This window comes from Stenotrophomonas sp. YJH_SMC_69, from assembly GCF_059370495.1.
Genome location: NZ_JCAFTS010000009.1, coordinates 57,672 through 113,123 on the forward strand (window position 1 = coordinate 57,672; position 55,452 = coordinate 113,123).

The 55,452-nt window shown below is 68.4% G+C and carries 49 protein-coding genes, 1 tRNA gene and 1 pseudogene (2 of these 51 running past the window's edge); 24 read left to right on the top strand and 27 right to left on the bottom strand.

The window, feature by feature from the left end:
- Window positions 1-171, bottom strand: partial view of a hypothetical protein gene (locus AC5P8F_RS15555; RefSeq protein WP_014648789.1) — the start only. The gene continues 183 nt to the left of window position 1, outside the view; only the first 171 of its 354 coding nucleotides appear in the window; it begins with the start codon at window positions 169-171; its stop codon lies off the left edge, out of view.
- 3 nt (window positions 172-174) lie between these two features.
- Window positions 175-1,020: a shikimate dehydrogenase gene (aroE, locus tag AC5P8F_RS15560; RefSeq protein ID WP_032959067.1), complete on the bottom strand. Its 846-nt coding sequence runs from the start codon at window positions 1,018-1,020 to the stop codon at window positions 175-177.
- 48 nt (window positions 1,021-1,068) lie between these two features.
- Here aroE and AC5P8F_RS15565 point away from each other — a divergent pair, with 48 nt between their 5' ends.
- Window positions 1,069-1,932 (top strand): TolB family protein, encoded by an 864-nt coding sequence (locus tag AC5P8F_RS15565; protein ID WP_014648791.1) that lies wholly within the window; start codon window positions 1,069-1,071, stop codon window positions 1,930-1,932.
- A 120-nt stretch (window positions 1,933-2,052) separates the two neighbouring features.
- Here AC5P8F_RS15565 and AC5P8F_RS15570 read toward each other — a convergent pair whose 3' ends face one another.
- From AC5P8F_RS15570 to AC5P8F_RS15585, 4 genes are all read right to left on the bottom strand, one after another.
- Window positions 2,053-2,322, bottom strand: a complete 270-nt coding sequence (locus AC5P8F_RS15570; protein ID WP_014648792.1) for a gas vesicle protein GvpG — start codon at window positions 2,320-2,322, stop codon at window positions 2,053-2,055.
- A 32-nt stretch (window positions 2,323-2,354) separates the two neighbouring features.
- Window positions 2,355-3,344 carry a porphobilinogen synthase gene (hemB, locus tag AC5P8F_RS15575; protein ID WP_014648793.1) on the bottom strand — a complete coding sequence of 330 codons (990 nt, stop codon included), beginning with the start codon at window positions 3,342-3,344 and terminating at the stop codon, window positions 2,355-2,357.
- A gap of 19 nt (window positions 3,345-3,363) precedes the next feature.
- A complete protein-coding gene (locus AC5P8F_RS15580; RefSeq protein WP_046433087.1) occupies window positions 3,364-4,281 on the bottom strand; it encodes a bestrophin family protein in 918 nt (305 codons plus the stop codon).
- Between the two features lie 123 nt (window positions 4,282-4,404).
- A complete protein-coding gene (locus tag AC5P8F_RS15585; protein WP_005420185.1) occupies window positions 4,405-4,653 on the bottom strand; it encodes a hypothetical protein in 249 nt (82 codons plus the stop codon).
- A 186-nt stretch (window positions 4,654-4,839) separates the two neighbouring features.
- Here AC5P8F_RS15585 and AC5P8F_RS15590 point away from each other — a divergent pair, with 186 nt between their 5' ends.
- Window positions 4,840-5,298 carry a hypothetical protein gene (locus AC5P8F_RS15590; RefSeq protein ID WP_005420187.1) on the top strand — a complete coding sequence of 153 codons (459 nt, stop codon included), beginning with the start codon at window positions 4,840-4,842 and terminating at the stop codon, window positions 5,296-5,298.
- Between the two features lie 105 nt (window positions 5,299-5,403).
- On the opposite strand, the gene AC5P8F_RS15595 is transcribed toward AC5P8F_RS15590, so the two are convergent.
- The 4 genes from AC5P8F_RS15595 to AC5P8F_RS15610 form a co-directional block, all read right to left on the bottom strand.
- A complete protein-coding gene (locus tag AC5P8F_RS15595; RefSeq protein ID WP_046433089.1) occupies window positions 5,404-7,203 on the bottom strand; it encodes a DUF885 domain-containing protein in 1,800 nt (599 codons plus the stop codon).
- 67 nt (window positions 7,204-7,270) lie between these two features.
- Window positions 7,271-7,786 (bottom strand): cytochrome c oxidase assembly factor Coa1 family protein, encoded by a 516-nt coding sequence (locus AC5P8F_RS15600; protein WP_049442038.1) that lies wholly within the window; start codon window positions 7,784-7,786, stop codon window positions 7,271-7,273.
- A gap of 25 nt (window positions 7,787-7,811) precedes the next feature.
- Window positions 7,812-10,037 carry a S9 family peptidase gene (locus AC5P8F_RS15605; RefSeq protein ID WP_329768103.1) on the bottom strand — a complete coding sequence of 742 codons (2,226 nt, stop codon included), beginning with the start codon at window positions 10,035-10,037 and terminating at the stop codon, window positions 7,812-7,814.
- 163 nt (window positions 10,038-10,200) lie between these two features.
- Complete coding sequence (locus tag AC5P8F_RS15610; RefSeq protein ID WP_445392002.1) at window positions 10,201-10,890, bottom strand: glutathione binding-like protein; 690 nt, start codon at window positions 10,888-10,890, stop codon at window positions 10,201-10,203.
- 110 nt (window positions 10,891-11,000) lie between these two features.
- On the opposite strand from AC5P8F_RS15610, the gene AC5P8F_RS15615 reads away from it, so the two are divergent.
- Entirely contained in the window at window positions 11,001-11,642 is a 642-nt protein-coding gene (locus AC5P8F_RS15615) for a TIGR00645 family protein (protein WP_445392003.1), read from the top strand.
- Between the two features lie 201 nt (window positions 11,643-11,843).
- Window positions 11,844-12,857, top strand: coding sequence for an energy transducer TonB (locus tag AC5P8F_RS15620; RefSeq protein ID WP_014648799.1), 1,014 nt, complete (start codon window positions 11,844-11,846; stop codon window positions 12,855-12,857).
- A gap of 83 nt (window positions 12,858-12,940) precedes the next feature.
- On the opposite strand, the gene AC5P8F_RS15625 is transcribed toward AC5P8F_RS15620, so the two are convergent.
- The gene (locus AC5P8F_RS15625) at window positions 12,941-13,195 is read right to left on the bottom strand and encodes a hypothetical protein (RefSeq protein ID WP_049442042.1); all 255 of its coding nucleotides are present in this window, start codon (window positions 13,193-13,195) and stop codon (window positions 12,941-12,943) included.
- 78 nt (window positions 13,196-13,273) lie between these two features.
- On the opposite strand from AC5P8F_RS15625, the pseudogene AC5P8F_RS15630 reads away from it, so the two are divergent.
- Together AC5P8F_RS15630 and AC5P8F_RS15635 are read left to right on the top strand one after the other, a co-directional pair.
- A pseudogene (locus AC5P8F_RS15630) lies at window positions 13,274-14,081 on the top strand (AraC family transcriptional regulator).
- Between the two features lie 99 nt (window positions 14,082-14,180).
- Window positions 14,181-14,891, top strand: coding sequence for a transposase (locus AC5P8F_RS15635; protein WP_111206070.1), 711 nt, complete (start codon window positions 14,181-14,183; stop codon window positions 14,889-14,891).
- Window positions 14,892-14,915: 24 nt separating this feature from the next.
- Here AC5P8F_RS15635 and AC5P8F_RS15640 read toward each other — a convergent pair whose 3' ends face one another.
- Genes AC5P8F_RS15640 through AC5P8F_RS15650 form a run of 3 tightly spaced genes read right to left on the bottom strand, consistent with a single transcriptional unit; the run spans window position 14,916 to window position 18,366 of the window.
- Window positions 14,916-16,100, bottom strand: coding sequence for an ABC transporter permease (locus tag AC5P8F_RS15640; RefSeq protein WP_049404907.1), 1,185 nt, complete (start codon window positions 16,098-16,100; stop codon window positions 14,916-14,918).
- Entirely contained in the window at window positions 16,097-16,843 is a 747-nt protein-coding gene (locus AC5P8F_RS15645) for an ABC transporter ATP-binding protein (RefSeq protein WP_049442045.1), read from the bottom strand. The genes AC5P8F_RS15640 and AC5P8F_RS15645 overlap by 4 nt, the downstream gene beginning before the upstream one ends.
- On the bottom strand, window positions 16,840-18,366 hold the full coding sequence (locus tag AC5P8F_RS15650; RefSeq protein WP_041863953.1) for an alpha/beta hydrolase: 1,527 nt from the start codon (window positions 18,364-18,366) through the stop codon (window positions 16,840-16,842). Before AC5P8F_RS15650 ends, AC5P8F_RS15645 begins: the two co-directional genes overlap by 4 nt.
- 296 nt (window positions 18,367-18,662) lie before the next feature.
- On the opposite strand from AC5P8F_RS15650, the gene AC5P8F_RS15655 reads away from it, so the two are divergent.
- The 3 genes from AC5P8F_RS15655 (at window position 18,663) to AC5P8F_RS15665 (ending at window position 21,902) form a co-directional block, all read left to right on the top strand.
- Window positions 18,663-19,190 carry a DUF1203 domain-containing protein gene (locus AC5P8F_RS15655; protein WP_041863955.1) on the top strand — a complete coding sequence of 176 codons (528 nt, stop codon included), beginning with the start codon at window positions 18,663-18,665 and terminating at the stop codon, window positions 19,188-19,190.
- A gap of 191 nt (window positions 19,191-19,381) precedes the next feature.
- Window positions 19,382-20,551, top strand: coding sequence for a lytic polysaccharide monooxygenase (locus AC5P8F_RS15660; protein WP_142235044.1), 1,170 nt, complete (start codon window positions 19,382-19,384; stop codon window positions 20,549-20,551).
- A 181-nt stretch (window positions 20,552-20,732) separates the two neighbouring features.
- On the top strand, window positions 20,733-21,902 hold the full coding sequence (locus tag AC5P8F_RS15665) for a lytic polysaccharide monooxygenase (RefSeq protein WP_481453707.1): 1,170 nt from the start codon (window positions 20,733-20,735) through the stop codon (window positions 21,900-21,902).
- A gap of 189 nt (window positions 21,903-22,091) precedes the next feature.
- Here AC5P8F_RS15665 and AC5P8F_RS15670 read toward each other — a convergent pair whose 3' ends face one another.
- Window positions 22,092-22,841 (bottom strand): ferredoxin--NADP reductase, encoded by a 750-nt coding sequence (locus AC5P8F_RS15670; RefSeq protein WP_080355826.1) that lies wholly within the window; start codon window positions 22,839-22,841, stop codon window positions 22,092-22,094.
- An 84-nt stretch (window positions 22,842-22,925) separates the two neighbouring features.
- On the opposite strand from AC5P8F_RS15670, the gene AC5P8F_RS15675 reads away from it, so the two are divergent.
- The 5 genes from AC5P8F_RS15675 (at window position 22,926) to AC5P8F_RS15695 (ending at window position 27,806) form a co-directional block, all read left to right on the top strand.
- On the top strand, window positions 22,926-23,894 hold the full coding sequence (locus AC5P8F_RS15675) for an ABC transporter ATP-binding protein (RefSeq protein ID WP_005411567.1): 969 nt from the start codon (window positions 22,926-22,928) through the stop codon (window positions 23,892-23,894).
- Entirely contained in the window at window positions 23,891-24,682 is a 792-nt protein-coding gene (locus AC5P8F_RS15680; protein WP_014038898.1) for an ABC transporter permease, read from the top strand. Before AC5P8F_RS15675 ends, AC5P8F_RS15680 begins: the two co-directional genes overlap by 4 nt.
- Before the next feature lie 349 nt (window positions 24,683-25,031).
- Window positions 25,032-25,799: a hypothetical protein gene (locus AC5P8F_RS15685; RefSeq protein WP_049442051.1), complete on the top strand. Its 768-nt coding sequence runs from the start codon at window positions 25,032-25,034 to the stop codon at window positions 25,797-25,799.
- Between the two features lie 187 nt (window positions 25,800-25,986).
- Window positions 25,987-26,925, top strand: a complete 939-nt coding sequence (panE, locus tag AC5P8F_RS15690) for a 2-dehydropantoate 2-reductase (RefSeq protein WP_495228526.1) — start codon at window positions 25,987-25,989, stop codon at window positions 26,923-26,925.
- 71 nt (window positions 26,926-26,996) lie between these two features.
- Complete coding sequence (locus AC5P8F_RS15695; RefSeq protein ID WP_495228575.1) at window positions 26,997-27,806, top strand: Rossmann-fold NAD(P)-binding domain-containing protein; 810 nt, start codon at window positions 26,997-26,999, stop codon at window positions 27,804-27,806.
- Window positions 27,807-27,861: 55 nt separating this feature from the next.
- Here AC5P8F_RS15695 and AC5P8F_RS15700 read toward each other — a convergent pair whose 3' ends face one another.
- Window positions 27,862-28,659 (bottom strand): TatD family hydrolase, encoded by a 798-nt coding sequence (locus tag AC5P8F_RS15700; RefSeq protein ID WP_046433165.1) that lies wholly within the window; start codon window positions 28,657-28,659, stop codon window positions 27,862-27,864.
- Window positions 28,660-28,726: 67 nt separating this feature from the next.
- On the opposite strand from AC5P8F_RS15700, the gene hrpB reads away from it, so the two are divergent.
- Both hrpB and AC5P8F_RS15710 read left to right on the top strand, forming a co-directional pair.
- Entirely contained in the window at window positions 28,727-31,231 is a 2,505-nt protein-coding gene (gene hrpB, locus AC5P8F_RS15705; protein ID WP_046433145.1) for an ATP-dependent helicase HrpB, read from the top strand.
- Between the two features lie 200 nt (window positions 31,232-31,431).
- The gene (locus AC5P8F_RS15710) at window positions 31,432-31,806 is read left to right on the top strand and encodes a hypothetical protein (RefSeq protein WP_005411574.1); all 375 of its coding nucleotides are present in this window, start codon (window positions 31,432-31,434) and stop codon (window positions 31,804-31,806) included.
- A 93-nt stretch (window positions 31,807-31,899) separates the two neighbouring features.
- Here AC5P8F_RS15710 and AC5P8F_RS15715 read toward each other — a convergent pair whose 3' ends face one another.
- Window positions 31,900-32,439, bottom strand: coding sequence for a pseudouridine synthase (locus tag AC5P8F_RS15715; RefSeq protein WP_014648817.1), 540 nt, complete (start codon window positions 32,437-32,439; stop codon window positions 31,900-31,902).
- A gap of 171 nt (window positions 32,440-32,610) precedes the next feature.
- Complete coding sequence (locus AC5P8F_RS15720; protein ID WP_046433148.1) at window positions 32,611-33,468, bottom strand: class I SAM-dependent methyltransferase; 858 nt, start codon at window positions 33,466-33,468, stop codon at window positions 32,611-32,613.
- A gap of 169 nt (window positions 33,469-33,637) precedes the next feature.
- Between AC5P8F_RS15720 and AC5P8F_RS15725 the strand changes: the two genes are divergently transcribed.
- The 4 genes from AC5P8F_RS15725 (at window position 33,638) to AC5P8F_RS15740 (ending at window position 38,073) form a co-directional block, all read left to right on the top strand.
- Window positions 33,638-34,594, top strand: coding sequence for an aldo/keto reductase (locus AC5P8F_RS15725; RefSeq protein WP_053495507.1), 957 nt, complete (start codon window positions 33,638-33,640; stop codon window positions 34,592-34,594).
- A gap of 648 nt (window positions 34,595-35,242) precedes the next feature.
- Window positions 35,243-35,315, top strand: a tRNA-Gln gene (locus AC5P8F_RS15730).
- Between the two features lie 356 nt (window positions 35,316-35,671).
- Window positions 35,672-36,796, top strand: coding sequence for a slipin family protein (locus AC5P8F_RS15735; RefSeq protein ID WP_014648820.1), 1,125 nt, complete (start codon window positions 35,672-35,674; stop codon window positions 36,794-36,796).
- A gap of 56 nt (window positions 36,797-36,852) precedes the next feature.
- Window positions 36,853-38,073, top strand: coding sequence for an RtcB family protein (locus tag AC5P8F_RS15740; protein ID WP_014648821.1), 1,221 nt, complete (start codon window positions 36,853-36,855; stop codon window positions 38,071-38,073).
- Window positions 38,074-38,168: 95 nt separating this feature from the next.
- Here AC5P8F_RS15740 and AC5P8F_RS15745 read toward each other — a convergent pair whose 3' ends face one another.
- Both AC5P8F_RS15745 and AC5P8F_RS15750 read right to left on the bottom strand, forming a co-directional pair.
- Window positions 38,169-39,074 (bottom strand): NAD(P)/FAD-dependent oxidoreductase, encoded by a 906-nt coding sequence (locus tag AC5P8F_RS15745; RefSeq protein WP_046433157.1) that lies wholly within the window; start codon window positions 39,072-39,074, stop codon window positions 38,169-38,171.
- The gene (locus AC5P8F_RS15750; protein WP_014648823.1) at window positions 39,064-39,519 is read right to left on the bottom strand and encodes an Rrf2 family transcriptional regulator; all 456 of its coding nucleotides are present in this window, start codon (window positions 39,517-39,519) and stop codon (window positions 39,064-39,066) included. The genes AC5P8F_RS15745 and AC5P8F_RS15750 overlap by 11 nt, the downstream gene beginning before the upstream one ends.
- A gap of 183 nt (window positions 39,520-39,702) precedes the next feature.
- On the opposite strand from AC5P8F_RS15750, the gene AC5P8F_RS15755 reads away from it, so the two are divergent.
- On the top strand, window positions 39,703-41,823 hold the full coding sequence (locus tag AC5P8F_RS15755) for a methyl-accepting chemotaxis protein (protein ID WP_134809416.1): 2,121 nt from the start codon (window positions 39,703-39,705) through the stop codon (window positions 41,821-41,823).
- 245 nt (window positions 41,824-42,068) lie between these two features.
- Window positions 42,069-42,878, top strand: a complete 810-nt coding sequence (gene dkgB, locus AC5P8F_RS15760; protein WP_495228528.1) for a 2,5-didehydrogluconate reductase DkgB — start codon at window positions 42,069-42,071, stop codon at window positions 42,876-42,878.
- A gap of 162 nt (window positions 42,879-43,040) precedes the next feature.
- On the opposite strand, the gene AC5P8F_RS15765 is transcribed toward dkgB, so the two are convergent.
- Window positions 43,041-43,748: an alpha/beta fold hydrolase gene (locus AC5P8F_RS15765; protein WP_032960593.1), complete on the bottom strand. Its 708-nt coding sequence runs from the start codon at window positions 43,746-43,748 to the stop codon at window positions 43,041-43,043.
- Between the two features lie 138 nt (window positions 43,749-43,886).
- Between AC5P8F_RS15765 and AC5P8F_RS15770 the strand changes: the two genes are divergently transcribed.
- Window positions 43,887-44,267, top strand: coding sequence for a YbjQ family protein (locus AC5P8F_RS15770; protein ID WP_049442059.1), 381 nt, complete (start codon window positions 43,887-43,889; stop codon window positions 44,265-44,267).
- A 73-nt stretch (window positions 44,268-44,340) separates the two neighbouring features.
- Here the strand turns inward: AC5P8F_RS15770 and AC5P8F_RS15775 are convergent, their stop codons facing one another.
- Together AC5P8F_RS15775 and mgtE are read right to left on the bottom strand one after the other, a co-directional pair.
- Window positions 44,341-47,061 carry a bifunctional acetate--CoA ligase family protein/GNAT family N-acetyltransferase gene (locus AC5P8F_RS15775; protein ID WP_111205364.1) on the bottom strand — a complete coding sequence of 907 codons (2,721 nt, stop codon included), beginning with the start codon at window positions 47,059-47,061 and terminating at the stop codon, window positions 44,341-44,343.
- A 150-nt stretch (window positions 47,062-47,211) separates the two neighbouring features.
- Window positions 47,212-48,582 (bottom strand): magnesium transporter, encoded by a 1,371-nt coding sequence (gene mgtE / locus AC5P8F_RS15780; protein ID WP_014648829.1) that lies wholly within the window; start codon window positions 48,580-48,582, stop codon window positions 47,212-47,214.
- A 346-nt stretch (window positions 48,583-48,928) separates the two neighbouring features.
- Here mgtE and AC5P8F_RS15785 point away from each other — a divergent pair, with 346 nt between their 5' ends.
- The gene (locus AC5P8F_RS15785; RefSeq protein ID WP_495228530.1) at window positions 48,929-50,707 is read left to right on the top strand and encodes a monovalent cation:proton antiporter-2 (CPA2) family protein; all 1,779 of its coding nucleotides are present in this window, start codon (window positions 48,929-48,931) and stop codon (window positions 50,705-50,707) included.
- A gap of 190 nt (window positions 50,708-50,897) precedes the next feature.
- Here the strand turns inward: AC5P8F_RS15785 and AC5P8F_RS15790 are convergent, their stop codons facing one another.
- The 4 genes from AC5P8F_RS15790 to AC5P8F_RS15805 all read right to left on the bottom strand — a co-directional run.
- Window positions 50,898-54,236 carry an ankyrin repeat domain-containing protein gene (locus AC5P8F_RS15790; protein WP_164167078.1) on the bottom strand — a complete coding sequence of 1,113 codons (3,339 nt, stop codon included), beginning with the start codon at window positions 54,234-54,236 and terminating at the stop codon, window positions 50,898-50,900.
- Window positions 54,229-54,489: a YcgL domain-containing protein gene (locus tag AC5P8F_RS15795; RefSeq protein WP_032960603.1), complete on the bottom strand. Its 261-nt coding sequence runs from the start codon at window positions 54,487-54,489 to the stop codon at window positions 54,229-54,231. Before AC5P8F_RS15795 ends, AC5P8F_RS15790 begins: the two co-directional genes overlap by 8 nt.
- Window positions 54,490-54,649: 160 nt before the next feature.
- Window positions 54,650-55,090 (bottom strand): hypothetical protein, encoded by a 441-nt coding sequence (locus tag AC5P8F_RS15800; RefSeq protein WP_032960605.1) that lies wholly within the window; start codon window positions 55,088-55,090, stop codon window positions 54,650-54,652.
- Window positions 55,091-55,151: 61 nt separating this feature from the next.
- Window positions 55,152-55,452 carry the 3' end of a beta-ketoacyl-ACP synthase gene (locus AC5P8F_RS15805; RefSeq protein ID WP_495228532.1) on the bottom strand. 938 nt of this gene lie beyond the right edge of the window, so only the last 301 of its 1,239 coding nucleotides appear in the window; the start codon falls outside the window, past its right edge; its stop codon occupies window positions 55,152-55,154.

The following is a 55,452-nucleotide window of genomic DNA, read 5'->3' on the forward strand; positions in this document are numbered from 1 at the left end:
GCCACCCAGGCTGGACAGCAGCAACAGCAGCAGGCCGACCAGCGCGCCGGTGCGGGTGGCATCGCGCGGCGCACCGACCACCCAGACCAGGCCGACGCACAGCGCGATCAGCACAGGCAGGCGCACGCCGACCATGCTCAGCACGGTCACCATCAGGGTTGTGCTGTCCATCGGTCAGTCCTCGCCGGCCAGCACGGCCGAGCCCTGGCGCAGCGACTGGTAGACCTCGCCGGTCTGCGGGCGCACGCCGTGCCACTGCAGGAAGCTCTCGGCGGCCTGCTCGACCAGCATGCCCAGGCCGTCGACGGTATTGCGGCACTGCGCCGCACGGGCCCAGGCCAGGAAGGCGATGGCCGCCTCGCCGTAGTTCAGGTCGACAGCAGTGGTCATCGAATTGACCAGCGACAGCGGCAGCTTGAACTCGACGTCGCGGTCGCGGCCAGCCGAGGTGGCATTGACGATCAGTTCGAAGTCGCCGAGGTCGCGCAGGTCTTCCCAGTAGCGGCTGATCGCACGGCCGGGCTCGCCCATCGCGTCGATCAGTTCGTCGGCGCGCTCCGGCGTGCGGTTGACCACCACCAGTTCGGTGATGCCGGCATCGAGCAGCGCCGGGGCGACGCTGCGCGCCGAGCCACCGGCGCCGATCATCAGCACGCGGCGACCGCGCAGGTCCAGGCCGTGGCGGTCGGTCAGGTCGCGCACCAGGCCGATGCCATCGGTGGTGTCGCCGTGCCAGCGGTCGCCCTTGCGCAGCAGTGTGTTGACCGAGCCGGCGCGGCGCGCGCGCGCGGTCAGCGTGGTGCACACCGAGAACGCGGCTTCCTTGTGCGGCAGGGTGACGTTGGCGCCGACACCGCCCTCGGCGGCGAAGGCCTCCAGTCCGGCCAGGAACGCATCCGGGGCCAGGTCGATCGCGCGGTAGTCGATGGCGATGCCTTCCTGGCGACCGAACGTCGCGTGGATCTGCGGCGACTTCGAGTGGGCAACGGGGTGTCCGAAGACGGCGTAACGGTCGGTCATGGAATCCTCAAGCTGGCTAGACTGATGCTCTTTCGTGCACGGAACCGGATGATGCGCATCACCCCGCCCCTGCTGGTGCTCGCCGCCAGTCTACTCTCTGCCCCCGTGGCGATGGCGTTGAACGAGTACGGCATCGAAGGCATGGGCGTGGTCTCGACCCGCGCCGACGAGGGTCGCGCCACGATCAGCGCCGATGGCCAGCGCATCGTCTTCGCCCGCCGCGGCGAGGCCGGCTGGGGCCTGTGGGAGGCGCGCGTGGTGGACGGTCGCTGGCAGCAGGCACAGGTACTGCCGGTAGGTGTGGCCGGTGAAGCCCGCGATCCCTACTTCAGCCGTGACGGCCGCTGGCTGCTGTTCGCGGCCGGCCGCGAGGGCGCGCTGGCGCTGTACCGCGCCGCGTTGGCCGCCGACGGCCGGCTGGGCCCGGCGCAGCCGCTGGCCGGTGACGGCGGGCGCCGGGAAGAGCGCGGGCCGGCCCTGAGCGCGGACGGCAAGCAGCTGTTGTTTGCCCGCCAGCAGGGCCGTGGCGCCGGCTGGGACCTGTTCGTGGCGACGCTGGATGCGCAGGGCCTGCGCGGCCCGGCCAGCGCACTGAGCGCGTTGAACAGCGCCGACGACGAGACCGACGGCGACTGGCTGGGCCAGGACGGCGCCGTGGTGTTCAGCCGCGGCAATGGCAGTACCGCGCAGGTCTGGAGCAGCGGCTGTGCGTGGAGCGGTGTAGCGCTGCAGCCGCTGGGGCTGTCGTTCAACCAGGCCGGCGGCTGGACCGGTGCGCCGGTGGTCGACAACGCCAAGCCGGGCGAGATGATGGTGGCCAGCAGTGCAGCGAAGGCGCCGCGTGCCGGTGGCGTGGACGTGTACCGGTTGGCGGTGCCGAAGGTGGCGGCGGTGGCCGGGTGCGCGCGGTAGATCCACGCCATGCGTGGATGGCCGTTTGGGAGATGCCAACCTTGGTTGGCATACGTGAAAGCGCCAACCAAGGTTGGCGACTACCAGTAGATCCACGCCATGCGTGGATGAAACGCCCTGTCAGCGCGACAACACCTTGGCGCGCAACTGCTCGTACTCCATCTCGCTCAGCTGGCCGTTGTCCTTGCGCTGGTTCAACGCGGCCAGCTCGGCCTGCACGGTCTCCGGCAGCGCCTGCTCACGGGCCACGTGGCGGGCAGCGGAGAGCTGTTCCGGCGGGCGCTTGCCGGCCCGCCAGGCGGCGATGAAGACAGCGACGATGATGGCGCCGAACACCAGCGTACCGGTGCCCCAGATCAGCCATTGCACCCATCCCAGTTCGGGTCCCATCGCGCAGTCCTCCGTCTATCGTGGCGCTATTGTCAGCGCTCGCGCAGCCATCGCGCCACCTGCGGCGCGAAATAGGTCAGCACACCATCGGCGCCGGCCCGCTTGAAACCCAGCAGCGACTCCAGCACGCAGGCGCGTTCGTCCAGCCAGCCGTTGGCGAAGGCGGCCTTCATCATCGCGTACTCGCCACTCACCTGATAGGCGAAGGTCGGCACACCGAATGTCTCCTTCACCCGGCGCACCAGGTCCAGGTACGGCATGCCCGGCTTGACCATCACCATGTCGGCGCCCTCTTCCAGGTCCAGCGCGATCTCGCGCAAGGCCTCGTCGCCGTTGGCCGGGTCCATCTGGTAGGTCTTCTTGTCGGCCTTGCCGAGGCTGGCCGCGCTGCCCACCGCATCACGGAACGGGCCGTAGAACGCCGAGGCGTACTTGGCCGAGTAGGCCATGATGCGCACGTTGATGTGGTTGTCGGCATCCAGCGCACGGCGGATCGCGCCGATGCGGCCGTCCATCATGTCCGACGGCGAGACGATGTCCACACCGGCCTCGGCGTGCGACAGCGACTGCTTGACCAGCGCTTCGACAGTGATGTCGTTGAGCACGTATCCCTTGTCGTCGATGATGCCGTCCTGGCCGTGGGTGGTGTACGGGTCCAGCGCCACGTCGGTCATCACTCCCAGTTCCGGGAAGCGCGACTTCAGCGCGCGGATCGCACGCTGCGCCAGGCCGTCCTCGGCCCACGCCGCCGACGCGTCCAGCGACTTCAGCGACGGGTCGATCACCGGGAACAGGTCGATCACTGGAATGCCCAGTTCCAGCGCTTCTTCGGCCACCTTCAGCAGCTCTTCGATCGACAGCCGCTCCACGCCCGGCATCGACGGCACTGCGGTGCGGCCCGCACGTTCGTGCACGAACACCGGGTAGATCAGGTCGTCGGTGGTCAGCGTGTTCTCGCGCATCAGGCGGCGCGAGAACTCGTCGTGGCGCATGCGGCGCGGGCGGTAAAGCGGGTGGGACATGGCAGGCTCCGAGGAGTGGCTATTGCAACAGGTAGCCCTGCGGCAGCAGGGGTTCGGGCAACGGGCGTTCGCCGAGCGCGTCGAGCTGGTCGATCTCGATCGTGCGCACCAGCGCGTCCAGCGGCAGGTCGTTCGGCTCCAGGCCGAACGGGTCTTCCATTTCTTCGCCCAGCTGGTCCAGGCCGAAGAAGGCGTAGGCCAGCACCGCCGACAGCACCGGCGTGCCCCAGCCCAGCGAGCTGGCCAGGCCGAACGGCAGCAGCACGCAGAACATCCATGCGCAGCGATGCAGCAGCAGGGTGTAGGCGAACGGCAGCGGCGTGGTGAGGATGCGCTCGCAGCCGGCCTGGATCGACGACATCGCGTGCAGGCGCTCTTCCAGCTGGGTGTAGAGGATCGGGTCGAGTTCGCCGGCGCGCAGGGCGTTGGCCAGCTCGGCAGCGATCATCGACAGCAATGCGTCGGGCACGTTCTCGCGCTGGCCCAGCTGCTCGCGCTGCGGCTTGTCCAGCCACGGCAACGCCGCCAGGGCCACGATGCGCCCGCGCAGGCGCGCGGCCAGCGCATGGGCAAAAGCCGTAGTGAGGTAGGCGATGCGGCGGCGGCGGCCGGCGTCATCGGCCAGCAGCAGGTTCACCTGGCGGGCCAGCGAACGCGATTCGTAGACCAGCTGGCCCCACAGCTTGCGGCCTTCCCACCAGCGGTCGTAGCAGGCGCTGTTGCGGAAACTGAGGAAGATCGACAGGACCAGGCCGAGCAGGGTGAACGGCGTGACGGAAACGCGCTCGATGCCGGTCGGCGGCGCCAGCTCCACCACCGCGGCGACCGCGATGGACAGGATCAGGATGGCCAGCACCTTCGGCGCGATCGCTTTTACGATCGAGCCGCGCAGGATGTACAGCAGTTGCCAGCCGTGGGGACGGGGTCGGATGATCATGGGGCAGCCGCGCCGGGCGCGGATTCACAGGCACGCGGGGGGCTCGCGCAGCCGTTCATTGTACGCCCCTGCCCGGCCCGCGGCCGTGTACCTGCGACGCCCTGTCGCACCCGGCGATGCGGCTCAGATCACGCCGCCACCCAGGCCCAGGCGCAGGATGCCGACCACCACCACGATGCCGTTCAGCACCAGCCCAGCCCAGGCCCGGCCGCGCTTGGTCGGGTGGGTGAACAGGATGCCCAGCGCGGCGATCACCGCGCCCACGGCGGCGAACGGGATCAGGAACCAGTTGCCCCAGCCCAGCAGCGGAATCAGCGCCAGGATCATCCACAACAGCGCCAGTACGCCCCACAACAGACTGATCACGCCCATTCCACTCTCCCGCAGTTGGTTCCTGTCTGTGCACCATAGTCGTTCCCGCCGTCGCCGCCTACTGCCGTTGGCGGGGCTGTCACCAGCAGCGTGCTAGCGTGCCGCCGTGCCTGCTCTGGGCCGGGTGTTGGCGCCGATTCAGAGTGGCCCGCCGATGATCGCAACCAGTCCTACAGGGGTCGTGCCATGAACATCCGTTGGGCCGCGTTGGCGGCCATCCTGCTGGTCGCCGCTGGCTGTGCCAGCACCTCCAAGGTCATGCTGGGGCGCGCCCGCGCGCCGATCGATCCGGCACTGGTGCAGATCTATTCGACGCCGCCGGCCGGCTCCCAGGAAATCGCCCAGCTAGAATCGGCGTCTGCCGTGGGCTTCGGCACGCAGGGCCAGACCGATGCAGCGGTGGCGCGCCTGAAGCGCGAGGCCGCAGCGCTGGGCGCCAATGGCGTGGTGCTGATGGGCGTGGGCAGCAGCGGCTCACCGGTGGGCATGTCGGTGGGTGCCGGCACGTTCGGCTCGCATGTCGGCGGTGGCGTCGGCATCGGTATTCCGACCACGCAGAAGCGCGCCGCCGGCGTGGCGATCTGGGTGCCGAACCCGGAACCCCCGGCACGACTGCCGACGCAGGTGATCACCCCGCAGCGGTGACGCGGCAGCATCACCGCAGGTAGTGCCGGCCGCTGGCCGGCAACCTCAGGAATCCTCCCGACGTCAGGGGAATGCCGGCCAGCGGCCGGCACTACCGGGGGGTGTTCAGCGCTTGTACTTCGGCACGAACACCTTGTTCACCGCGTCGGCCAGCTGGTCCGGCGGCAGCAGGCCCTGGTCGAGCAGGAAGTTGTTGAACGCCAGGCGGTCGAACTTCGCACCCAGTGCCAGCTCGGTCTGCATGCGCAGTTCCAGGATACGGGTGTAGCCGTAGAAGTAGCTGCCGGCCTGGCCCGGCATGCGCACCATGTAGCGGTCCAGTTCCTGGGTGGCCATCGCCTTGGACAGGCCGACCTGCTCCATCAGCACGCGCTCGCCGTTGGCGCGGTCGGTCAGGCCGAGGTTGAGCATCGGGTCGAGCATCGCGCGTGCGGCGCGCAGCAGGCGGAACTGCAGGGCGATCATCTGCCCGTCCAGCGGCTCGTACGGCACCATCTCGGCCTCGGCATACAGCGCCCAGCCTTCCACGTTCACCGAATTGAACGCGAACATGGTGCGTGCCAGCGACACGCCGCGCTCGACCATCGCGGTGAACTGCAGTTCGTGACCCGGGCGACCTTCATGCGCGCTCAGCGTCCACGCCGCCGCACCGAAGTTGAAGTCGTCGTACTGTGCGCCCGGGCCCGCGGCCGGGTTGCCCAGCGGCAGCACGAAGGTGCCCTGCTGCCCGGTGTTGTTGACCAGCGGCGCAGGCAGGAAATGCGGGGCCGGGCTGGCCGCGCTCTCGGCGGCCGAACCCAGGCGCATCTGCATGGCGCGCTTGGGCACGTCGACGATGGCGTGCTCGCGGATCAGCGGATCGATCGCGTCGATCACCTTGCGGTAGTGGCCTTCCAGATGGTCGTCGGCGATCTTGTCGGCCTTCAGCGCGCGGATCACCGCCACCGGGTCGCTCGGGTCGGCCACCTTCAGGCCCTTCTCCTTCACCACCAGCGGCGCCAGCTGCTGCATCGCCGAGCGGGTTTCCATGAACTCCAGCTGCGCACGCTGCATCAGCAGCTTCGGGTCGATGTCGATGCCGACCTGCTTGAGCTGGTAGGCGTACAGCGGCGCCGGCAGCCGTGCGTCGGTGCGCGCCTTCGGCAGCACGGTCGAGCGCGTCCAGCTGGCGTAGTCCTTCATCTGCCCGGCCAGGGCCTTCATCGCTTCATCGGCGCCGGCGATCTGGTACTTCTTCAGCAGCGACTCGATGCCGCTGATGTAGGTCTCGACGTTGTCCAGCGACTGCTGCACTTCGATCTTCGTCGGCTGCAACAGGCTGCTGTCCTTCAAGCGCTCTTCGTAGCGCTGGCGGGCCAGCGTGGTGAACGCGGTGCCGCCCGGCTGCAGGCCGGCGTAAGCCTTGAGGCGGTCGATCGCCTTGGCCCGGCGCTCGGCCGGCACCTGGTCGGACAGCAGCAGGTTGAGGCCGCTGAACACCGTCTGCGGCGCGTCACTCCACGGCAGCAGGTACTTCTCGTTGAGCTCACTGCCTTCGATGTTCTGGTTGGCGGCGTGGATCATGATCTCCAGGTCCTGGCGGACGTTGGGATCCTGCTCGGTGGCCAGCTTCGCCTTCAGTTCGTCGCGGGCCTTGGCCATCGCGGCGCGGTAGCGCTTGCCGTTGTCCGCGCCGAGGTCGGCCACCTTGTCGTCGTAGCCGGGCACGCCGAAGAAGCCGGTTTCTTCCGGCTGGAACGGGCCCTGCGCATCGAGCAGGATCTGCGCCAGTGCGTTGCTGCGGGCGACCCAGGCCGGGCTGGCCGGTGTGGCGGCCTTGGCGGCGGGTGCCGCCAGCGCCGGCGGTGCGGACAGCAGCGGGGCGGCGGTCAGGGCCAGGGCAACGGCCAACGCGATCGGCTTCATGGTGCACTCCAGGACAGGGTTGCCCGCACCCTACGCGCTCAGCGCGGTGGCGACAATCGGCCGGAGGTCACAACGCTGCGGTCAGCGGGCATTCGCCGCGTTCGCGGCAGGCCTGCAGTTCGCATTCCTGCGCGGCCTCATCGTCATCCAGCGCAGTCAGGTCGAAGGTCTGCTTGTTCTCGCCCAGCACGTACATCACCGGGTAGTCCCACACGTCGTCACTGCGGGTGCCCTTCACGAACAACCGGCCGTGTGCGCGGGGGCCTTCCAGGGCCACGGTCAGGCCGACATCGCGCTGGCCGTTGAGCGCGGTCTGCATGCTGCCCAGCGGCATCGATTCGGCACGCAGCGGCTCGCCGAAGGCTTCCACCAGTTCGATGCTGCAGCCGGCGCGACGCATCGCCTCGCGCATCGGTGGGCTCTCGCGTGCCGCCTCACTCCAGCGCAGCACGCTCCAGGCCACCGTGCCACCGGCCCCGGCCAGCACCAGCAGCACGGCCACGGGCATCGCCCAGCGCCAGTGGCGGGACCACCAGCCGGCGGGCTTCGGGCCGTGGGTGGGAATCGGCGGCGGCAGTGTCATCGGCGGGCTCCTTCCCGTCTGTGTTTCAAGGCTTCAGGCAGCGCCCCAGGAAGGCTTCGGCCACACGGTAGCGATGCAGGGCATCGGCGCCGGACAGGCCATGCTTGGCACCCGGGTAGGTCATCAGCTCGAACGGCTGACCGCGCTTCTGCAGCGCGCTCATCAAGCTGGTCGAATTGGTGAACAGCACGTTGTCGTCCGCCATGCCGTGGATCAGCAGCAACGGCGAGCGCAGCCCATCGATGTGGGTCAGCACGCGCGCTTCACGGTAACCGGCGTCGTTGCGCGCCGGCAGGTCCATGTAGCGCTCGGTGTAATGGCTGTCGTACAGGCCCCAGTCGGTGACCGGGGCACCGGCCACGCCGCAGGCGTACTGGTTCGACGCCTTGGCCAGCAGCATCAGGGTCATGTAACCGCCGTTGGACCAGCCCTGCACGCCGATGCGCGCCGGGTCCACCCACGGCTGCTGCTTGAGCCAGGCCACGCCGTGCAGCTGGTCGGTCACTTCCACCGTGCCCTGCTTCCCGTACAGCGCACCACCGAAGTCGCGGCCACGGCGCGGGGTGCCGCGGTTGTCCAGCGAGAACACGACGTAGCCCTGCTGGGCCAGGTACTGGTTGAACAGATGGTCGCCACGGCCGGGCCAGCTGTCGGTGACGGTCTGGCTGGCCGGGCCGCCATAGACATACACCGCCACCGGGTAGCGCCTGGACGGATCGAAGCCGGCCGGCTTGATCAGGCTGTAGTGCAGTGGCGTCTTGCCGTCGGCGGCGGTGAGCGTGCCGAACTCGACCGGGCGCTGCGCGTCGCGGTAGCGCGCATACGGGTGCTTGGGATCGGCCAGGTTGTTTTCCACCAGTGTGGCGATCTTCTCGCCGTTGGCGCGGAACAGCTCGATCTGCGGCGGCGTGGTGCTGTTGGACCAGCTGTCGACATAGACGCTGGCATTGCGGGCGAACGTGGCGCTGTGCATGCCCGGCGCCTTCGACAGGCGCTGCGGCTCGCCGCCCTGCAGCGATACCGCGTAGATCTGGCTTTCGCGCGGGCTTTCGATGCCGGCGCGGAAGTAGGCCTTGCCGGCCGTCTCATCCACCGCCAGCAGCTCGTCCACCGGCCAGTTGCCGTGGGTCAGCGCGGTGGTCTTGCCGTTGCTGTCGATGCGGTACAGGTGCTGGAAGCCGGTGCGCTCGGACGACCACAGCACGCTGCCGTCTTCAAGGAAGCGCAGGCTGTTGTGCAGCGGTACCCAGGTCGGGCTGGTCTCGTGGGCGAGTACGCGCTGGCGGTTGGAGTCGAGTGCCACTTCCACCAGGTCCAGCTGCTTCTGGTCGCGCGACTGGCGCTGGAAGCTCAGGTGCTGCGCATCGCGCCAATCGACGCGGGCCAGGTAGATGTCCTGTTCCTTGCCCAGGTCGATCCAGCGCGGCTGCGCCTCGGCGGCCGGTGCGATCACGCCCAGCTGCACGCGCACGTTGGCGTCACCGGCGGCCGGGTAACGCTGTTCGATCACATCGGTGCGGTCGGCGTAGACCTCGTAGCGCTTCTGCACCGGCACCGGTGCCTCGTCGATGCGCGCGAACGCGATGGCCGAATCGTCCGGTGCCCACCAGTAACCGGTGTGGCGGTCCATCTCTTCATCGGCGACGAACTCGGCCACGCCGTTGCCGATGGTGGTGCTGCCGTCGCGGGTCAGCTGCAGCTGCTTTCCACTGGCCAGGTCGATCACCCACAGGTTGCGGCCGCGGATGAAGCTGACGAAGCCGCCCTTGGGCGACAGCTTGGCGTCGGTGGCGAAGCCCTCACCGTGGGTCAGCTGGCGCACGGCCGCCGCCCCCTGCTGCTTGAGGTCGTACAGGTACAGCTCGCCGCCCAACGGGAACAGCAGGCGCTGTGCGTCCGGCGACCACTGGTAATCGACGATGCCGGTCATCGCGGCGATGCGCTGGCGCTCGCGGCGCGCCTTTTCCTCATCGCTGAGGGTCTCGGTGCCGGGCAGCACCACCTTGGAATCAACCAGCAACCGGGTCTGGCCACTGCCGATGTCGTAGGTCCACAGATCCAGCTGGTTGCGATCGCTGTCCTTGCCGCGCAGGAAACTGACCTGCGAACCGTCCGGCGCCACCTTGGGCTTCATCAGGGTCGGGCCGGACAGCGGCAGCGGGCCGGTGATGGCCTCCAGGGTCAGCTTTTCGGCGTGGGCGGCGGTACTGGTGGCGAGCATGAGGGCAAGCGAAGCGAACAGGTGGCGCATGGAGGATCCCGGCAAACGGCAGGTCCGCCCGGCGGCGGGCGCGGGGCGGTCGTTCCCCCATCCTAACCAAGCCCGTGCAGGAAGGCAGCATGACCTTCTGCCCATGCTGCGGTGCTGGGGTCAGGGCCCTTTGCGTTGCAAAGGGATCCGACCCCGCGGCGGGTCAGCGCTGGCCGAACAGGTGCTTGCGCTCTTCGTCGCTGAGCGGCTTGCCGGCGTTCGGGTTCACCTGCTGGCGCAGCGCATAGGCGCGCTGGGTGGCCGGGCGCGCGGCGATGGCCTCGTGCCAGCGCTTGAGGTTCGGGAACGCGGCGAAGTCCACCGGCAGCTTGTCGTAGGCGCCGATCCACGGGTAGCTGGCCATGTCGGCGATGGTGTACTCGTCGCCGGCCAGGAAGGCGTGCTGGGCCAGGCGCTTGTCCATCACCCCGTGCAGGCGGCGCACTTCGTTGTCGTAGCGCTCGATGGCATAGGGAATTTTTTCTGGTGCGTACACGTTGAAGTGGCCCATCTGGCCACTCATCGGGCCCAGCCCGGCCATCTGCCAGAACAGCCATTCCAGGGTGGCCACGCGGCCGCGCGGGTCGCTGGGCAGGAAGCGGCCGGTCTTCTCGGCCAGGTACAGCAGGATCGCACCGGACTCGAACACGCTCTGCTGGGCACCGCCATCGGCCGGGGCGTGGTCGACGATGGCCGGCATCTTGTTGTTGGGCGAGATGGCCAGGAACTCTGGCTTGAACTGGTCACCCGAGCCGATGTTGACCGGGTGGATGCGGTACTCCAGGCCGGCTTCCTCCAACAGCAGGGTCACTTTGTGGCCGTTCGGGGTGGGCCAGTAATACAGGTCGATCATGGCGTCGGCTCGGGGTGCGGAAAGGAACCTGAAGTCTAGTGCGTGAGTTGGGTTGGCACCGTCATGGCGGGCCGGTAACCTCGCGGCTCCCCCGAAACGCACTGTCCTGCATGAGCCACAGTCCCCGTCCCCTGTCCCCGTTGTCCTCGCTGATCTTCGCCTCGCGCTGGCTGCAGCTGCCGCTGTACCTGGGCCTGATCCTTGCCCAGTGCGTCTACGTGTTCCTGTTCGGCAAGGAACTGTGGCACCTGCTGTCCCACTCGGTGTCGATGGGCGAACAGCAGATCATGCTGATCGTGCTGGGCCTGATCGACGTGGTGATGATCTCCAACCTGCTGGTGATGGTGATCGTCGGCGGCTACGAGACCTTCGTCTCGCGCCTGCGCCTGGAAGGCCACCCGGACCAGCCGGAATGGCTGAGCCACGTCAACGCCAGCGTGCTGAAGGTGAAGCTGGCGATGGCGATCATCGGCATCTCCTCGATCCACCTGCTGAAGACCTTCATTGCCACCAGCGCGCTGAAGGGACTGCCACTGTGCAAGCCGGAACAATGGGCGGCAGCAGTGTCTTCGGCTTCGACCAGCTTCTACAACGCTGGCGTCGATACCTGCACGACCATGACCCAGGAAGGCGTGCTGTGGCAGACCATCATCCACTGCGTGTTCATCCTGTCGGCGATCGGCATCGCCTGGACCGACAAGCTGATGTCCAACGGCCACAGCAAGTCGCACGACAAGGCACACGACTACTGAGGTCGCCGCCGGCCACGACATGATCGCCGCGGCCCCACCCGGCCACCACCCCTTGTGCGGGGCGGTGGCCGGGATGCTAGATTGCATCCTCGCCGTTGCCGGCGGTGGCGTCGGGAAACGCTACCCTGCCGCGCCTGGACCACGGGTCCCGGCCATGCATATCAATGATTTACGTCACGTCGTCTTCTAAAGGGGAGCAGGATGTCGCACGTCTCAACGATCACCGCCGCGCGCCGGTGGCTGCCGGTTGCCTTGGCACTGGCGCTGGCCGCCTGCTCGGGCAAGGAAGAATCCGCAGCACCGGCTCCGGCCGCCGCCCCCACCGCCGCTGCACCTGCCGCACCGGTGGTCGCCGCCAAGGTGCAGTCGATGGGCACCGAGCAGCTGCGTGAGTCGGCCAGCCAGGCCCTGCGCGAGAACCGCATGTACGCGCCGGCCGGCGACAACGCCATCGAGTACTACCTCGCCCTGCGCGACAAGACCCCGGACGACGCCTCGGTGAAGAGCGCGCTGACCGACCTGCTGCCGTACACCCTGATCGCCGCCGAGCAGCACCTGGGGCGCGAGGACTACACCGAAGCGCAGCGGCTGGTGGCGCTGATCGAGAAGGTGGATGCATCCGCGCCGGCCCTGCCGCGCCTGAAGGACGGCCTGGCCAAGGGCGTGCAGAACGCGGCCAAGCGCACCGAGGCCGAAGCCGAGAAGGCCAAGAAGGACGCCGAGGACCGCAGCAAGCAGCAGACCGAACAGCAGCGCCTGGCCGAGCAGCGTGCCAAGGAAGCCGACGCGGCCAAGCAGATCGCTGCGCAGCAGGATGCCGCCCGCCGCGACAACGAGCGCCAGGAAGCCGAGCGCCAGGCCGCCGCGCGCCGCGAAGCCGAGCTGAAGCAGCAGCAGGCCGCCGCCCAGCAGGCCAGTGCCGCACGCCAGGCCGCGGCTCCAGCGGCCGCTGCGGCGCCGAACCTGCGCCCGGTCAGCACCCCGGCGCCGCGCTATCCGTCCGAGGCACTGCGTGCAGGCACCTCCGGCGAAGTGCTGGTGGAAATCACCGTCGGCACCGACGGCTCAGTGACCAACGCCCGCGTATTGCGCGCAACACCGTCGCGCGTCTTCGATCGCGAAGCCATGAACGCGGTCAAGCGCTGGCGCTTCGAGCCGGTCAGCGCACCGGTCACCACCCGCCGTACCCTGGTATTCGCCCCGGGCGGCACCTGACCGCAAAAAGGGGACGGAGGGGATTAAGTCGTTTCCGCCCCCGCAATGAGGACACGGCCCGGCATGTCCGGGCCGTGTTCGTTTCAGGAGAGGCTGTCGATCAGGCGTTGCAGTGCCGGATCGCGCGCGGCCAGCACCTGGAACAGGCCCAGCGCATGCAGGCCCGGCAGCAGCCCACGCAGATCTGCTTCGGCGGTGGCGCGGGTGGCGTCATCGCTGGCGGGGTCCTGCCAGTCACGGACGCTGGCGAGGAAGGCGCCGACGCTGCCCTTGCGCACGGTGAGGCCGTTTACCTGTACTTCGTTCTGGTGGTCGGGAAGGATGTCCTGGGGCTGCATCGGGGCGGCTCGTGTTGAAATGGGCGCCCAGTGTGGCGCGCGCGGATCGGCGCTTCTGCCGTATAACTGCCAATGGATATGGCAGATCAGACACCGACCGGCTTGATTGATCCGGCATTGGCGGACGCCGACGACGGCCCCATCGTGCTGGCCGGCCAGCTGCGCGTGCCCGGGAGGCGGCGCACCGCCCGCCACCAACACCGGCGCGGTCAATTGCTGGGCGCCCATCAGGGCCTGTTGCGGATCGAAGCCGGGAATCTGCAGTGGCTGCTTCCGGCCGGGCACGTTGCCTGGATACCGCCGCTGCTGCCCCATGCGCTGCTCGGGGCAGACGGGTTCGATGGCTGGAGCCTGTACGTCCGCGCCGATGTCGGCCTGGATCTGCCCCCGCTGCCCCGTATTTTCCAACCCGATGCGCTGTTGCAGGCGGCGGTGACGCGCGCACTGCGCTGGCCGCATCAGGCACTGGACGCTGCGCAGGCACGCCTGGCCGGCGTCATCGCCGATGAGATCCGTGCCAGCACTCCCTTGCCATTTGCCCTGCCACAGCCGCGGGATCGCCGGTTGCGGCGGATCGCGGCGGATCGCGGCGGCGCTGGCGCGTTCGCCGGACGACCTGCGCAGCGTCCAAGCGTGGGCAGCCGCCAGCGGACTGTCCAGCCGCAGCCTCGCCCGCCGTTGGCAGGCCGAAACAGGCATGACCCTGGGCCAGTGGCGGCAGCGCCTGCGCGTGCTGCTGTCACTGCCACGCCTGCTGGCAGGCGAACCGGTGATCAGCGTCGCCCTGTCGATGGGCTACGACACGCCCAGTTCCTTCATCAACGTGTTCAAGCGCGAGATGGGGGTAACGCCCGCGCGGTACGGAAAAGAGGACGGAGGGGATTAAGTCGCTTCTGACTCCTCCGATACGCCTGCGCGGCATTACCTGATGCCCTACGCCACGGTGCCGATGCCAGGCTGAGGCCCCCTTCGACCTGGGAATCCCATGCCCCGACAAGCGCGCCTGATGCTGGCCGGCCAGGCCTATCACGTGATCCAGCGCGGTGTGAACAAGGGTGCGATCTTTGTCGACGACATCGACCGGCAACTGTTCCTGCATCTGCTGCACAGCGCTTTCCTCAAGCACCGCGTCGCACTGCATGCCTACGTACTGATGGACAACCACATCCACCTGCTGGCCACGCCATCCACGCAGCGCGGGCTGGCCGATGCAATGCGCATGCAGGGCAACAACTATGTGCAGGCTTTCAACCAGCGGCACGGCCGCACCGGTCCCCTGTGGCAGGGCCGCTTCCATTCCTCAATGATCGACAGCGACGCTTACCTGCTCAGCGTATACCGCTACATCGAACGCAATCCCGTTCGTGCCGGCATTGCGGTCAGTGCTGAAGATCATCCGTGGTCCAGCGTGCACGGCAACCTTCAACGACGCGATGACCCCATGCTGACCCCGCATCCCGCATTCAGAGCGTTGGCCGCGACCGCTCGCAACAGGACGACGGTGTATGCGCGATTCCTGCGCGATGTGAATGCGTCCGCCGATCTGCCCGCAATCCGCAGTCATAGCGCCAAACAGCGTCCGTTGGGGGATGCTGCGTTCCTGCGGATGGTAGAGAAGATGCTCGGGCGGCCGGTGGCGATGCGAAGACAAGGCCGCCCGCGCAAGGAGGGGACGGGAGGGGCAGAAACGACTTAATCCCCTCCGTCCCCTTTTTTGGGGTCAGCCGGAGATGGCCAGGCGCTCGTTGTGGTAGCGGCGCACGGCGGCGAACCACAGCACGGCGGCCAGGCCGAGGCTGGCACCAAGGTAGATCGCCCAGACCGTCGGGGTGATGGTCTCGTGGCGGATCACCTTCAGCAGCATCTGGTTCTGCGACAGGAACGGCACGGCGTACTGCCACATCTCGCTCTTCAGCGGGTAGGCCACCAGTGCGTAGCCGGGCAGCATCGGCAGCAGCATCAGCCAGGTCATGTGGCTCTGCGCTTCCTTCATGCTCTTGGCCGCGGCCGACAGGAAGGTCAGCAGCGAGGTACCGATCAGCAGCATCGGCAGCATCACCAGCAGCATCTGCAGCATCGAGCCGACGTTCATGTTGAACTGGCGGCCGATGTTGCCGGGTGCGATCTGCGCGCTCACCTTGAACGCGACCAGGGTCAGCAGCAGCGACACGAAACCGACCACGCAGGCGGCGGCGATCTTGCCGCTGACGATCGCGCTGCGCGAGCCCGGCGTGGCCAGCAGGGGTTCCAGCGACTGCCGCTCGCGCTCGCCGGCGGTGGCGTCCATCACCAGGTAGGCACCCCCGATGAACGAGGTCAGCGTCAGCAGTACCGGCAGCAGCATCGACAGGATCATGCCGCGCTTGGCTTCGGCACTGGCCAGGTCCTGGCGTGCCACGTCCAGCGGGCGTGCCACCTGTGCATCAATGCCGCGTGCCATCAGGCGCAAGGCACCGACCTGGCCGTTGTAGGTGGCCAGCGCCGCCTCCAGGCGTGCACTGGGTACCTCGGCCGCGCGACGCGTGCTGTCCTTGATCACCTCCACCAGCGCCGGCTTGCCCTCGGCCCAGTCCTTGCCGAAGTCCCCGCTGATGCGCAGCGCCACATCGATATCCTGGCTGCGGATGGCCTCGGCCAGGTCCTTCGGCGCCGGCGCGGCATTGAGGCCCTGTGCGGCGAGGAAGCGCACCAGGTTCGGCGCGTTCTCCGCGCCGATCGTCGGGATCTGCAACGGCTCCTCGATCTGGGTGCGCACCCGGCTCTCGGCCAGCTTGCCCATGCCCAGCAGCAGCACCGGGTACAGCAGCGGCCCGAACAGCAGGGTCAGCAGCAGCGTGCGGCGGTCACGCGACAGGTCGCGCAGTTCCTTGCGCATCACCGTCATCAGGGTCGACATCATGCTCATGCGTGCAGGCCCTCTTCGCTGCCGATCAGTTTCACGAACGCGTCCTCAAGATTGGCTTCACCGGCTTGTGCACGCAGTTCGTCGGCGCTGCCGGCGGCCATCACCGTGCCCTTGGCGATGATCACGATGTGGTCACACAACGCGCCCACCTCCTGCATGATGTGGCTGGACAGGATCACGCAGCGACCCTCTTCGCGCAGGCCCAGCAGGAAGCGGCGCAGCGCGCGCGTGGTCATCACGTCCAGGCCGTTGGTCGGTTCGTCGAGGATGACGTTGCGCGGATCGTGCACCAGCGCGCGGGCAATCGCGGTCTTGGTGCGCTGGCCCTGCGAGAAACCATCGGTCTGCCGGTCGAGGATGTCGCCCATGTCCAGCGCGTGCGACAGCACCTCGATGCGTTCGCGGATGCGCTCGGCCGACAGGCCATGCAGCTCGCCGAAGTAGGCGATGTTCTCGCGCGCGGTCAGACGCTTGTAGACGCCGCGCGCATCGGGCAGTACGCCCAGGTGGCGACGTACCTCCACCGGATTGCCGGCGGCATCGATGCCATCGACGCTGATGCTGCCCTGGTCAGGGGTCATCAGCGTGTAGAGCATGCGCATGGTGGTGGTCTTGCCGGCACCGTTGGGGCCGAGCAGGCCGGTGATCTGCCCATCGCCGGCGCGGAAGCCGACGTTGGCGACCGCCTGGATGCGGCCCGTGCGGGTATCGAAGGCCTTGTGCAGGTTGTCGGCGACGATCATGGTTCCCATCCGTTGAACGAGGTGAACGCCGGCACGTAGCTCAGCGTGTCCAGGCAGCCGGCATCCAGCGCCTTGGCATCGGTCTTGTCGATGAACTGGCCGAGCAGCCGCGGCATGCAGCCGGCGGTCAACGTGCCATGGCCCTGGCCACGGGCGACCAGCGCACGGCCATTGGGCAGGCCCTTGAGCACCTGTGCGGCGTAGCGCGGGGGGGTCACCGGGTCCAGCTCACCGGACAGCAGCAGTGCCGGCACGTCGCTGCGCAGCGGCACGGCATCGGTTGCCGGCGCCGGACGGTGCGGCCACACCGGGCAGGCGGCGAAGAAGGCGCTGGCCACTTCGTTGCCGAACAGCCGCTCGGGGTCCTCGGCCGGCGCGTGGTAGCGCGGCGCATCCTCGCTGCAGATCACCGACCACTGCATGCCGCGGTTGATCTGGAAATCCATGCTGCGGTTCGCGCCGCGCGCCAGCGATGCCAACGGGGCATAACGACCGTGCGCGGCTTCATCCAGCACCAGTGGCAGCAGCGAGGAATACTGCGGCACGTAGGAGAAGGCGAAGGCCAGGCCGACCACGCTGTCCGGCGTCAGGACATCCTGCCGCGGTGCGTTGGTACCCGGGTCGCGATACTCGACCGAGACCGGTGCACGGCGCAGGGTGTCGACCACGCTGCGCAGCTGCGCGCGGGTGTCGGTCGGGAAACGCTTGCTGCACGCGGCATCCTTGCGGCACTGCGCCGACTGCAGGGCGATCGCATCCTCGAAGGTGGTCGCGAAGTCGCCACCGACCACCAGCTCGTTCGGTACCACGCCATCGATGACGATGCTGCGGGTGTGCTGCGGATAGGCCCCGGCATAGCGCTGGGCCACGCGGGTACCGTAGGAGCCGCCAACCAGGTTCAGCTGGTCCACACCGAGCGCCGCACGCACCGCATCCAGATCGGCGATCGCCTCGGTGGTGGTGTAGAAGCGCGCATCGGCACGCCCCTGCAGCGATGCGGCGCAGCGCTGGGCGTAGTCGCGCAGCGATGCCTCGGAAGGCGCGGCATCCTCGTCCATCTGCAGCGGCTTGCCATCTGCGCCCAGACAGCTGAGCGGGTTGGAGCCGCCGGTGCCGCGCTGGTCGATCAGGAACACGTCGCGCTGCTTGCGCACCTGGCGCAGTGCGGTATCGACGATGACCGCCACCTCGCTGGCCGCCTGGCCGGGGCCGCCGGCCAGGAAGAACACCGGGTCGGGCTGGCTGGCGCCGCTGCTGCCCGATTCCAGCCAGGCGATGCGCAGGCCGATCCGGCGGCCATCGGGCTGGGCCCGGTTCTCCGGCACCTGCAGGGTGGCGCACTGCGCCTCCACGTTGGCGCTGGCGCCTTCGGTGGACAACGTGCAGGGCTGGAAGTCGATCGTGCCGAAGCGGCGGCTGGGTGCATCGCTGGCGCTTCCGGCGGCGGCCGGCGGCGGTTGGCTGCACCCGGCAAGCATCAGGCTGGCCAGCATCCCGGCCAGCGCGAGGTGGTGTCTTTGCATCGTGCTCGTTTCCCCTGGAGGACGTTCCTGTCGACCACGACGGGCTGCCGCGGAAGATGTGACCCAACTTACACGGGCAGCGCGCCGACGGCGATGGGCAATGACGAATCCGCCGCCGACGGCGCGCAGACCTGGCAGTCCCGCGCTCGGCCTTGGCCCGTGCAGGGCGGCATCGGCGGCGGCCAGCAGCACCCCAAGGGCCAGTGTTCCGGCCCGACGGCGATGCGGGGTCTGAAAACGGCGAGCACGGCGACCGGCGCATGCGCACAATCCGCGGAAAACCCAAGGAGACGCCCATGCACGCGTGGTACCTCGGCGGCATCGACCACCGCCCTTTCCTGCACCTGTTCGAGATGAGCGACAGCGCGCTCGCCACGCTCGGCATCCAGCGTCGCTGGGCCGGCGCCAACGGCGGACATCCCTGCCGGATCAGCCTGAGCGACCCCGCGCCTGGCAGCGAGCTGCTCCTGCTGTCCCACGTCCACCTGCCGCTGCATTCGCCGTACCGCGCCGCCGGCCCGATCTTCGTGCAGCGCGGCGTGACCCGTTGCGTCCTGCCGCCGGGCGAGGTGCCCCCGTATGTGCAGCGCCGGATGATCTCGATGCGTGCCTATGACCACGCCGCGCTGATGTGCGGTGCCCAGGTCTGCGCGGGCACCGAGGTGGCCGACCACCTGGATGCACTGTTTGCCGACCCGTCGGTGGCGTTCGTGCAGCTGCACAACGCGGCGCATGGCTGTTTCTCGTGCCAGGCAGATCGGGTGGGTACCGGGACTGCGTCGCGTGATCTCCATGACGTGATCGATGCCACGCCGGTCACGTGACGTCCAGCGCATCCGTTCAGCCCTGCGTGAAGCCTGCGGGAAGGGCTTCACATGCGCAGTCACGGATCGGCACTGCGATGGTTCCGTCGCCTGCAGTGCGGCTCGATACTCGCCGTGGTGCCGCCGAAAGTCCGCCGCGCAGCGCAGCTCCTGCGGTCACCGTTCCCTTTCGACGACCACAAGGATGCGCCATGTCATTCCGATCCACACCGCTGTTGCTGGCCACCTCGTTCGCCGCTGCGGGCCTGTGCCTGGCCGGCAGCGCGTTCGCCCACGGCACGATGACCACGCCGGTCAGCCGCGTCTATGCCTGCTTCCAGGGCAATCCCGAGAACCCGACCAACCCGGCCTGTGCCGCTGCAAAAGCGATTGGCGGTTCACAGGCGTTCTACGACTGGAACGGCATCAACCAGGCCAACGCCAACGGCAACCATCAGGCCGTGGTGCCCGACGGGAAGCTGTGCAGCGGCAACAACCCGACCTTCCGCGGCCTGGACGTGAACCGCAGTGACTGGCAGACCACGCCGATCCAGGCCGATGCCAATGGCAAGTTCACTTTCGTGTTCAAGGCGACCGCACCACACGCCACGCGCGACTGGCGCTTCTTCGTTACCCGCGAAGGCTGGCAGCCGGGAAGCCCGCTGCGCTGGGCCGACCTGCAGGAGTTCTGCACGCTGGGCAATACGCCGCTGTCGGCCGACGGCACCTACAAGCTTCAGTGCACGTTGCCGCAGCGCACCGGCCAGCATGTGATCTACAACACCTGGCAGCGCTCGGATTCGACCGAGGCGTTCTATACCTGCATGGACGTGCGATTCCAGGGAGGCGGAGGGACCGCACCGGCACCGCAATGGCAGGACGCCGGCCCGGTCACCGCACGCAGTGAGCTGCCGGTTGGCACGACGCTGGCGCTGCGCGTGTTCAACGCCAACGGCAATGACGTCGAACGTGTGGAGGCCACCCTGGCCAGCGGCCAGACCGCACCCGCGCAGTGGCCGTTGGTGCTCGCCCGCAAGGTCAATGGCAGTGCCCAGCACGCGCGCGTGGGCGTGCTTGCCAATGGCGTGATCACGCCGACCGCCTCGGCCACCGACAACCGCGTGTACCTGAAGGACGGCAACCGCTTCCAGCTCGATACCCAGGTGCCCGACCCGGGTACACCGTCACCGGGCGGTGATTTCGACCACGTGTACCCGGCGGGCATCGGCAGCTATGTGCCGGGCCAGACCGTGGTGAAGGGCAGCGACGGCAAGCTGTACGCCTGCCGCCCGTTCCCGGAAGGTGCATGGTGCAACGTCAACGCCGAGGCGTACCGGCCGGGTGTGGGTGCGGCCTGGCGCGATGCGTGGATTGCATACTGAGACCGGGTACAGGGAACGGTGGCAGAGCGCCGTTCCCTGCATAGCGTGAGACGCGCCAGCGTGTGAGTGGGAAGCCGTTCCCATATGCAACCACGCGATGCTTTTTTCAACGTAATCCGATGGATGCGGGCGGGTGGGATGTCGAGACTTCGCGGGGTTTCACCACCCTCAGGAGATCTCCATGCATCTGTCACACCGGACCGTCATCGCGCTGTCTGTGATCGCAGGCATTGCCACCTCTGGCAGCGCGTTCGCCCACGGCACCCTGTCCAAACCCGCCAGCCGTGTCTATGCCTGTTACCAGGGCAATCCCGAGAATCCGACCAACCCCGCCTGCGCTGCCGCCAAGGCCATCGGTGGTGCGCAACCGTTCTATGACTGGGCCGGGATCAACCAGGCCGAGGCCCATGGCAACCACCAGGCCGTCGTGCCCGATGGCGAGTTGTGCAGCGGCGGCAACAGCAAGTACCGCGGCCTGGATCTGAACCGCAGTGACTGGCAGACCTCGCCGATCCGTGCCGACGCCCGTGGCCGCTACACGTTCGAGTTCAAGGCGCCGGCCCCGCATGCCACCCGCGAGTGGAAGTTCTATGTCACCCGCGATGGCTGGCAACCGGGCAGCCCGCTGCGCTGGGCCGACCTGCAGGAATTCTGCACGCTGGGCAACGTGCCGGTCTCCGGTGACGTCTACAAGCTGGACTGCCCGCTACCCAAGCGCAGCGGCCAGCACATCATCTACAACACCTGGCAGCGCTCGGATTCGGGCGAGGCGTTCTATACCTGCGCAGACGTGCGCTTCGAGGGGGGCGGTGGTGTGACCCCGCCGCCGCAGTGGCAGGACGCGGGTCCGGTCACTGCCCGTGGTGCGCTGGACGTGGGCACCATCCTGACCCTGCGGGTCTTCAACGCCCAGGGCAACGATCTGGAAAGCCCGCAGATCACCCTTGCCGCCGGCCAGACCGCTGCGAACCAGTGGCCGCTGGCACTGGCCCACAAGGTCAATGGCACTGCGCAGCAGGCGCGCGTGGGGGTGATGAAGAACGGCGTGATCACGCCCGTCGCCTCGGCTACCGGGAACCGCGTCTATCTGAAGCCAGGCCACCTGTTCCAGCTCGATACCCGCGTGCCGGATCCCGTCGATCCGATCGATCCGCCGCCGGCTGACGAATACGACTTCGTATACCCCGCGGATATCGGCAGCTACACGCCGGGCCAGACCGTGGTGAAGGGCACCGACGGCAAGCTGTATGCCTGCCGCCCGTTCCCGGAAGGCGCCTGGTGCAACATCAATGCAGAGGCCTACCGCCCGGGTACCGGCTCTGCCTGGCGTGATGCCTGGATCGAGTACTGAAGGCAGGGCACCGGGGGCGGCGTGGGGTCGCCTCCGGTTTCCAGGGTTGCCGGTCAGCGGCCGGCACTACCGGGGTTCATGCGGTTGCCGGCCAGCGGCCGGTACTACCGGGGTTCGTGGGGTTGCCGGCCAGCGGCCGGCACTACCAGGTTCGTGGGGTTGCCGGCCAGCGGCCGGCACCAGCCGGACTTACTTGCTGCTGACGTACTTCTCGCGGCGGATCTGCGGGTTGCCCAGGCCGGCGGCCTTCAGCAGCTCGGCGCAGGCATCCACCATGTCCGGGTTGCCGCACAGGTAGGCGATGTCCGTGGCCGGGTCCGGCGTGAAACCGGCCAGCGCCTGCTGCACGTAACCGTGCTGCACGTCCGGATGCGGATCGGCGGGCAGTTCGCGCGACAGGCATGGAACATAGCGGAAGTTCGGGTGTTTTTCGGCGAAGCTGTAGAAGTCCTCGCTGTACAGCAGCTCGCCCGGGCTGCGCGCGCCCTGCAGCAGCACGATCTGCGCACCACGTTCGGCCATGGCCTTTTCCAGCAGCGGCAGCATCGAGCGGTACGGGGTAACGCCGGTACCGGTGGCGATCAGCAGGTAGCGGGCATTGTGGTCACCGGCATTCAGGCAGAAGCGGCCGTAGGGGCCGGATGCACTGATCTGGCCGCCGTGCTCCAGCGCCTCGAACAGCGCGGTGGCGGCGCCACCGGGCACGAAGCTGACCGCGATATCCACCGCCTCGCCCGGGCCCAGTGCGTGGTCGTGAATGGTCGCCAGCGAGTAGCTGCGCTTGGTTTCGGTGCCATCGGCGTAGCTGAAATGGACCTGGATGAACTGGCCGGGCTGGAAATCCAGCGGCTGCCCATCGTCACGCACGAACTGGTAGTGGCCGACGGTCGGGGCCAGCATGCGGCGGCCGACCAGCTTGAGGGGGAATTGAACAGGCACGACTTTTCGGGACAGTGTGTAGCCGGGGCAAGCCCTCGGGGTCTTCTATAATAGCCCCTCCCCGCCCCTCTCCAGCGCCAGCCCATGGGCGCGAAGGCTTCGAGCTTGGCATCCCAGAACGATACGGCGCCCGCCCTGCGCGTGCGCGACCTGCGCAAGACCTACGACAACGGCACCCAGGCCCTGAAGGGGGTTTCCCTGGAAGTGGCCCCGGGCGACTTCTTCGCCCTGCTGGGCCCCAACGGTGCCGGCAAGTCGACCCTGATCGGCATCATCAGCTCCCTGGTCAACCTCAGCGAGGGCCAGGTGGAGGTGTTCGGCAGCGACCTGGTGCGCAACCGCAGCGCCACCATGCGCCTGATCGGGCTGGTGCCGCAGGAAATCAACTTCAACCTGTTCGAAAAGCCCTTCGACATCCTGGTGAACTACGCCGGCTTCTACGGCGTGCCGCGCGAGGAAGCGGAGCAGCGCGCCGAAGAGGAACTGAAGCGGGCCCACCTGTGGGAAAAGGCGCAGGTGATGAGCCGCACGCTGTCCGGCGGCATGAAGCGCCGGCTGATGATCGCCCGCGCAATGATGACCCGCCCACGCCTGCTGATCCTGGATGAGCCGACCGCCGGCGTGGACATCGAGATCCGCCGCGACATGTGGCGCGTGCTGAAGGAGATCAACGCTGCCGGCACCACGATCATCCTCACCACGCACTATCTGGAAGAAGCCGAGTACCTGTGCCGCCACCTGGCGATCATCAACCATGGCCAGATCGTCGAGCAGGGGCCGATGCGCACCCTGCTGGCCAAGCTGGACGTGGAGGGCTTCCTGCTGGACATCGACGGTGACCTGCCGGCGCAGCTGCCGGTGATCGAGGGCGCGACCCTGACCGCGCCGGACCCGCACACGCTGGACATCGACATGCCGCGCGCAATGGACCTCAACCGCGTGTTCGCCACGCTCAACGAGGCCGGTATCCGCGTGCGTTCGATGCGTACCAAGAGCAACCGCCTGGAGGAGCTGTTCGTGCGCCTCACCGGCAACCTGGAGAAGCCTGCATGAGCACCACCGAGCTGACCGACGGCCAGCGCAACCGCATCGCACTGATGACCATCGTGCGCCGCGAAGTCGCCCGCATCATGCGCATCTGGGGCCAGACCCTGGTGCCGCCGGCGATCACCATGACCCTGTACTTCCTGATCTTCGGCAACCTGATCGGGTCGCGCGTGGGTGACATGGGCGGCTACACGTACATGCAGTTCATCGTGCCGGGCCTGGTGATGATGAGCGTGATCCAGAACAGCTACGGCAACATCAGTTCCTCGTTCTTCGGTGCCAAGTTCGGCCGCCACGTGGAAGAGCTGCTGGTCAGCCCGATGCCGAACTGGGTGATCCTGTGGGGCTACGTGGCCGGCGCCGTGCTGCGCGGCCTGATGGTGGGCGTGATCGTGCTGATCATCGCGATGTTCTTCACCCCGGTGCGCATTCCGCACCCGCTGGTGATGCTGACCACGGTGATCCTGGGCGCGACGATCTTCTCGCTGGCCGGTTTCATCAATGCGGTGTATGCGAAGAAGTTCGACGACGTGGCGATCGTGCCGACCTTCATCCTGACCCCGCTGACCTACCTGGGTGGCGTGTTCTATTCGGTGAAGCTGCTGCCGGGCTGGGCCGAAGCGGCCACGCACGCGAACCCGATCTTCTACATGGTCAATGCGTTCCGCTATGGCCTGCTGGGCAGCAGCGATGTGCCGCTGCCGGTGGCCTATGGGTTGATGATCGGCTTCGTGGTGGCGCTGACGGCGCTGGCGTTGTGGCTGCTGCGCCGTGGCGTGGGCATGCGCAGCTAAGGGTGGCCTGCAGGGCCTGCGGCCCTGCACCCGCCGAATCAACGTCAACTTCAACGGCAACGGCAAAAGCTGACTATCCGGGGGATGGCGGGGTGGGTCCGATTGCGGGGGACGCCGTAAACCCATCCCTGGGGGCTTGGCCGCGGCATCCATGCCGCGGACACCCCCGCAATCGGACCCACCCCGCCTTCGACAAATTCCGGCGATCTGCCGGGATGTCGTTCTCCGCTGCTGCTGGTAGGTGTCGACCTTGGTCGACACGATGGATCGACGCCATGCGTGGATGGAGCTTTCACGGCAAAGCCGATGTTCCGCTTTTCTCGTTCGGGATTGCAGCTAGGCTGTGGCGATGAAGATCACTTCCATTGCGCTGGACAAAGCCGTGTCGGACGGCCCCATCGATGCCTTCAGCCATGCGTTGCTGGGCGATTCACCCACGCTGGATGAGGTGCTGGAATACCTGGCCTCGCGGCACGCGGCTGATCCCCGGTATCGCTACCTGTGCACGCTCGATGATGCCGGCCAGTGCCGCTACACCAGCATGCACGCGTCAGACGACGCGCGCATCGCGCTCTACGAGAACGAAGACCCGGCAACCCCCGACGATGCGTTGGCGGCACGCGGGCGGTTGCTGGCGCATGTGGTCGCGCAGCTTGAGCATTCGACGCATCGGCTGGAATGGAGCACGCTGGCGGGCACGCTGATGTGCAATGACGCGGACATCGAGGCATTGGTCGCGGCCAATGCCGCACCGGATCTCATCGTCGACGAGGTGGTCTACGTGCAACAGGTGCCCGTGGATCGTGACGACCTGCTGATCGCCGCCCTGCCCAACGGCTACTTCAGCGCGGACTGGAACATCTTCCAGAACCACGCCCTGATCCGGCACCTGCAAGAGCATTACGACTACCGCCTGTTCGGGCTTGGCGCATCGTGGCTGGGCTTCCAGCGTGACAGCGCGCCGTCGCCTGCGGAAGCGGACGCTCTGGTCGCGGACCTGCAGCGCGTCTACGCTGCCGGAACGCACGACACCTGGTCACAACTGGCTGCAACGCTGTCCTCCCGCACCACGCTTCTATTGGGATACACCGAAGGCTTCAGCGAACAGCTGCCCTGAGCGCGGTTCTACACGCGCTCGCGCAGCGAGCGGCCCGCTTCCGCTCCTGATCTGTCTTCCGTGGTGGCCGCACCCGGCCAACCCCACTGAACCGTGCTTTCCGCGAACCACCACGAGTGGCACCGCCGTTGGCCGCGATCTCCGGCACAATCGAAATCCTGATTCCCCAGAACACGGTGAACGTGCAATGCGCATCCTGATCCTCGGCGCCGGCGGTACCGGCGGTTACTTCGGTGGTCGCCTGGCCCAGGCCGGTGTGGACGTGACCTTCCTCGTGCGCCCCGCGCGCGCCGCCCAGCTGGATCGCGACGGCCTGGTCATCCGCAGCCCGCTCGGCGATGCCAGCTTACCCGTGCAGCATGTCACCGCTGATGCACTGCCCGCATTGGCCGCGCAGAAGCCGTTCGACCTGGTCATCCTCAGCTGCAAGGCCTACGACCTGGACAGCTCGATCGACGCCATTGCCCCGGCCGTGGGCGCAGGCACCACCGTGCTGCCGATCCTCAACGGCCTGCATCACTACAACGCACTGGACGCGCGCTTCGGCCGCGACGCCGTGCTTGGTGGCCTGTGCTTCATCAGCGCCACCAAGGCCCCCGACGGTGCGGTGCTGCACCTGGGCAAACCGGCCAAGCTCACCTTCGGCGAGCGCGACAGCGGCGCGGCCTCGGCGCGCGTGCGCGCCTTCGCTGCGGTCTGCGCGCAGGCCCATCTTGATCACCTGGCCAGCGAACACATCGGCCAGGAACAATGGATCAAGTACACCTTCCTTACCGCGCTGGCGGCGGCGACCTGCCTGCTGCGCGCCGACATCGGCACCATCGTTGCCACCGATGATGGCGAGGCGATCGTGCGCGGCCTGTACGACGAATGCCTGGCCGTGGCCGAAGCCGCCGGTGAACCGGTTCCCGTGGCCGCGCAGGACACCGCGCGCGACACCCTGACCCAGGCCGGCTCGGCACTGAAGGCATCGATGCTGCGTGACCTGGAAGCCGGCCAACAGGTGGAGGCCGAACAGATCGTCGGCGACATGCTGGCCCGCGCGCGCAAGGCCGACCAGGAAGCCCTGCTGCTGCAGGTCGCCTACAGCAGCCTGCAGGCCTACCAGGCACTGCGCGGCGCGTGAGCATCATCTCCGCCGCCAGTGCATCGCCCTCGCGGGTGCTGATCCTCGGGCTGGGCTGGAGTGGCGGTGCGATGGCCCGACATCTGCAGGCATTGGGCGCACACGTCGCCGGCACGGTACGCGATCCCGCATCGGCACCACGCGATGGTCTGCGTCGCCATCCGCTGGGTGCCGATGCCACGCCATCGCTCGCCCTGCTCGATGAGATCGCGCAGGCCGAGGCCGTACTGTGCAGTGTGCCACCCGACGCCGATGGCGATCCTGCACTGCGCCTGCTGTTGCCCGCGCTGCGGGCCAGCCCGGCATTGCGCTGGGTGGGCTATCTGTCGTCCACCTCGGTGTATGCCGACCGCGCCGGCGGCTGGGTCGACGAGCGCAGCGCAGCCGATGCCACTGAAGCAGCCGGCGTGCAGCGCCTGCGGGCCGAAGCGCAATGGCGTGCGCTTGCAGGAGAACGCGGCATCGCATCGGCAGTGTTCCGCCTGCCCGGCCTGTACGGGCCGGGGCGCAATGCGCTGCTGCAGCTGGCGCAGGGACGTGCCCGCCACGTAGTGCGTCCCGGGCTGCTATTCAACCGGCTGCACGTGGATGACCTGGTGACGGTCGTTATCGCGTCGATGCAGCGGCCGTGCGTGGATGGCCTGTATCTGCCGGCCGATGACGAGCCGGCACCGCCGCAGGAGGTACTGGCCTTCGCCGCGCAGCTGGGCGGGTTTGCGATGCCACCTGCCGTGGCATGGGACGACCCTGCACTCAGCCCGACCCTGCGACGCTTCTACCAGAGCAACAAGCGCATCGACAGCCGTGGCACGCGTGAAGCACTGGCGTGGGCGCCGCGGTTCCCCAGCTACCGTGAGGGCCTGCGCGACCTGCTCCGGTAGTGCCGGCCGCTGGCCGGCAATCAACCGTGTTGCCGGCCAGCGGCCGGCACTACCATCAACCTGCGCCGGGCAGGCGGAAGAACGTACGCGTCGCGGCCGTTGCATTCGCGGCGGTAACTGCCACGTCCTCGCCACGGTCACGCGCCAGTTCTTCCACGATGTGCGAGAGAAACATCGGTTCGTTGCGGCGGTCCTTCGGCATCGGCTTCAGCGTGCGCGGCAGCAGGTACGGTGCGTCGGTCTCGATCATCAGGCGGTTGGCCGGGATGTTCTTCACCAGTTCGCGCAGGTGCGCGCCACGGCGCTCGTCGCACAGCCAGCCGGTGATGCCGATGTACCAGTCCTGGTCCAGGTAGTCGAACAGCTCGTCACGCTCACCGGTGAAGCAATGCACCACCGCCGGGCCGATGCGGCCTTCGAAGTTCTTCATCTGTGCCATGAAATCGGCATGCGCATCGCGCTGGTGCAGGAACAGGGGCTTGCCATTGTCCGCGGCCAGCTGCAGCTGGCGCTCGAACGCGCGGTGCTGGGCCGGGCGCGGCGAGAAATCGCGGAAGTAGTCCAGCCCGCACTCCCCCACCGCCACTACTTCCGGGTGGGCATGCAGCGCGCGCATTTCGGCATCGCATTCCTCGGTGTATTCCACCGCGTGGTGCGGGTGCACGCCGGCGGTGGCGTACAGGAAGCCGGGGTGCTGCTGGGCCAACTGCAGGGCCAGTGGCGAGTGCTCGCGGCTGGCACCGGTGATGACCATCTGCACCACGCCGGCCTGGCGCGCGCGGTCCAGCACGGCATCGCGGTCGCGGTCGAAGGAGTCGTGGGTCAGGTTGGCGCCGATATCGATCAGGTGCATGGTCATCGCGGGGGAAAAGTGCCCGCGCATTGTACCTGCGCCTGCCGTGGCCCCTTATCCTTTGCATATGAACGCCCCGCTCTTCCCGATTTCCCCGCTGCTGCCGCAGATCCAGCAGCAGCTGGCCGTGCAACCACGGCTGGTGCTGGAGGCCCCGCCCGGTGCCGGCAAGACCACCCAGGTGCCGCTGGCGCTGCTCGACGCGCCGTGGCTGCAGGGCCGCAAGATCATTCTGCTGGAACCACGCCGGGTCGCCGCGCGCAGCGCGGCGCTGTTCATGGCACGGCAGCTGGGTGAGGAGGTCGGCGGCACGGTCGGCTACCGCATCCGCTTCGAGAACAAGGTATCCGCGCGCACCCGCATCGAGGTGGTCACCGAGGGCATCCTGACCCGGATGCTGCAGGACGACCCGATGCTGGAAACCGTCGGCGCGATCCTGTTCGATGAATTCCACGAGCGCCATCTCAGTGGGGATCTGGGCCTGGCGCTGGCGCTGGACGTGCAGGCGCAGCTGCGCGACGACCTGCGCCTGGTGGTGATGTCGGCCACGCTGGACGGCGAGCGGCTGGCACGCTTCCTCGATGCGCCGCGGCTGAGCAGCGAGGGCCGCAGTTATCCGGTGGCGATCAGCCACTTCCCGGCGCGCCGCGATGAAGCCCTGGAACTGCAGGTGCGCCGCGCGGTGCAGCAGGCACTGGCCGAGCACCCCGGTGACCTGCTGGTGTTCCTGCCCGGCCAGCGCGAGATCGCGCGCGTCCAGGCCGGCCTGCAGGAGTCACTCGATGGCAACGTCGAGGTGCTGGCGCTGCATGGCGAGCTGCCGGTCGAACAACAGGCGCGCGTGTTGCAGGCCGCCAGCGATGGCCGCCGTCGCGTGGTGCTGGCGACCAACGTGGCCGAGTCGTCGGTGACCCTGCCCGGCGTGCGCGTGGTGATCGACAGCGGCCAGGCGCGCGAGCCGCGCTACGACCCCAACAGCGGCTTCACCCGGCTGGACGTGGTGGCCATCGCGCAGGCGTCGGCCGACCAGCGCGCGGGCCGTGCCGGTCGGGTGGCCGAGGGCGTGGCCTGGCGGCTGTGGCCGCAGTCGCAGCGGCTGGAGCCGCAGCGCCGCGCGGAGATCGACCAGGTGGAACTGGCCGGACTGGCGCTGGAACTGGCCGCGTGGGGCAGCAGCGACCTGCGCTTCCTCGACCCGCCACCAGCCGGCCCGATGGGTGCGGCGCGCGAGCTGCTGCAGCGCCTGGGTGCACTGTCGGACTCGGGCGCGATCACCGCACTCGGGCGCCGTGTACTGGCGCTGGGTACGCACCCGCGGATGGCGGCGATGCTGCTGGCAGCGCCCGATGCCCGCGCGCAGGCGCTGGCCGCCGATCTGGCCGCCCTGCTGGAAGCGCGCGACCCGCTGCGCCAGGGCGGTGACGCGCTGGCGGCCCGCTGGCGCGCACTGGCCGCGTTCCGCACTGGCCGCGCGCCGGGCGATGCCAACCGCAGCGGGCTGGCCGCCATTGATGCCGCCGCCAAGCAGTGGCGTCGCCGCCTGCGCTGCGAGGCTACGCCGCCGGCCAGCATCGAGGCGCACGAACTGGGCGATCTGCTTGCACACGCCTTTCCCGACCGGATCGGTTTCCAGCATCCCGGCGATCCGCTGCGCTACCTGCTGGCCAATGGCCGCAGCGCGCGCCTGCACGAACTGAGTGACCTGCGCGGTGAGCCGTGGCTGGTGGCCAGCGAACTGCGCTTCGAGGCGCGCGATGCGCTGCTGCTGCGTGCCGCACCGGTGGATGAAGGCCAGCTGCGCAAGGCATGGCCGGAGCGCTTCGTCACCGAAGACGTGGTGCGCTGGGACAGCGAGCGACGCGCCCTGGTGGCGCTGCGCGAGACCCGTTTCGACCGGATCGTGCTGGACAGCCGCTCGGCCGGCCGGGTCGATCCGCAGCACGCCGCGCAGGCGCTGACCGATGCGGTGGCCGAGCTCGGCCTGCAGGCGCTGCCGTGGACCGAGGGCCTGCGCCAGTGGCAGGCACGGGTGGAATCGCTGCGGCGCTGGATGCCCGAGCTCGGCCTGCCCGACTGCAGCGACGATGCCCTGCTGGCCACGCGCGCACAATGGCTGCAGCCCGCGTTCGCCGGCAGGACGCGACTGGATGCGCTGGATGAATCCAGCTTCGGCGAGGCGCTGAAATCGCCACTGGAGTGGTCACAACGGCAGTTGGTCGAGCGTCATGCGCCGACCCGCATCACCGTGCCGTCCGGACTGGAGCGGCCGATCACCTATGCGCTGGACAGCGAGAGCGGCGATCCGCTGCCGCCGGTGCTGGCGGTGAAGCTGCAGGAACTGTTCGGCCTGGCCGACACGCCGCGCATCGCCGATGGCCGCGTGCCGCTGACCCTGCACCTGCTCTCCCCCGGCGGCCGCCCGCTGCAGGTCACCCAGGATCTGCGCAACTTCTGGGAAAGCACCTACGCCGAAGTGAAAAAGGAGATGAAGGGCCGTTACCCGCGCCACCCATGGCCGGATGATCCGTGGACGGCGACGGCCACGCACCGGGCCAAGCCGCGCGGAACCTGATTGGTAGTGCCGGCCGCTGGCCGGCAGCCCCCTGGCACCAGGCGGAGAGCATTGCCGGCCAGCGGCCGGCACTACCGGGTGCGGAGCCTGCCTGATCCTGAATGGCTGCGGTAAAGTCACACCACGTGCGTCCCCGACTGACATACCGTTTACGGGCAACACGCGACACTGGACTTCGACCCGAGGCAAAGGACCCCCGCATGAGCAAGCTGACCGTAATCACCGACCGCGCTCTGGAGCGCGCCCTGGAGCTGGCCCACACCGCCGGCGATGGCCTGAAGAGCGCCGGTGGCAGCCTGCGCAACGCGGACTGGATCAAGACCGGCGCCGCCCTCGGCGCAGTGAAGACCGGCGGCAAGGTCGCCACCAAGTTCGCCCGCCGCAACCCGGCCGTGACCATTGCCGCGGCTGCCGTCGGCGTCGGCCTGCTGGGCTATGCGCTGTACCGCAAGCAGCAGAAGAAGAAGGCTGCCAATGGCCACGTGGTGAATGGGCAGGCGCAGCGCATCAACGCACGCGACCGCCGCAACGACACCGTGGTGGACGAGCACAGCGATATCGGCAGCGACGCGTGAAGCTGCCCGGGTCAGACCCCTTCCGCAGGAACGGCTCTGACCCTACCAGCTACGAGAGGGCCGGATGCCGCGAGGTATCCGGCCCTTTCTGTTTCAACCGATCTGCCGCCACTGCCCCGGCTGCAGGTCGTCCAGCCGGTAGGGCCCCATCGCCACCCGCACCAGCCGCAGCGTTGGCAGGTTCACTGCCGCGGTCATCCGCCGCACCTGGCGGTTGCGGCCCTCGCGGATCGTGATCGCCAGCCAGGCATCGGGCACGGTCTTGCGGAAGCGCACCGGCGGATCGCGTGTCCACAGCGACGGCGCCGGATCGAGGCGCTCGATCTTCGCCGGCAAGGTCGGCCCGTCATTCAGCTCCACCCCATCGCGCAACCGTTGCAGCTGCTCATCGCTGGGCGTGCCTTCCACCTGCACCCAGTAGGTCTTGTCGGCCTTGTGCTTCGGGTCGGTCAACGTGTGCGCCAGCGTGCCGTTATCCGTCAGCAGCAGCAGGCCTTCGCTGTCATGGTCCAGGCGACCGGCGGCATACACGCGCGGCGGCAGGCCGAACCCGGCCAGCGTCGGCCGCGGCGGTACGCTGCGGTCGGTGAACTGGCAGAGCACGTTGAAGGGCTTGTTGAAGGCGATCAGCATTGCGGGCAAGGCAGTCAGCGGGTGGCGCATTGTCCCATGCCGCGCCACGCGCCACTCGGCTGTAGAGCCGAGCCCATGCTCGGCTCATCGCGCACAGCACGGCGGAACGCAACAGCAGCCGAGCATGGGCTCGGCTCTACAGAGTCAGCATGCGCCAGCCCGGCACCCCTCTTACGGCTTGATGAAGCGCAGGGTCATGCGGTCGCTTTCGCCGATCGCCTGGTACTTCGCATCATCGGCCTTGTCGTGCTGGTTGGTCGGCGGCAGCGTCCACACGCCGTTCGGGTGGTCCTTGGTGTCGCGCGGGTTGGCGTTGACCTCACTGCGCGCGTCCAGCTTGAAGCCGGCGGCCTCGGCCATCGCGATCACCTGCTGCTGGCCGACATAGCCGGTGTCATCGTCGTCAGCCACGTCGGCCTTGGCGCGGTGCTCGACCACGCCCAGCACGCCGCCCGGCTTGAGCACGTTGAAGAAGCCCTGGAACATGCCCTGCGCCTGGCCGGCCTTGCGCCAGTTGTGCACGTTGCGGAAGGTCAGCACCACATCGGCTGAACCGGCCGGGCCGAACACCGGCTTGGCCGGATCGTAGGCGACCACGGCAGTCTTGCCGAACTGTGCCGGTGCAGCGGCGTACTTCCTTTCCAGGCTGTCGCGGCTGCGCTGCTGGTAGTCACGGCCGCGGCCTTCGGGCACCGCCATCGGATCGACCACCGCAGCAACGTAGTGGCCCTTGTCGTGCAGCAGCGGCGCCAGGATCTCCGAGTACCAGCCGTTGCCGGGGGTGATCTCGATGACGGTCTTTTCCGGCGTCACCTTGAAGAACGACAGCGTCTGCGCCGGGTGGCGGAAACCGTCGCGCTTGACGTTGTTGGCATCGCGGGTGGGCGCCTTCACCGCCGCGTCGATGGCCGGCGACACCTGGATCTTCGCCGGCGCGACCGTGGCCGGTGCGGCAAACGCGGGAACAGCGGCAAGCAGGGCCGAAGCAAGCAGCAGGCGGCAACCACGCAGGGACGAAGCAGGCATCATCGGAGCGACTCCAGCGGAAGATGCGGCGAGACTAGCAGCCGCGGCGCCCCAGGTGTTCACAAAACGTTAGCCGCGTGCGTATCGCGGAACACTGTTTTGTGGTCGCCGCCGCAGCACGGTCACACTACGCGTTCTATTCTGGAGCACTTCCCCCAAGGAGTCCGTGCCCATGACGGCAACCCGCGAACTGGGCCGTTCCGGCCTGCATGTACGTCCGCTCGCCTTCGGTGGCAACGTGTTCGGCTGGAGCGCCGATGAGAAGGCCAGCTTCGCCCTGCTCGATGCCTTCGTCGACGCCGGCTTCAACCTGGTCGACACCGCCGATGTGTATTCGGCCTGGGTGCCGGGCAACACCGGCGGCGAATCGGAAACGCTGATCGGCAAATGGTTCGCGCGCAGCGGCAAGCGCGACAAGGTGGTGCTGGCGACCAAGGTGGCCAAATGGGCCGAACGCCCCGGCCTGACCCCGGACAACATCAATGCGGCGGTCGAGGATTCGCTGCGCCGCCTGCAGACCGACGTGATCGATCTGTACCAGGCCCACGAGGATGATGAGTCGACGCCACTGGAAGCGACCCTGGCCGCGTTCGGCCGCCTGATCGAAGCCGGCAAGGTGCGCGCCATCGGTGCCTCCAACTACAGCGCCACGCGCCTGGCCGATGCGCTGAAGGTGTCCACCGACTACAAGCTGCCGCGTTACGAAACCCTGCAGCCGGAGTACAACCTGTACGACCGTGCCGGCTACGAGAAGGAGCTGGAACCGCTGGTGCAGCGCGAACAGATCGGCGTGATCGGCTACTACGCCCTGGCCAGTGGCTTCCTCAGCGGCAAGTACCGCACACCGGCCGATGCGGCCAAGAGCCCGGCACGTGGCGAAACGGTGGTGAAGCGCTATCTGAACCCGCGCGGCCTGCGCATCCTGCAGGCGCTGGATGACGTGGCCAGCAAGCACAATGCCAGCGCCGCACAGATCGCACTGGCATGGCAGATCGCGCGGCCGTCGATCACCGCGCCGATCGTCAGCGCCACCAGCGTCGAACAGCTGCACGATCTGCTGGCAGCGGCCAACGTGTCGCTGAGCGTGCAGGATGTCGCGCAGCTGGATGCCGCCAGCGCCGAAGCGTGAGGCCCGGTAGTGCCGGCCGCTGGCCGGCATTGCACAACAGCGAAGAAAACAATTGAACAAAATGGTTGCACGCGACTAAATCGTGGTTTATCGTGCGCACCTCGTTTCAACAACCACTGGAAACTTCCCTTGAACGCGCATTCCGTCGCCATCGCCAAACTGCTGCCATGCCTGCGCATGGACGGGCTGGCGCGCGCGTTCGGCAAGGAAGACCAGCTGACAACGGCCTGATACCCGCCCTGCGGAGATCGGCCACCCCGATCTCCGAGGCCTGACGACGCCCTCGGAACGCAAGTCCCGGGGGCGTTTTCGTTTGCGTCGGCACAAGGACCCGCGATGCCAGAACTGCACCCCGCGCGGCAACCCGCCGCTCACTGACCCAGGTTTCTCCCGCCCCGCCGAAGGATTTACTTCGCGCGATCGGCTGCGCCAGGACATTATCTGCATCGCATCAAAACATTATCGCTCGTCGATAATGTCGGTGGCCTGCACCCTCGATTCTCCAACGGTCCCGTTTCCATCACGGGCTGGTGCGCGCGGCGTTGCCGTGGCGTATGCCGGAGGTCGCGGACATGCCATCGCCTGGATCGCCTGCTGGAGGCAGGCGCCGGTTCGCCGGTACGCGGTTCGATTCCGCGCGGTTCCCAACTGGATAGCTCAGCAGGGTAGAGCAACGGATCCTGATTCCGTCTGTCGTGGGTTCGACTCCCACTCCAAACCACATGACCTGTCACGTCATGACTTGAAGCAACACCCGGGGCGCAAGCCCCAGCGGCCATCGTCGCCGTCCACCGCCATCGCCTTCGGGCGGGGCGTGGAAGGCAACGGACCGCACGCCGGGCCCCGGCCCGCCGCCACTGCCAGCCACGTTCCGCCCCGGTGCTGCCTGCCGGGAACGGCGATGGCAGCACTGCCGGCGCACCGAAGGCTCCGCGCGCGGACCGTCCGCCGATGGCCGCCCTCTTCCGCTGCCTGCACGTGGTGTGCAGGCGGCCGCGCCACGACCTGATCGACCCGGGTCATGGCGATTCATCCGCAACGGGTCGAACCACCAGAGCCATACAAGGAGAGACTCCCATGTTCTGGACCATCAAGGTCGTGATCGGCGACGGCGAGCGCGGCCTGGTGTATCGCAACCGTCGTTTCCAGCAGATGCTGCTGCCGGGCGTGCACCGCCTGTCGCCGTTCGGCGGCCGCCCGCACGTGGACATCCACACCGCATCGAAGGGCGCGGCCTATACCGGCAGCGACCAGGACAGCCTGATCGAGGCACTGGGCGCGACGCTGGACACGCACTTCGTGCTGGCCAATGTCAGCGCCACCGAAGTCGGCCTGTTGCTGCGCAACGGCCGCATCGATGAAGTGCTGCCGCCGGGCAGCCGCCGCCTGTACTGGCGGGGTTCGGTCGACACCCAGGTACGCGTGATGGCGCTGGGTGACGAGCCGCGCATCCCGGCGGACGTGCAGCAACGCCTGGGCCAGCTGGGCGTGCTGCCGCGTGTGGCGGTGATCAGCACCGTGCCAAGCGAGTCGGTCGGCCTGCTGTTCATCGATGGCACGCTGCGGCAGACGCTGGACGCCGGCCTGCACGCGTTCTGGAACTTCAACGGCAACGTGTCGGTGGAGCGCGTGGAACTGCGTGCACGTTCGCTGGACGTGTCCGGCCAGGAGCTGCTCAGCCGCGACAAGGTGACCCTGCGGGTGAACCTGGCCGCGACCGTGCAGGTGATCGACCCGGTGCGTGCACACCGCACGCTCAGCAATGCCGATGAGTTCGTCTACCGGCAGCTGCAGTTCGGCCTGCGCCAGGCGATAGCCGCGCGCAGCCTGGACGAGCTGCTGGGCGACAAGGCGGCGCTGGACGGCGAGATCGCCGCCCATGTGCAGGCCGCGATCGAGGGCCACGGCGTGCGGCTGCTCGGCGTGGGCATCAAGGACGTGATCCTGCCGGGCGAGATGAAGGAGATCCTCAATGGCGTGGTGCTGGCCGAGAAGCAGGCCCAGGCCAGCGTGATCCGTCGCCGCGAGGAGGCCAACGCCACGCGTTCGCAGCTCAACACCGCAAAGCTGATCGAGGACAACCCGGTGCTGATGCGCTTGAAGGAGCTGGAGGCACTGGAGAAGGTCACCGAGAAGATCGACACGCTCACCGTGTTCGGCGGCCTGGATGGCGTGCTGAAGCAGCTGGTGACGATCAGGTAGGGGGTAGCGGCGGCGCAGGGACGCGCCGCCGGCCCATCAAGGACATACACGAAGACATGGACACTCAACACAACTATCAATGGCTGCACGCCGAGGGCACCACGCCGATCAAGGGCTGGGTCAACGGTGTGCCGCTGGAAGCGCAGGCGCATGAGCAGCTGCGCAACATCGCCGCGATCCCGTTCGTCGGGCCGTGGGTGGCCGTGATGCCGGACGTGCACCTGGGCAAGGGCGCGACCGTCGGCTCGGTGATCCCGACCCGCGGTGCGATCATCCCGGCCGCGGTCGGCGTCGACATCGGCTGCGGCATGGCGGCGGTACGCACCACGCTGCGCGCCAACGACCTGCCCGACGACCTGCGGCAGCTGCGCAACAGCATCGAGCGCAGCATTCCGGTCGGCAACGGACGCGGCGGCGAGCATCACCGCATGCCCGACAGCATCCACACGCGGCTCGTGCAGTCCGGGCTGGCCGCCGGCCTGGAGAAGATCAAGGACAGGCACCGCAGAATCCGCACCGACAAGCTCGACCGCCAGCTGGGTACGCTGGGTGGTGGCAACCACTTCATCGAACTGTGCCTGGACGAGACGGACACGGTGTGGGTGATGCTGCACAGCGGATCGCGCGGCACCGGCAACCTGATCGGCACCTACTTCATCGAGAAGGCGCGCGAGGAACTGGCCCGGCGCGTGCTCGGCTTCCACCTGCCGGACAAGGACCTGGCGTTCTTCATGGAAGGCGAGCCGCTGTTCGATGACTACGTCGAAGCCGTGTCGTGGGCGCAGGACTACGCCCGGCAGAACCGCGAGGCGATGATGTCGCGCGTGCTGGCCGAGATGCGCCACCGCTTGCCGAAGTTCCAGCTGGCAGCGATGGCGGTGAACTGCCACCACAACTACGTGCAGAAGGAGACGCACCACGGCCAGGAACTGCTGGTGACCCGGAAGGGGGCGGTGAGTGCGCGCGAAGGCGAGCTGGGCATCATTCCCGGCAGCATGGGCACGCGCAGCTACATCGTGCGCGGCAAGGGCAACGCCGACAGCTTCCACAGCTGCAGCCACGGTGCCGGCCGGGTGATGAGCCGTGGCACGGCGCGCCAGCAGATCACGCTGGCCCAGCACCGCGAGGCCACCGCGCACGTGGAATGCCGCAAGGACAGCGGCGTGCTGGACGAGTCACCGGCCGCGTACAAGTCGATCGACGATGTGATGGCCGCACAGCTGGACCTGGTCGAGGTGGTGCACACCCTGCGCCAGGTGCTGTGCGTGAAGGGGTAACGGAGCGGTGCCGGCCAAGTCCGGCCTCTACCAGAGCAGCACGTCGCGTCGGGGGTCAGATCGCTTTCTGCGAAAGGGATCTGACCCCGGCACATTCAGCGCGGCACGCTGTCTTCGGCCACCAGCGCATGATGCACGCCGATGCCCGCGCGCACGCCTTCGGCCATGGCCAGGGTGATGTTGCCGACCGTCGTCGCATCGCCTGCGGCGTACACGTTGGGCACCGAGGTCTGCTTCATCATGTCGACCTCGATCAGCACCCCCAGCGGGCTCTCGACCAAGGTGCAGCCAAGCTGCTGCACCAATGGCGTGGCCATCGCCTGGGTGGCCGGTACGAACAGCGCACGCTGGGCGATGCGGCGGCCATCGGCCAGCTCCACTTCCAGCCAGGTCGGCTGGTCGCCCTGCACGCCCAGCACCGGCGACGTCTCGATCTGCACGCCGCGCTGCTGCATGGCAGCCCGTTCCTCATCGGTGATCGGCAGGCCCTGGCTGAAGAAGGTGACATTGCCCCAGTCGGCAAACAGCGGCGCCTTGCCGGCGGACATCGGATGGCCGCCAAGCAGGCCGATGGCGCCGCCACCCACTTCGTAACCATGGCAGTAGGGGCAGTGCAGCACGGTGCTGCCCCAGCGCTCGGCCAGCCCGGGCAGTTCCGGCAGCTGGTCGGCGATACCGCTGGCCAGCAGCAGCTTGCGCGCGGCCAGCACCTGGCCATCGGCGGTACGTACTTCCACGCCCTCTGCGCTGGCGTTGGCCTGCACAGCCTCGGCATGCACCCAGCGCACGCTGGGGTAATCCAGCAGCTGCTGGCGCGCGGTCTTCAGCAGCTCGGCGCCGCTGATGCCATCCAGCCCTGGCACCCCGTGCGAATGGCTGGCGAAGCGGTTGCGCGGCGAGCCGGCGTCGATGACGGTGACCGGCCGCCGGGCGCGGGCCAGGATCAGGCCGGCGGCAATGCCGGCGTAGCTGCCGCCGACGATGAGCACATCAGGATTCATGAGGACCTTCCAGGGAACGGTGATGGGCGAGATGGCGGGCGAAGTCGGCGCCGAGCTGGTCCAGCGTGGTCGCCCGCAGGCGCGCCTCCAGCAACCGCTGTGCCTCGCGTGCCCCCTCCAGCAGCGCGCTGTTGACCAGCTGCTGGATCGGGCAGCCGCCGCCGGCGTCGCGGGCGCCGACCTGCACCAGCGGTGGTGCGCCCACGGCCAGGTAGATGTCATGCAGGGTGATCGTTGCAGCGTCGCGGGCCAGCTGGCTGCCACCGCCATGACCGCGGGTGCTGCGTACCAAGCTGGCCTTGTGCAGCTGCGCCAGCAGACGGCGGATCACCACCGGATGGGTCGGCAGGCAGGACGCCAGCTGCCCGGAGGTGCGCGGGCCATCCTGGCCGACCAGATGCGCCATCACGTGCAGGGCGTCAGAGAGCGGGTTCGCGGATTTCATGTAACTACATTAGTTACATTTATATCCCCTGTCCAGGGTCCGCATTTGTTCCATATGGACACATTTGTCCTATGAAACACTTCCTTCACATCACTAAACGAAACGCTAATGTGATGTTCGTCGCACTTCAGCGGAAGCGTAGCGGGTCGATACCGCATTGCCCCTTCCCGAGAGTGCTTCCCGATGAATGCGTCTGTCCGTGCTCCGCGCCTGCAGTCCAAGCTGCTCGGCGCGGTTTCTGTTGGCTTGGCCGTGGTCCTGCTGTGCGCGCTGGCAGGCCTGGCCTCCGCCTGGTTGAAGTTGTCCACCGAGGTCCCGCCCGAAGTCGCGCACAGCCGCGATGCCGAACGCCTGCAGCGTGAGTTCCGTGGCCAGGTGCAGGAATGGAAGAACGTGCTGCTGCGCGGGCACGACGATGCGCTGCGCCAACGCCACCTGGATGGCTTCGACAGCGAAGGCCGCCTGGTCGGGCAACTGGCCAAGGGTCTGGCCACCAGCCCGGACCCGCGCACGCGTGAGCTGGCGCAGGCGTTCGTTGGCCTGCACGCGCAGCTGCAGCAGGACTATCACGCGGCGCTGCAGGCATTTGCCGCGGCCGGCTACGATCCCGCGGCCGGCGACAACCTGGTGCGCGGCAAGGATCGCCCGGTGGCGATGGCTCTGGATGCGCTGAGCACGCACGCCACGCAGGTGGCTGAAGCGGCGGTGGCGTCCCGTTCGCAGCAGGCCCGGCAGACCCTGCTGCTGTGCGCGGCGCTGACCGTGCTGGCCGCCGTGCTGCTGCTGATCGGTCTGGCCTGGTGGCTGCGGCGTGCGGTGGTGCAGCCGGTGCTGGCAGTGGAAGCAGCGGCGCGTGCGGTGGCCGCCGGTGACCTGCAGCACGCAGTACAGGTGCGCAGCCGCGACGAGATCGGTCGCCTCGCGCAGGCCATGCAGGCGGTGCAATCCACGCTGCGCAGCGTGCTGGATGCACAGGCCGCGATGGCGCAGGCGCACGAAGCCGGCACCATCAGCCATCGCATGGACGCCGCTGCCTTCCCCGGCGCGTTCGGCACCATGGTGGCCGACTGCAACGCACTGGTCGATGCGCATATCCGGGTGAAGATGCGCGCGATCTCGATCATGGGCCGCTACGCGGTCGGCGACCTCAGCCAGGACATGGAACGCCTGCCCGGCGAGAAGGCGGTGATCACCGAAGCGCTGGACATGGCCAAGCACAACCTCGGCCTGATCAATGGCGAGATCCGCCGCCTGGCCGAGGCGGCGGCCGCCGGTGACTTCAGCCAGCGCGGCGACACTGCCCGCTTCGAGCATGATTTCCGTGCAATGGTCGAAGGCCTGAACCGCCTGATGCAGACTACCGAACTGAACCTCGGCGAAGTCTCGACGATGCTGCGCGCGATCGCCGATGGCCGTCTCGGCGCGCGCATGCACGGTGATTTCCAGGGGGTGTTCGCCCGTATCGCCGGCGATGCCAATACCACCGCCACGCAGCTGGCGACCATCGTCACCGACATCAAGCACGCCTCCGGCAACATCCACACCGCCGCCGCGGAGATCGCCGCCGGCAACAATGACCTGTCGCGCCGCACCGAGCAGCAGGCGGCCAACCTGGAGGAGACCGCGGCATCGATGGAGGAGCTGACCTCCACCGTGCGCCAGAACGCCGAACATGCGCGCCAGGCCAACCAGCTGGCGATCGGCGCCCATACGGTCGCCTCGCACGGTGGCAGCGTGGTCGGCCAGGTGGTGGCGACGATGGGCGCGATCGAGACCTCGTCGCGGCAGATCGCCGAGATCATCAGCGTCATCGATGGCATCGCCTTCCAGACCAACATCCTGGCGCTGAATGCCGCGGTGGAAGCGGCACGCGCCGGAGAACAGGGCCGCGGCTTCGCGGTGGTCGCCAGCGAAGTGCGCACGCTGGCGCAGCGCTCGGCGGCAGCCGCGAAGGAGATCAAGTCACTGATCGAAGCCTCGGTGGAACAGGTTGGCCATGGCGCACAGCGCGTGCGCGAGGCAGGCGACACCATGGCCGAGATCGTTGCATCGGTGCAGCGCGTGACCGACATCATGGCCGAGATCTCCGCGGCCTCGCAGGAGCAGAGCGCGGGCATCGAACAGGTCAGCCAGACCGTGATCCAGATGGACGGCACGACCCAGCAGAACGCCGCGCTGGTGGAAGAAGCCAGCGCCGCCGCGCGCAGCCTGGAGCAGCAGGCCAACCGCCTGATCGATGCGGTGGATGTGTTCGACCTGTCGACCACGGCGGCGGCGAAGGGCGGGCTGGCACGCGCGGCTTGATTGATCCGGTTGCCGGCCAGCGGCCGGCACTACCGTCGAGCGCAGACAGGGGGAGTGCCGGCCGCTGGCCGGCCGCGTCCAACGCTGCATGGGTGGCGGCATGAACAGTGCGGACCAACGGTCCGCACCCACCACCACCTGCCGTCGTACACGTCGATGCAATGCACCGTTGCCGGCATGCACACGGCCGCTGGCCTACCCTTTCGTGGATATTCCCGCCTCCCTCCCCCTCTGCTGGAGCCCCCATGACTGTCCCCGCCTTCGGTCTCGGTACCTTCCGCCTGAAAGACCAGACCGTGATCGACTCCGTGCGCAACGCGCTGGCGGTCGGCTACCGCGCCATCGATACCGCGCAGATCTACGGCAACGAAGCCGAGGTCGGCCAGGCCATCGCCGATTCCGGCGTGCCGCGCGACGACATCTACCTGACCACCAAGGTCTGGATCACCGCGTTCAAGCGCGATGCGCTGCTCGCCAGCCTGCGCACCAGCCTGGAAAAGCTGCGAATCGAGTACGTCGACCTGGCGCTGATCCACTGGCCATCGCCGAACGACAAGGTCGACGTGCCGATGGAGGAGTACCTGGCCGCACTGGCTGAAGCCAAGGCGCAGGGCCTGACCCGCGAGATCGGCATCTCCAACTTCACCATCGCGCAGACCCGCAAGGCGATCGGCATCCTCGGCGCCGGTGCCATTGCCACCAACCAGATCGAAATCCACCCCTACCTGCAGAATCGCCTGCTGGTGAAGTTCCTGCAGGACAACGGCATCCACATCACCGCCTACATGAGCCTGGCCTACGGCGAGGTGATCAAGGACCCGGTGATCCAGGCCATTGCCGGACGCCACCAGGCCACGCCGGCGCAGGTCGCGCTGGCCTGGGCGCTGCAGCAGGGTTTCTCGGTCATTCCGTCCTCGACCAAGCGCGAGAACCTGGCGAGCAACCTGGAAGCGGCAGCGATCCGCCTGACCGACGAAGACATGGCACAGATCGCCAAGCTCGACCGCGGCCATCGCCTGGCCAACCCGGAAGGCATCGCCCCGGCCTGGGATTGAGGCAGTGGTGCTGTAGAGCCGAGCGCACGCTCGGCTGCTGCCTCCCCGGAACCGAGCATGGCTCGGCTCTACAGGTAGGTGCCGACCTTGGTCGGCACTGAGCCCTGATCGATCGTTGGAACACCGTGCCGACCAAGGTCGGCACCTACGAGAGGGCGGGGATCATCCCCTGCCCTGCAGCAACCACCCACGCATCGCCGCACTGACCTCGTCCGGCTTCTCCATCGGTGCCAGGTGCCCGCAGTCAGGCACCACCACCAGCTGCGAGTGCGGCACCATCGCGTGCATTTCCTCGCTCACCGCCAGCGGCGTGATGCGATCGTTCGCGCCGCACACGATCAGCAGCGGATCGCGGTAGCCGGCCAGCACATCATGGCCATCGCGGCGTTCCAGCGCGCTCTGGCGCAGGAACACGTCCGCGCCCAGGCGGGCGGTCATGTCGCGCACGCGCTGCACCAGCACGTAGTCATCCAGCCGCGACGCATCGATGTAGCTGCGCATCAGCACATCGCCGAAGCCGTGGAACTTCCCCGGCAGGCGCACGCTGGCACGTTGGCTGCGGCGCTGCTCGGCACGTTCCGGTGAATCGGCGTGGATCGAGGTATCGATCAGCGCCAGCTGCAGCACGCGCTCCGGCGCAATGCGCAGGATCTGCTGGGCGACGAAGCCGCCCAATGAGAAACCGGCCAGCGCAAAGCGCTCCGGTGCCTGTGCGAGTACGTCCTCGGCCACCGCCTGCAGGGTCTCGCCACGGGTCTGGTCGCCTACTGTGCAGTCGGCGATGTCGGCCAGGTCGGCCAGCTGCGCGCGCCACAGCTCGGCATCGTTGAGCAGGCCGGGCAGCAGCAGCAGGGGAATACGGTCGGTCATGGGGGTATTGTCGCGCCAGCACGGTGACGGAACCATGCCGCAACAGGCGGTTGCGTTGTAGAGTCGCGCCATGCTCGACTGCTGCACGGCCCGTCGAGCATGGCTCGACTCTCAGAAGGCAGCGATACGGACGCGACCATGGCAGACCCCTACAACAGCGGCACCCCCACCCCACCCGCGCTCCGCTTCGATGATGCGCTGGTCACCACCGCCTTCGAGCTGCCTGGGCACCGCGTCGTGCGCAACCTCGGTGTGGTGCGCGGCATCACCGTGCGCTCGCGCTCGATCGTCGGCAACTTCCTCGGCGGTATCCAGACGATCTTCGGTGGCAACATCACCATCTATACCGAACTGTGCGAACAGGCCCGCGAGGAAACCTACCGCGACATGGTCAAGCATGCACGGCAGCTGGGTGCCAACGCCATCATCGGCATGCGCTACGACGCCACCGATGTGATGACCGGGCTTACCGAAGTGCTGTGCTATGGCACGGCGGTGGTGGTGGAACCGATGCGTTGAAGCTGTAGAGCCGAGCCCATGCCCGGCTCAGGCGTGCCCGTGTGATGCAAGGCAGCCGAGCGTGGGCTCGGCTCTACAATGGCACGTCGGGCACCTCGACCTGCTGCACCGGCAGGGTCACCATCATCACCGTCGGGTCGTCCGGGTCCAGCTTCGTCTTGAAGCCCAGGCTCTGGCACATCGCCAGCATGGTGCTGTTCTCGCGCAGCACCTGGCCTTCGACCACGTCCAGGCCCAGCCACTTGGCGTACTCGATCATGATCGCCATCAGCCGCCAGCCGATGCCGTGGCCCTTCAGGTCCGAGCGGATCAGGATGCCGTACTCGCCACGGTGGTAATCGGCATCGGCGTGCAGGCGCACCGCGCCCAGCATCTCGCCGCTGCGCGGTTCGATCGCCACCAGCGCAATCGAGCGCGCGTAGTCGAGCTGGGTCAGGCGCGCGATGAACTCGTGGCTGAAGTGCTTCACCGACTGGAAGAAGCGCAGGCGCAGGTCCTCGTCGCTGACGCGGGCGAAGAACGCACGGAACAGCGCGTCGTCCTCCGGCCGCACCGGGCGCACGAAGGCACGGCCGCCATCGGACAGTTCGATGGTGCGCTCCCACTCCTTCGGGTACGGGAACACCGAGAAACGTGGATGGCCGCGGCCCTTGTGCAGGATGCGCGACGGCGCCACCGCTACGCGGGCGTCGAGGGCGAGGATGCCCTTGCCGTCGACCAGCAACGGGTTGATGTCCAGCGTACGCACTTCGGGAATGTCGGCGGCCAGTTGTGCCAGCTTCACCAGCGCCAGCGCCAGTGCGCGCTCGTCAGCCGCCGGCACGTCACCGTAGGCCTTGAGGATGCGCGAGGCGCGGGTCTGGCCAATCAGCTCGTGGGCCAGGCGCAGGTCCAGCGGCGGCAGCGCCAGCGCCTTGTCGTTGATCACTTCGACGGCAGTGCCGCCGCGACCGACCACGATCACCGGGCCGAACGTCGCGTCATCGGCGATGCCGACAATCAACTCGCGCGCCTTCGGACGCACGATGGTCGGCTGCACCAGCAGGCCGTCGGTACGCGCATCCGGCCGCAGCTGGCGTGCGCGCGACAGGATCGCGTTGGCCGCGCTCTGCACCGCCGGCAGCGTGGACAGGTTCAGGCGCACACCATCCACTTCCGACTTGTGCGGAATATCCGGCGAGAGAATCTTCAGCGCGACCGTGGCACCGCGTTCCAGCAGCGGCTGCGCCAGGTCCATCGCCTCGTGCGCATCACGCGCATGCATCACCGGCGCGGAGGGAATGCCGTAGGCCTTGAGCAGTTCATGCGTAGCCAGCGGGTCCAGCCACTGCTGGCCGTTGGCCAGCGCGGCATCGACCAGTGCGCGCGCGGCGGCCGTGTCGACGCTGAAGTCCTGCGGCAGGCTGGGCGGCGTTTCCATCAACGCGTTCTGCGCTTCGCGGTAGCGCACCAGATGCTGGAAGCCACGTACGGCTTCGGCCTCGGTCGGATAGGTCGGCACCCGCGCCGCGTTGAGCGTGGCGGTGGCCTGGTCGTCGTTGCCCAGCCACACCGCGAACACCGGCTTGTCGCGGTGGTGGCGCGGGCGCAGGCCGAGCGTGCGGGTGAGTGCCTGCGCGGCGTCCGCCGATGAGGTGAACGCGGTCGGCACGTTGACCACCATCACCGCGTCATTCTCGTTGTCGGCCAGCAGCGCTTCGATGGCCGCGGCATAGCGGTCACCATCGGCGTCGACCACGATGTCGACCGGATTGCTGCGCGACCAGCCCTGTGGCAATACCGCATCGAGCTTCTGCACCGTGCTGTCGGACAGGGTGGCCAGCGTGCCACGCAGCGCGATCAGCTGGTCCACGGCAAGGCGGCCGACGCCGCCACCATTGCTGAGAATGGCCAGGCGGCGGCCAGGGAAGGTGCCCAGCCGCCCCAGTGATTCGGCGGCGGTGAACAGCTCGTCCAGCGCACCGACGCGCAGCAGCCCGGCGCGGTTGAAGGCCGCACCGTACACATCATCGGCGCGGGCCAGGGCCTGCACATGGGTATCGCGGCTGCCCGGCTGCACGCGCTCGGCGCGGCCGGACTTCACCACCACCACCGGCTTGGCGCGGGCGGCGGCGCGCGCGGCCGACATGAACTTGCGCGCGTCCTTGATCTGCTCGACGTAGAGCAGGATGGCGCGGGTACGGTAGTCGGTGGCGAAGTAGTCGAGCAGGTCGCCGAAGTCGACGTCCATCGTATCGCCCAGCGAGACCACGGCGGAGAACCCGACCGAGCGCGCCACGCCCCATTCCACCAGCGCGGCGGCAATGGCCGAGGATTCGGAGATCAGCGCTAGGTCGCCGGCCTGCGGAAAATGTGCGGCGATGCTGGCATTGAGCCGCGCGTGCGGCGCGATCACGCCCAGGCAATGCGGCCCGAGGATGCGCAGGCCATGCTTGCGCGCCACCGCCTCTACCTGTGCAGACAACGAACCGGGGCCTTCGCCCAGGTGCGCGGTGAGGATGATCGCCGCCTGCACGCCACGTTCGGCGGCAGTGCGCACCACCTGCGGCACGATCGCCGCTGGTGCGGTGATCACCACCAGGTCGGGCACCCAGTCCAGGTCCTTCAGCCGCTTGACCGTGCGGATGCCATCGATCTCGGCATGCCGCGGATTGATCCACGCCACCTTGCCGGGGAAGCCGGTGCCACGCAGGTTGCGCATCACCGCGCGCCCGGCCGAACGCTCGCGCGGGCTGCCGCCGATCACCGCGACCGACTGCGGACGGAACACGGACTGCAGGTGGTAGGTACTCATGCGCCTACGGTACCCAAATTCCGTGGCGATGGGGTCGGAGGCGGGGTCGGACCCCTTTTCGCAGGAAAGGGCTCTGATCCCCTGCTGCGGATATCCGGGGTCAGAGCCCTTCGCTGCGCGAAGGGATCCGACCCCGGCGTGCACGTTTTGTTACAGCAGCGTGCCGTGCAGGATCATCGCGGCGATGCTGAAGTAGATCACCAGGCCGGTCACATCCACCAGGGTGGCCACGAACGGGGCCGAGGCGCTGGCCGGGTCGAAGCCGAGCCGCTTCAGGATGAAGGGCAGCATCGAGCCGGACAGCGAACCGAAGGTGACGATGCCCACCAGCGCGGCGCCGATGGTGATCGCCAGCAGGATCCAGTGCTCGCCGTAGTCGTGCAGGCCGCCCAGCTGCCAGATCACGATGCGCACGATGGCCAGGCAGCCGAGGATGGCGCCCAGCACCATGCCGGTCGGCACTTCGCGCAGGGCCACCTTCCACCAGTCGCGCAGGCGCAGTTCGCGCAGTGCCAGGCTGCGGATCAGCAGCGAGGTGGCCTGCGAGCCGGAATTGCCACCCGAACTCATGATCAATGGGATGAACAGGGTCAGCACCACCGCGCGCGCCAGTTCGTCCTCGTAGTGCTGCATCGCGCTGGCCGTCAGCATCTCGCCCAGGAACAGCACGCTCAGCCAGCCGGCGCGCTTGCGCAGCATCTCGAAGAAGCCGATCTGCATGTACGGCTTGTCCAGCGCTTCCATGCCGCCGAACTTGTGCGCGTCCTCGGTGGATTCCTCGATCAGCGCATCGAGCACGTCGTCCACGGTGACGATGCCGAGCATCTGCTGCTGCGCGTCGACCACCGGAATCGCCAGCAGGTCGTGGCGGCGGATCAGCCGTGCCACCTCTTCCTGGTCCATCAGCGCATCCACTGTTACCGGCGGATTGACCTGGGCCACGTCCAGGATCGATTCCTCGGGCAGGCCGGTGATCAGCCGGCGCATGGTCACCACCTGCTGCAGCTGCTGGCTGGCCGGCTCCAGCACGTAGATCGCGTACACCGTCTCGCGGGTGCGCTCGACCTGGCGGATGTGCTGCAGGGTCTGCGCCACGGTCCAGCTGGCGGGCACCGCCACGTACTCGGTGGTCATCAGTGCGCCGGCGGTGTTCGGCGGGTAGCTGAGCAGCTTCTGGATGACCTGGCGGGCGTCGGTGCCCAGCAGCGGGATCAACCGCGCGCGCTCTTCCTCATCCAGCTCGTGGACGATGTCGGTGGCGCGGTCGTCGGCCATCAGGCCCAGCAGCGCCGCAGCCCGCGCGGGTGGCAGTGCGGCCACCAGCTCACCGCTGCGGTGCAGCTCCGGCGCTTCGAGCATCTTCACTGCACGCGGCAACGGCAGCGCAGCCAGCGTTTCCGCGGCGCGGGTCAGGTCCAGCGTGTTGAGGAATTCCACCGCGTCGGCGGTGTTGTAGTTCGCCAGCGGTGCGGCCAGTGCGGCGGCATCGGCCACCGGGCGCAGCAATTGCTTCTGGTTCATCGGTTTTGCCTTGTGGGGATGCGACCTCGCGCAACGCCAACGCAGGCAAACCGTCCCGGTGTCAGGCGGTGGCCATCGCTGGCGTCGAACGAGGTCGACTTCTACTGTCGCTGGACATGGGTTGGGGACTCCGGGATGCGTATGCCAACGGACGCGCCGCCAGCGGCGGGCAGTCTGGACCCGTGGGCCATGCAGGTCAACCTGGCCGCCCCGCGCTGGGCGCCCATCCGGTCGGTTGTTCTCGTGCATACACAGGCCGGCGCGCATAATGTCGTGGTGGCGCTCGCCACGCCCTCCCCCATCCGAACGGACGCACAGCGGGCTCCCCCGATGACCAGGTATTCCCATGCATAGCGGTGGTCTGGAACTGGCCCTGGTGCTGCTGCTGGCGGCGGTCATCGCCGTGCCGGTGTTCAAGAAGTTCGGCTTCGGCGCGGTACTGGGCTACCTGGCGGCCGGCGTGGTGCTGGGCCCGGACGGGCTGGGCTTCGTGCAGGACGCCGACCGCATCCTCGGTGCCGCCGAGATCGGTGTGGTGATGCTGCTGTTCGTGATCGGCCTGGAGCTGTCACCGGCACGCCTGAAGGTGATGCGGCGCTCGGTGTTCGGCGCCGGCGCGGCGCAGGTGGCGTTGTCCGGGCTGGTGCTGGGCGGCCTGCTGCTGCTCGATCACTTCCAGTGGAAGAGCGCGCTGGTGGTCGGCGTGGCGCTGGCGCTGTCATCCACCGCGGTCGGCCTGCAGCTGCTGTCCGAGCACAAGGCGATCAACAGCGACCATGGCCGGCTCGGGTTCGCCATCCTGCTGTTCCAGGACCTGATCGCGATCCCGCTGCTGGCGGCCATCCCGCTGCTGGGCGGAGTGAAGAACGAGACCCTGCGCTGGGAAGATGCGGCCGTGGCGCTGGGTGCGCTGGCGGTGGTGATCCTGTGCGGACGACCGGTGCTGCGCAAGGTGTTCAGCATCATTGCGCGGACCCGCAGCCCGGAAGTATTCACTGCCACCGCCCTGCTGGTGGTGCTGGGCACCGCCTGGTTCATGCAGGAAGCCGGCCTCAGCCCCAGCCTCGGCGCGTTCCTGGCCGGCGTGCTGCTGTCCGATTCGGAGTTCCGGCATGAGCTGGAAGCGCAGATCGAACCATTCAAGGGGCTGCTGCTGGGCCTGTTCTTCATCGCAGTGGGCATGGGCATCGACCTGGACCGCATCGCCGCCGAGCCGTGGCTGATCGCCGCGGGTGTCGGCATCCTGCTGGTGGTCAAGTTCAGCCTGCTCTACGCGGTTGGACGTGTCGCCCGGCTCAGCTCGCGGCAATCGCTGCTGCTGGGCAGCGTGCTGTGGCTGGGCGGCGAGTTTGCCTTCGTGGTATTCAACGAGGCACAGCGCGCGCACCTGCTGGGCAACGCCAACCACGACCGGCTGGTGGCGATCGTCGGCCTGTCGATGGCGACCACGCCGCTGCTGATGATCGCGCTGCTCAAGCTGCTCGGCCAGGAAAAAGCCGCACCACGCGCGGCGGCCGAGGCCGACAAGGTGGCGCCGGACAACCGGCCCAAGGTGCTGATCGCCGGCATGGGGCGCTTCGGCCAGGTGATCGCGCGCCTGCTGACCGCGCAGAAGGTGCCGTTCGTGGCGCTGGAGGCGAACCCGGACACCGTTGCCGACCTGCGCCGCTTCGGCAACCAGCTGTACTACGGCGATCCGACCCGGCCGGAGATGCTGCGTGCGGCGGGGGGCGAGCACATCGATGTGTTCGTGATCACCGTGGATGACCCGGAGACCAACCTGCGCGCGGTACGCATGGTGCGCCGGCTGTACCCGGACGCGACGGTGCTGGCGCGTGCACGCAACCGCCAGCATGCGTGGCGCCTGATGGACATGTCGGCCGAGCCGTTCCGCGAAGTGTTCGGCACCAGCCTTGAGATGAGCGGGCGCGTGCTGACCGCGCTGGGCGTGGCGCCGGACGTGGCCGAACGCCATGTGCAGCGCTTCCGCGAGCACGATGAGCAGCTGCTGCGCGACCAGTATCTGGTGTACGACGACGAGGCAGCGGTGATCCAGACCTCGCGCGACGCACGCAACGACCTGATGCATCTGTTCGAGGCCGACGCGGAAAGCGACGGCAAGTAGGCGTGCCGACCAACGGTCGGCACCCACCGGTGGCAGGATCGGCACCCACCGGGGGCAGGGTTGGCACCGACCCGATCGATGGCGGACCCGGTAGTGCCGGCCGCTGGCCGGCAGCCTCGGTATCCCGGAGGTCTCAGCAGGTTGCCGGCCAGCGCCCGGCACTACCCACTGCGGATTCCGATCCCGGTGCTCAACCGTTGTCGCGCAGGAACCGCGCCATCGACGAAACGCCCGGCACGCGCGGTTCGAACTCGCCAGCGACGTCGATGAAGCCGCGCATCACCGCGATCTCGCGCGGGCTGCGGTTGAGGCTGTCGCGCACTTCCGGATCGGCACCGGCGCGCAACAGGCGCTGCACCAGCAGCGGCAGTCCATGCAGGGCGGCCAGATGCAGCGGGCCGAAGCCGCGCGGATCGCGCACGTCCAGGCTGACGTCCTCATCCAGCAGGCGCTCCACCGCCGCCATCACCACCTGCTCGTCGCAGGCGGTTCCCGGCTCGGCGCGTGCGCCCAGCAGCAGCAGCAGCGGCGTGACCGAACCGGCGGCGGCCTGGTCCGGCTCGGCGCCCGCCAACAGCAGGGTGTCGAGCAGGGCCAGCAGGCGCGAGCGGTCGCGGGCACTGAAACCGTACAGCGCGGCACAGTGCAGCGGGCCCAGCTGCTGCGCGTCACCGGCATGCACGTCGGCACCGGCAGTGAGCAGGCGCGCGACGATGTCCGGCAGGCCCAGCGCCGAGGCCAGCATCAGCACGGTCACCCCGCCCGGCAGGCGATGTTCCAGCTTGGCGCCGGCATCGAGCAGGGCCGAAACGATGTCGACCTGGCGCATGCTGACCGCCGCCGACAGCGGCGTCGCACCGCTTGCAGCGGCGTGCTGCGGATCGGCACCGCGCGCCAGCAGCAGGTCGGTCACGGCCAGGTGGCCACCACCGGCCGCACGCAGCAGCGCGGTGCAGCCCTGTGCGTCGACCGCGTCGACGGCAAATCCCAGATCGATCAGGCGGCGCACGGCGTCCACATCACCGGCCATCGCAGCGGCCGGCAGATCGGCCTCGCGCAGGGTACGGCGCGGCAGCGGCCACACCCGCCAGTCCAGCCAGTCGGCCAGGTCACGGCGACCGATCGACAGCGCCACGCCCAGTGGCGTCTGACCGTCGGCGGCACGTGCTTCCGGCGAGGCACCGTGCTGCACCAGCAGCTTCAGCGCGCCTTCGCGGGCCAGGGCGGTGGCCAGGTGCAGTGCGGTCATGCCATGGCTGTCGCGCGCTTCGCGATCGACACCGGCCTTGAGCAGGGCCTGCTGCAGGCGCAGCCAGCCCAGGCGTACCGCCAGCGACAGCGGTGGGTCACCGGCCGGCGAAGCGGCGAACGGATCGGCGCCACGCTCCAGCAGTTCCAGCGCCAGTTGTTCCAGGCCGCGGGCGGCCTGGTCGTGCTGTGCGCAGGCGGCCAGGAAGCGTGCCAGCCCACCGCGCCCAGCCGGCGACAGGCCGCGCTGCAGCATGACCTGCAGCGCCGGCACCGCGTCGATGCCGCGCGACAGCAGCGCGAACATCGGCGTATCGGCGCAGGCGTCGCGCACATAGGGATCGGCACCGTGGGCCAGCAGCCAATCGACCGCGCGCGGCTCCAGGGCCAGCTCCGGATCGAGCAGCAGGCCGCCCAGTTCTTCCGGCTGGCACAGTCTGGCCAGCGCGGCCATGCCATCGGTGTTGCCGAAGCCCAGCGCTTCGCGCAGCAGGGTCAGCGGCGGACGGTCCGGCAACAGGCCGCTGGCGCTGGCCGCTTCACCGCGCTCGGCCAGGCCATCACTGACGGCTGCCGGCAGCGGATAGGACGGGTCCAGCAAGGCCACGATCGCCCAGCGGCCCGCTTCGGCCGCATAGTCCACCGCGCGGCGGCCAACCGGGTCGGTGGCGTCGGCGGCGATGCCCAGTTCCACCAGGCGCTTGATCAGCAGCGGCGAGACATCCTCGGCCATCACTGCCAGCTGCACCGCATTGCGGCCTTCGCCGTCCACCGCGACCAGGTCCGGCTTGTGCGGCAGCAGGTGCTCGACCACGGCGGCACGGCCGGCACGGGCGGCTTCCAGCCACGGCGTGCGGCCCAGTGCATCGCGCGCTTCCAGGTTGGCGCCGGCGCCCAGCAGCACGCCGATGATCTCCACGTGGCCGGCCAGCGCTGCCTCGTGCAGCGCGCTGCGGCGCTGGCGATCACGCGCGTCGGCGCGTGCCTTGTGCTTGAGCAGCAGCTGCACGCCGGCCGGATCGTCGTCCTCGGTGGCGGCGGCGGCCAGCAGCACCGGGGTGCCATCGGCCGGTTCGCTGCGTGCACCGCGCTCGAGCAGGAAGCGGGCCAGGCGCCAGTTGCCGACCTGGCAGGCCACCGCCAGCGGCGACCAGCCCTCGCGGTTCAGCGCATCGACTTCGGCAGCGGCATCGCGCAGCAGCGCGGCAACGCCCGGGTCGGAACTGCGTGCGGCATGGTGCAGCGGGGTGTTGCCATCGCTGTCGGTGGCACGCGAATCGGCACCGTTGGCGAGCAGGGTCATCACCGCTTCGGGGCGGCCATGCCAGCTGTCGCGGGTGGCGGCCAGCAGCGGGGTCATGCCCCGGTGCGGCGCGTTCACATCAACGCCGCGGGCAATCAGCTCGCGCAGCAGGCGCAGGTCCGGCAGCACCGCCGCCAGCACCGCCAGGCTGCGCTGGTCACGCCAGTTCGGGTCCGGCAGCGCATACGGATCAGCACCGGCCTGCAGCAGCTGCAGGCCGCGGTCGACGCGGCCCTGGCGCGCGGCCTCATACAGGGCCGGTGTCAGTTCCTGCGGCGCCATCGCCTCCAGCGGCGCGGTTTCGGCCGCAGCGGGGAACATCGGTTCCTGTTCGCTGCTGGCAGCGGCGAACGGGCTGGGGCGCAGCGACACCAGCGGCGCGGGCGCGACCCGCTGCAGCAGCAGGTGCAGCGCCGGCGACAGCAGCACGACCGCCAGTGCGGCGGGCCAGCGTGCGCCGTCCGGCAACAGGCCCGGCCAGGCCGGCAGCACCACCAGTGCGGCCAAGGCGATCACCAGCGCCGCCACGCCAAGACCACGCCAGGCGGTCAGGTCGCGGCCGGCCAGCGCCTGCCAGTGCTGGGCCAGGCTGCCATCCAGGCGTTCGACATCGTTCCATAGCGGCCAGGTGCGCCAGGCCGCCAGCAGGCCGGCACTGACCAGCACGCTCAGGCCCAGTACCGCCGCCAGGCTGCCGCTGTCACGCAGGGCCGCCAGCGGCCAGGCCAGCAGCAGTGCCAGCAGCAATGGCGCGGCAGCCCACAGCGCCAGCAGTGCGGGCACGTCCTGCCGTGCGACCACCTTCAGCGGCAGCAGCGCACGGCTGCGACGCCACCACGACACGCCCAGCGCGAACGCCGGCTGCGCCAGTGCGGCAAGGATGGCACCCGGCACACCGCCCACCGCAGCGCCCAACGCCAGCATGGCACCCACGGCGAAGGCGATCGACAGGGCACGCGGACGGGAGGTGTCAGTCATAGTGTCGCGGCATCAGGCTGGCCACCGACGGCGGTACCTGCAGGTAGAACCCGCGTTCGCTCATTTCGCTGCGGACCTTTTCAGGATCGGCCTGGGCCAGGCGGCGCTGGACATCCAGGGCCACCTCCAGGACGAAGGCGAGCGTCCCCAGCGAGGTGAGCAGCGGCGCGGGCAGCGCGCTGAAATCATCGCGTCGGGGAACGTAGACGTAGGTGTCCGGCTTGAGTTGGCTTTTATAGACGTAGGCGTGCATGTCCGCGGGACGATAACCCGGGAAGAGCCATGATTGTGTCGGAAAGCCGACACCGGGGAAAGCCGTCAGCCGACGATGGCGGCGCGATCGGCGGCGTTTCCCCTGCGAGGTTCAGCAATGTGGCGGCGACGTTCAGCCAACGCCGCCGCCACGCGGGCGCTTACTTGACCTTGGCGTAGGTACCCTTCAGCGCGACACCGGCGAGGATGGTGCCGGCGTAGCACTCGTAATTGGTGCTGCTCTTGAACTCGTTCTTCTTGTAGTAGCTGACGATGTCGACCACAGCGTTGGCGCCGCGCGACCTGGCGCCGTCCTGCAGCGCGCGCAGCGCCGACAGCGCGACCCAGCGGCAGGCCTCGGCATCGCTCTTGTTGGCGGCGTTGGTCTTCTTGTTGGTCACGTCTTCACCCAGGCGCTGCTGCACGCTGACCGGCTGGCCGGCCAGGTAGAAGCGCACGCTGCCGTCGATGCCGGCGTCCTTGGCAGCCTGCGAGCTGACCAGCTCCTGCAGGGACTGCTCGACGCGGGTATCGCGGGCAGAGGCGGTGGAGGTCAGGGCCAGCAGCGCGGTGGCAGTGGCGATCATGAGAGTGCGGCGCATCGAAACTTCTCCTTGTCAGGGGTGCGGGTGGATGGCGGAAACAGTGCGGTGGGGCGGTGGATCACTCGCTCCAGCGGCGGAACACCAGTGAGGTGTTGATGCCGCCGAAGGCGAAGTTGTTGCTCATCACGTACTCGGCCTGCAGTTCGCGGCCCTGCCCGGTGATGAAGTCGAGCTGGCCACAGCGCGGGTCGACCTCGGCCAGGTTCAGGGTCGGCGCGAACCAGCCGGCGCGCATCATCTGGATGCTCAGCCAGGCCTCGAACGCGCCACAGGCACCCAGCATGTGGCCGACATAGCTCTTCAGCGAGCTGATCGGCACGCGGTTGCCGAACACCTGCGCGGTCGCCTGGGTTTCGGCG

Bases quoted from the DNA above. Each gene is read 5' to 3' on its own strand.
- AC5P8F_RS15565 (WP_014648791.1), top strand. From the start codon at position 1,069: ATGATGCGCATCACCCCGCCCCTGCTGGTGCTCGCCGCCAGTCTACTC.
- AC5P8F_RS15580 (WP_046433087.1), bottom strand. From the start codon at position 4,281: ATGATCATCCGACCCCGTCCCCACGGCTGGCAACTGCTGTACATCCTG.
- AC5P8F_RS15790 (WP_164167078.1), bottom strand. From the start codon at position 54,236: ATGACTGACACCTCCCGTCCGCGTGCCCTGTCGATCGCCTTCGCCGTG.
- hemB (WP_014648793.1), bottom strand. From the start codon at position 3,344: ATGTCCCACCCGCTTTACCGCCCGCGCCGCATGCGCCACGACGAGTTC.
- AC5P8F_RS15620 (WP_014648799.1), top strand. From the start codon at position 11,844: ATGTCGCACGTCTCAACGATCACCGCCGCGCGCCGGTGGCTGCCGGTT.
- AC5P8F_RS15680 (WP_014038898.1), top strand. From the start codon at position 23,891: ATGAGCACCACCGAGCTGACCGACGGCCAGCGCAACCGCATCGCACTG.
- AC5P8F_RS15765 (WP_032960593.1), bottom strand. From the start codon at position 43,748: ATGACCGACCGTATTCCCCTGCTGCTGCTGCCCGGCCTGCTCAACGAT.
- hrpB (WP_046433145.1), top strand. From the start codon at position 28,727: ATGAACGCCCCGCTCTTCCCGATTTCCCCGCTGCTGCCGCAGATCCAG.
- AC5P8F_RS15675 (WP_005411567.1), top strand. From the start codon at position 22,926: ATGGGCGCGAAGGCTTCGAGCTTGGCATCCCAGAACGATACGGCGCCC.
- AC5P8F_RS15695 (WP_495228575.1), top strand. From the start codon at position 26,997: ATGGCCCGACATCTGCAGGCATTGGGCGCACACGTCGCCGGCACGGTA.
- AC5P8F_RS15645 (WP_049442045.1), bottom strand. From the start codon at position 16,843: ATGATCGTCGCCGACAACCTGCACAAGGCCTTCGATACCCGCACGGGC.
- AC5P8F_RS15795 (WP_032960603.1), bottom strand. From the start codon at position 54,489: ATGCACGCCTACGTCTATAAAAGCCAACTCAAGCCGGACACCTACGTC.
- AC5P8F_RS15770 (WP_049442059.1), top strand. From the start codon at position 43,887: ATGGCAGACCCCTACAACAGCGGCACCCCCACCCCACCCGCGCTCCGC.
- AC5P8F_RS15655 (WP_041863955.1), top strand. From the start codon at position 18,663: ATGCACGCGTGGTACCTCGGCGGCATCGACCACCGCCCTTTCCTGCAC.
- AC5P8F_RS15740 (WP_014648821.1), top strand. From the start codon at position 36,853: ATGGACACTCAACACAACTATCAATGGCTGCACGCCGAGGGCACCACG.
- AC5P8F_RS15785 (WP_495228530.1), top strand. From the start codon at position 48,929: ATGCATAGCGGTGGTCTGGAACTGGCCCTGGTGCTGCTGCTGGCGGCG.
- AC5P8F_RS15745 (WP_046433157.1), bottom strand. From the start codon at position 39,074: ATGAATCCTGATGTGCTCATCGTCGGCGGCAGCTACGCCGGCATTGCC.
- AC5P8F_RS15595 (WP_046433089.1), bottom strand. From the start codon at position 7,203: ATGAAGCCGATCGCGTTGGCCGTTGCCCTGGCCCTGACCGCCGCCCCG.
- AC5P8F_RS15590 (WP_005420187.1), top strand. From the start codon at position 4,840: ATGAACATCCGTTGGGCCGCGTTGGCGGCCATCCTGCTGGTCGCCGCT.
- AC5P8F_RS15700 (WP_046433165.1), bottom strand. From the start codon at position 28,659: ATGCACCTGATCGATATCGGCGCCAACCTGACCCACGACTCCTTCGAC.
- AC5P8F_RS15775 (WP_111205364.1), bottom strand. From the start codon at position 47,061: ATGAGTACCTACCACCTGCAGTCCGTGTTCCGTCCGCAGTCGGTCGCG.
- AC5P8F_RS15750 (WP_014648823.1), bottom strand. From the start codon at position 39,519: ATGAAATCCGCGAACCCGCTCTCTGACGCCCTGCACGTGATGGCGCAT.
- AC5P8F_RS15710 (WP_005411574.1), top strand. From the start codon at position 31,432: ATGAGCAAGCTGACCGTAATCACCGACCGCGCTCTGGAGCGCGCCCTG.
- dkgB (WP_495228528.1), top strand. From the start codon at position 42,069: ATGACTGTCCCCGCCTTCGGTCTCGGTACCTTCCGCCTGAAAGACCAG.
- AC5P8F_RS15570 (WP_014648792.1), bottom strand. From the start codon at position 2,322: ATGGGACCCGAACTGGGATGGGTGCAATGGCTGATCTGGGGCACCGGT.
- mgtE (WP_014648829.1), bottom strand. From the start codon at position 48,582: ATGAACCAGAAGCAATTGCTGCGCCCGGTGGCCGATGCCGCCGCACTG.
- AC5P8F_RS15665 (WP_481453707.1), top strand. From the start codon at position 20,733: ATGCATCTGTCACACCGGACCGTCATCGCGCTGTCTGTGATCGCAGGC.
- panE (WP_495228526.1), top strand. From the start codon at position 25,987: ATGCGCATCCTGATCCTCGGCGCCGGCGGTACCGGCGGTTACTTCGGT.
- AC5P8F_RS15755 (WP_134809416.1), top strand. From the start codon at position 39,703: ATGAATGCGTCTGTCCGTGCTCCGCGCCTGCAGTCCAAGCTGCTCGGC.
- AC5P8F_RS15640 (WP_049404907.1), bottom strand. From the start codon at position 16,100: ATGAGCATGATGTCGACCCTGATGACGGTGATGCGCAAGGAACTGCGC.
- AC5P8F_RS15605 (WP_329768103.1), bottom strand. From the start codon at position 10,037: ATGCGCCACCTGTTCGCTTCGCTTGCCCTCATGCTCGCCACCAGTACC.
- AC5P8F_RS15625 (WP_049442042.1), bottom strand. From the start codon at position 13,195: ATGCAGCCCCAGGACATCCTTCCCGACCACCAGAACGAAGTACAGGTA.
- AC5P8F_RS15660 (WP_142235044.1), top strand. From the start codon at position 19,382: ATGTCATTCCGATCCACACCGCTGTTGCTGGCCACCTCGTTCGCCGCT.
- AC5P8F_RS15650 (WP_041863953.1), bottom strand. From the start codon at position 18,366: ATGCAAAGACACCACCTCGCGCTGGCCGGGATGCTGGCCAGCCTGATG.
- AC5P8F_RS15720 (WP_046433148.1), bottom strand. From the start codon at position 33,468: ATGATGCCTGCTTCGTCCCTGCGTGGTTGCCGCCTGCTGCTTGCTTCG.
- AC5P8F_RS15715 (WP_014648817.1), bottom strand. From the start codon at position 32,439: ATGCTGATCGCCTTCAACAAGCCCTTCAACGTGCTCTGCCAGTTCACC.
- AC5P8F_RS15800 (WP_032960605.1), bottom strand. From the start codon at position 55,090: ATGCGCCGCACTCTCATGATCGCCACTGCCACCGCGCTGCTGGCCCTG.
- AC5P8F_RS15635 (WP_111206070.1), top strand. From the start codon at position 14,181: ATGCCCCGACAAGCGCGCCTGATGCTGGCCGGCCAGGCCTATCACGTG.
- AC5P8F_RS15615 (WP_445392003.1), top strand. From the start codon at position 11,001: ATGAGCCACAGTCCCCGTCCCCTGTCCCCGTTGTCCTCGCTGATCTTC.
- aroE (WP_032959067.1), bottom strand. From the start codon at position 1,020: ATGACCGACCGTTACGCCGTCTTCGGACACCCCGTTGCCCACTCGAAG.
- AC5P8F_RS15725 (WP_053495507.1), top strand. From the start codon at position 33,638: ATGACGGCAACCCGCGAACTGGGCCGTTCCGGCCTGCATGTACGTCCG.
- AC5P8F_RS15685 (WP_049442051.1), top strand. From the start codon at position 25,032: ATGAAGATCACTTCCATTGCGCTGGACAAAGCCGTGTCGGACGGCCCC.
- AC5P8F_RS15735 (WP_014648820.1), top strand. From the start codon at position 35,672: ATGTTCTGGACCATCAAGGTCGTGATCGGCGACGGCGAGCGCGGCCTG.
- AC5P8F_RS15585 (WP_005420185.1), bottom strand. From the start codon at position 4,653: ATGGGCGTGATCAGTCTGTTGTGGGGCGTACTGGCGCTGTTGTGGATG.
- AC5P8F_RS15600 (WP_049442038.1), bottom strand. From the start codon at position 7,786: ATGACACTGCCGCCGCCGATTCCCACCCACGGCCCGAAGCCCGCCGGC.
- AC5P8F_RS15610 (WP_445392002.1), bottom strand. From the start codon at position 10,890: ATGATCGACCTGTATTACTGGCCCACCCCGAACGGCCACAAAGTGACC.